Consider the following 57,671-nt stretch of genomic DNA (forward strand, 5'->3'; position numbering starts at 1 on the left):
TACAATGAGGTACGTCCCTTAGAATTATAGAAAAAATTTATGAACAAAACTTGTCTGAGTCATAGGATACAGGCAGGTTCATCTGAAGAGAGGAGTCTTTGAGATGGAGTAACTTAGGATAGATACGTCATGGGTAGGGGAGCGCAGCGGAGGGAAGAATCTCTACCCCAGAGCAAAAAATCTTCAACAGCATAACGGAAAGGACGGAATGAACAAATCCCTCCCATCGGGATTCCCCTGTCATTGAAAAATCATCACATTACCTCCCGTCAGGCGGGATTATTTTTAAAATACCGCAATTTAACGGGTATAAAATTCAAATACACTTAATTTTTAACAGGTAAAAACTGTAAAAAAGGTCATGTTGACCAAAAGTTGTTCACACGAAAACGTTGTAATATTTTTTCGCCCATTCACTTAACACAAATTTTACATAGTTTTAGCTCGGGAATTAAAATTACAGGTCTGATTTTTAATCAAATCGACAAAAAAACTGCATGAAAAACACCTGGTGTGCATTTCGTGTACACTTTAAAATCAAATCTATCTTCAGCATGAAAACACTTCATATTTTCACCTTGCTGTTGTTTCTGGCATGTATTCCTTTCGGGGCGTATGCACAAACAACCGTAAGCGGTACCGCAAGTGATATTTCCGGGCCATTACCGGGGGTAAACGTAGTGATAAAAGGTACCACCAACGGAACTACCACCGATTTTGACGGTCATTATACCATCGATGCTTCCGGGGGCGACGTCCTGGTCTTTTCCTATATCGGGTATGCCACTGTGGAAAGGACGGTTTCCGGCCCCACACTCGATGTGGTACTGGAAGAAGATACCCAGTTGCTGGACGAGGTCGTACTCATCGGTTACGGACAGGTAAGAAAAAAAGATGCCACAGGTTCCGTGACCACCGTAAGGAGCGAAGACTTCAACAACGGGATGGTAGTCTCTCCCGACCAGCTGATTGCAGGGAAAACCGCAGGGGTACAGATCACGACCAGTGGCGGGGAGCCGGGAGCCGGGGCCAATATCCGCATCCGCGGCGGGGCTTCCCTGAATGCCAGTAACGATCCGCTTATCGTTATAGACGGGGTTCCGGTAGACAAGGAAGGGATTGCCGGGGTGAGCAACCCGCTGAATATTGTAAACCCCAACGATATCGAGAGCTTTACCGTACTGAAGGATGCTTCTGCGGCTGCCATTTACGGTTCCAGGGCTTCCAACGGGGTCATTATCATCACCACCAAAAAGGGAAGCAGCGGCGAACTGCAGTTCAACTACAATGCCAAAACCTCGGTGAGTACGGTTACCCGTACGGTAGACGCCTTTTCTGCACAGGATTTCCGAAGCCTTGTACAGGAATACGGCACAGACGCTCAACAGGCCCTGCTGGGAGATCACCATACCAACTGGCAGGACCTGATCTTCAGGGATGCCATCAGCTTCGACCAGAATTTCAGCGTCAAGGGGCAACTGTTCGGCGATACGCCCTTCCGGGCTTCCGTGGGATATACGGAACAGGACGGGGTGCTGAAAACCTCTTCGCTGGAACGGTGGACGGGATCTATCGGTATCACTCCCAGGTTTTTTGACAATCACCTCAAGGTGGACATCAACGTAAAGGGGATCATGACCGACAGCCGTTTTGCAGATAACGGGGCCATAGGAAGCGCCATACTGATGAACCCCACCAACCCGGTATACGACCAGAGCATGCCTTTCGGCGGGTATTACGAAGATTTTACCAACGGCAACGTGGAAACCCTGGCCCCAAGAAACCCCATGGGATTGCTGACACAAAGGAACAATACCGGGGATGTAAAACGAAGCGTGGGAAATATGGAACTGGACTACAAATTCCACTTCCTCCCGGAATTGCGCGCCAACCTGAACCTCGGGTATGACGTCTCTTCGGGAGAACGCAACGACAGGGTTTCGGAGGCTTCTGCCAATTACTACAGGAACGGCAATGGCTACGGCCACCTGGAAACCGAATTCCAGAGCAAGAGAAACCTGCTGATGGATTTCTACCTGAACTATTCCAAAGCATTTGAAGACCGCTTTGTGACCAACCTCGACATTACCGCCGGGCATTCTTACCAGTCTTTTGCCAATAACGGGTATAAGAACAACTACGATTATATCAATGACCAGGTTATCGTTACGCGGTACTACAACCCCGTAGTGATCGCTTCCTTCTTCGGAAGGGCCAATATTTCCATAAGAGACAAATACCTGCTGACCGCTACCCTGCGCCGGGACGGGTCTTCGCGTTTTGACCCGGATGTACGCTGGGGTAATTTTCCTTCGGCTGCCTTTGCCTGGAATATCTATAACGAACCCTGGATGGAAGACTCTGCAGTGTTCAGCAACCTGAAACTACGCACCGGGTGGGGTATTACCGGGCAGCAGGACCTGCCGGGAAGATATTTCCCCCACCTCGCCGTATACCTGGCCGGGACCCCGCAGGTACAGTATCCTTTCGGAGACAATTATTATACCACCTACCGCCCGAACCCGTACAGCACCAGCCTTACCTGGGAAGAGACCACAACCTATAATGCCGGGCTGGATTACGGTTTCCTGGACAATCGCATAACCGGGGCCGTAGATGTGTATTACAGGGAGACCAAAGACCTGCTCAGCGAGGTGTCTACCCCTGCAGGAAGCAACCTCTCGAATGTCTTTGTTGACAATGTAGGGACCATGGAAAACAAGGGAGTGGAATTCGAGATCAATGCCGTGGCCGTGGAGACCGACAATTTCAGCTGGAACCTCGGCGCCAACTTTACCTGGAACCAGTCGGAAGTCACCGGCCTTAATGCGGATACCGACTTTATTTCGGTGCAGGACAGGAACATCACCGGGGGTACGGGCCTCTTTAACCAGGTACATGCCGTAGGGGAAACCCCGTACAGTTATTATGTGTATGAACAGGTATATGACGAAAGCGGGAAGCCCGTGGAAAATGTCTTTGTAGACCGCAACGGCGACGGGGTGGTAGACGATAACGACCGCTATATCCACAAATCTGCCCTGCCGGATATGTACTACGGGTTTACCTCGCAGTTCCGCTATAAGAAATGGGACCTGAACATGGTATTCCGCGGACAGGCCGGGAATTATGTGTACAACAATATAGACTCTAACGTGGGAATCCGCAACGGGGTGTTTACCAGTTCTACCTTCCTGACCAATATCGTGGAGAACTATAACGAATCCGGCTTTACCCAGGTTACCGATGCGGTAAGGCTCTCCGACTACTACGTCCAGGACGCGTCTTTCCTGAGGCTGGACAACATCACGCTCGGCTACAATGCCGGAAATTTCCTGGGGAACAGCCTCTCTGCCCGTATTTACGGTTCGGTACAGAACGTATTTACCGTTACCGGGTATGACGGACTGGACCCGGAAGTGCAGAACGGGAACGATTACAATATCTATCCGCGCCCGAGAACCTTTCTCCTGGGGCTGAGCCTGGACTTCTAAACAAACCTTAAGACATCAGACATGAAAAAAATAAATTTCACCTATCTATATGCCGGCATACTGGGGCTTGTAACCATCCTGGCCACTTCCTGTACCGGCGACCTGGACACCGAGCCGAGGGTAGAACAGACCAAAGACAACATTCTGGGCGATGACCCGGAAGCCTATAAGGGAATGCTGGCCAAGATATACAGCGCCTTTATCCTTACCGGGCAGGAAACCTCCGGGCAGACCGATGTGGTAGCCCCCGATGCCGGGGCTTCCTCCTATATCCGGAATTACTGGAATTTCCAGGAACTGACCACCGACGAGGCCCTGAACCGCTGGGGGGACGGCGGACTGGACGCATTGAACCGGCTGGACTGGACTGCGGGCAACAACTTCATCCGGATCATGTATGACCGTATCTACCTGGAAGTCGCCCTGGCCAATAATTTCCTGCGGGAAACAGAAGGCACGGAAAACTCCGAAATACAGGACTACAGGAACGAAGCCCGTTTTTTACGTGCCCTGGCCTACTGGCACGCCATAGACCTGTTCGGCAACGTGCCTTTTGTAACGGAAAACGATCCCGTAGGGAATTTCGAACCGCCGAGATATCCCCGCGAAGAGCTCTTCGGTTTCGTGGAGAGCGAACTGCTGGAGATCATCCCCCTGATGAAAGCACCGCGGGCCAACGAATACGCAAGGGCCGACAGGGTGGCCGGATGGATGCTCCTGGCCAAACTGTACCTCAATGCCGAAGTGTATACCGGGGAGGCCCGGTACGGAGAAGCACTGACCCAGCTGGAGCATATTGTCAACGAAGGCGGCTACACCCTGGAAGGGAATTACGAACACCTCTTCCTGGCCGATAACGACCGTTCGGAAGAGATCATCCTTCCCCTGGCGGCAGACGGACTGCAAAGCCAGTCGTTCGGAGGTACCAGCTATATTATCCATGCCGGGATCAGCAATTCGACCATGGACCCTGCCGACTACGGGGTAAACGGGGGATGGGAAGGTAACCGGACCACCTCGGCATTCGCCGACCTCTTCGGTAACCTGGACACCAACCGCGACGGGCGGGCCCTGTTCCACACCGAAGGACATGTCAGGGAAAACACCGATTATATGGCCTTTAACAACGGTTATGCCATTGCCAAGTACAAGAACCTCACTTCAACCGGAGAACACGGTTCGGATACCAGCGGCGAATTTGTAGATACCGACTACCCGCTGTTCCGCCTTGCCGATGCTTACCTGATGTATGCCGAAGCTGCAATACGCACAGGCAGTGAAACGGCCACTGCCCTCAATCTTGTAAACCAGCTCAGGGAAAGGGCTTATGGCGATACTTCGGGAAATATCAGCGCTGCACAGCTTACCCTGGACTTTATCCTGGACGAAAGGGGAAGGGAACTGTACTGGGAAGGCCATCGCAGGACCGACCTGATCCGGTTCGGAAAATTTACGGGCAGCGGATACCTGTGGCCGTGGAAAGGCGGCAGTGTAAACGGCTCGGGCGTGGAATCGTTCCGCACCCTGCTGCCCATACCGCTTACAGACCTCGGGGTAAATTCCAATTTGGTACAGAATCCGGGGTACTGATTATAGTCGGAAGTCGGAAGTCGGATGCCGGATGCTGTCATTCAGAGCGAAGCGAAGAATCTACACCCCGGCTCAAAGGAGCTTCAAGAGCATGACAGAAGCACCCGAGATTCCTCCTGCGTCGGAATGACAATGCTGTCATTCGGAGAACTAACAAACTAAGAACTACAAACTAATAAACTAATCTATGAAAACAACCAATATCCCGGGCGCACTGATGCTCGCTGCAAGCCTTTTCTGGTCTTGCTCCGACGACGATAACGGCCCCGTAATGATCCCTGCAGACGCACCGGTCATTACTGCTCCCACCTCGGGAAGCAGTTATATACTCACTGAAGACAATGCTGCCGGACAGGCAGACCGCTTTGTGTGGAACAAGGCCAATTTTAATGTACCCACACAGGTAAACTACAGCCTCCAGGCCGATATACCGGGCAATGACTTCCAGTCTTCTGCCTCCCTGGGCCAAACCACGGCTACACAGCTTGCCGTAAGCACGGAACACCTGAACAATACGGCCCTGAGGCTGGGCCTCCCGGCGGAAGAAGCTTCTGAAATGGAAGTCCGGGTAACGGCTTCGGTCAACGCTCATACGGAGCCACTGATCTCCGAAACCATACTGGTCAGCGTTACCCCATATGGCTCCGACGGGGGCGGGGGGTCTTATCTCTGGGTTCCGGGAGGTTACCAGGCTGCCGGGAACTACGGCGGGGACTGGAGCCCGGCCGAAGCGCCGCAACTCCGCTCGCTTCCGGATTCCGACACCGAATTCGAAGGCTATATCTATTTCGGCACTGCCTCGGAATACAAGTTTACCGCAGCACCGGAATGGGGCAACGGCGAATACGGTGACGGCGGTTCGGGGACCCTGCTGCTGAATGATGGCGAGAACCTTTCGGCCCCTGCGGGATATTACCTCTTTCACGTGGATACGGAAAACCTCACCTACAGCCTCCTGGATACCCAATGGGCGGTGATCGGCGACGCCATTCCGGGAACCGGGTGGGAAAGCGACGTGGATATGACGTATGACGCCACGCAGAAAACCTGGTCGATAGCGCTGGACCTGCAACCGGGAGAAATGAAATTTCGCGCGAATGACGACTGGGACCTGGATTACGGAGATGACGAAGGCGACGGTACCGCGGAAAAAGGAGGGACCAATATCATGATAGAGGCAGGCGGCAGTTATACCGTAGTTCTCGATCTGAGCACTCCAGGGGCATATACGTATACCATCACTGCGGAATAACCCTTCTTAATTCCTTTTTGATAAATGATATGAACGGAATGCGGATACCCCTGTCCCATTCCGTTTTTTAAGCGCTTGTTTAAATTGATTTGATTGCAGCCGCAGCCCATTGGAATTCGTTTAAACAAGCTCCCATAACCGGCAAAACAAAAACGATGAAAACACCACACACTTTTCTGAAAAAGACATTCGCTCTTTCCTTTTTAGTACTTGCTCTTCTTGCGTGCAACAGTGATGACCACACCTATACCCCTGATCCGCCGGAGACCATTCCTGAAAAATACGACCTGGGCCTGTTCGACAATGGCAAACGGGTGATGATGCAGGCTTTTTACTGGGATGTGGAACCGCGGTTCGAATGGTGGAATACCCTGTCAGGCCACATAGAAGACTGGGCAGCCACAGGGGTAGACCGGATATGGCTTCCGGTAGCCACCAAGGGGCAGTCGGGCGGATATTCGATGGGCTATGATCCCTCCGATTATTTCGATTTCGGCGAATTCGACCAGCACGGTACGGTGCCTACCCGTTTCGGCACCCGGGAACAACTGGAACACCTTATTCAAAAAGCCCATGACAACGGACTGGAAGTGATTGCCGATATCGTACTGAACCACAATTCGGGAGGAGGGGAAGAATATAACCCCTACCGCAACAAGAACACCTATACCCTTTTCGACACTGCCAACGGCAATGCCTCCGGAAAATTCAACCGCAGTTACGAGGATTTTCATCCCAACAGCCTGCACCAACACGACGAAGAGGCATTGTTTTTCGAAGAGCAGGACCTGTGCCACCACCAGCCCCGGGTACAGGAATGGTTGTGGAAAGGAGAGCACTCCGTGGCAAAATATTATAAAAATGTCATGAAATTCGACGGCTGGCGGTTCGATTATGTCAAAGGCTTCGGGGCCTGGGTCGTAAAAGCCTGGACAGACGAAGTGGGAGGTTTTGCCGTAGGCGAATACTGGGACGGCTATAACCCAGAACTGGTGGAATGGGTAGAAGCTTCCGGCGCAGCCGCATTCGATTTTTCCTGTTTCTACAAACTCGATGAGGCACTCGACCGCAAGGGCGACCTGACTGTTCTCTCCGGTGATATGCTTTGGAAGTCCTATCCGGAAAAGGCGGTCACCTTCGTGGCCAACCACGATACCGAAAAAGACGAAAACCCGGAAAATAACATAAGCGCAGCACATAAGATGCTTGCCTATGCCTATATCCTTACACACGACGGCTACCCTACCCTGTTTTATTCCGACTACGAAAACAGGCAGTACAGGTCGGGATTAAAAAACCTGGTCAGCATCCACAACAGCATTGCCACCGGGACCCTGGAAGTACTGCACCAGAGCGGGGAAGAATACATTATGAAACGGAACGGTAACGACGACAACCCGGGGCTCATTCTCTATATGAACATCGGTAGTGATCACCGCCAGCGAACCGTCACGACCAACTGGAAAGACAAAAAACTCGTCGATTATTCCGGCAATACCAGCGCCTGGCTGATTACGGACAGTAACGGGCAGGTTACCGTAGAGGCCCCTGCAAAGGGTTTTGCCGTCTGGTCGGTTTCAAGGGAGTAATCTTCTTTAAACCGGGATTCACAAAAGCGATTCTACTCAATACTCCCGACTTCATGCTTCGCGCTCAGGGCTTCCATCACAATGCCCGAAAAAATTTTCCCTGCCTCCTGCTTTTATTATAAATCCCGCAAAAAAACCCTTTCATAATATACAATAAACCAAAATAAGGCAGCAAATTCTACTCTTTGTCCAAAAAAACACCAAAGTTATTAACACTACAACGTTTTCGAAACTCCGGTTTTGCTATATAACAAAAATTTCACATAAATTTAACTGTCTTAATAATCAAAACGCCATAAAACTACTATTTATGAAAATCAGTATTTTTCAGAAAATGCCCTTTATTTTTGCCGTATTCCTATATGGCACCATATACGGGCAGATTACAGTATCGGGCACGGTCTCTGATGCTTCGGGACCATTACCGGGAGCCAACGTCCTGGTAAAAGGCACTACCAACGGGACCCAGTCAGATTTTGACGGTAACTTCTCCCTTTCGGGAGTACAGGAAAACGATGTGCTCGTCATCAGTTATATCGGCTATAAATCAATGGAAATCGGGGTCAATGGCCGTACATCGATAAACATTACCCTTGCCGAAGATGCCCAGGCCCTGGATGAGGTGGTCATCATAGGATATGGCGAAACCACCCGGAGGGATGCTACCGGGTCTGTAGTTTCGGTAAAGGCGGAGGACTTCAACAAGGGGGTTATCGCAGCCCCGGAGGAACTCATTCAGGGTAAAAGCGCCGGGGTACAGATCACCTCTTCGAGCGGTGAGCCCGGTGCGGGGATCAATATCCGTATCCGCGGAACATCTTCGGTAAGAAGCAACAACAACCCCCTATTCGTGGTCGACGGCATTCCCCTTGCCGGTGACGACACCTCTGCAGGAGGTTCTGATATAGGACGGGGTACCTCGGCTTCCAAAAACCCGCTCAATTTTATAAACCCTAACGATATTGCCAGTATCGACGTGCTTAAAGATGCTTCCGCCACTGCCATCTACGGTTCGCGGGGCGCCAACGGGGTCGTGATCATCACGACCAAAAGCGGCAGGGGCCAGGAGGCCTCCCTGGAATATTCGGCCACTACCAGTCTTTCGACACCTGCCAATACTTACGACCTGCTGAACCGGGACCAGTTTCTCCGGGGTATTGAAAAATACGGAGGCAATGTAGAGGAACAGGACAAAGGGCACAACACAGACTGGCAGGACCAGATCTCGCGAACGGCCTTTTCACAGACCCATAACCTGTCTTATGCCAACGGGCACGAAACCGGCGACTATCGCCTGTCGCTGAGCTACTCCGACCAGCAGGGGGTGATCGAAAATTCTTCCATGGAACGCCTCAATGCCCGGCTGAACCTCAATCAGCGTTTCTTTAACGACAAACTGAAACTCGGGGCACAGGTCACCATCTCCAGGGTCAATGACGAAGCGCCTCTCATTACGGACAATGCCGGTCACGAAGGAGACCTGCTGGGGGCTACCTATACCGCCAACCCCACCTGGCCCGCCGATCCGGAATTCCAGTTCTCCACGTCTACACAGAACCCGCTTTCACTGCTGGAATACTACCAGGACAAGACCAAAACCAACAGGAGCCTCATCAACCTTTCGGCCACCTATGATTTTACGGACGAATTCAACGTCAAGGTCAATACCGGTTTCGACAATTCCGCTTCAGACCGCGAGGGGGCCATGTCTCCCCTGCTGTTTATGGGGTCCGGTGTCTATGAGAACGGAAAGGCCTTTATTGCCGAAGTGGACAACAGCAGCCAGCTTCTCGAGGTATTGTTTAACTATAATGCCGACTTTGAAGACTCGCGGCTTACCGCCCTGTTGGGGTATTCTTACCAGGAATTTACCAACAAGGGAAGAGTATACCAGGGATGGGGGTTCAGTGACCCCGACATGGGCCGTATGATCAGCGACCTGAAAGCTACCGACCGCACGATACGCAACGCCATAACCGGCCCGTACCAGCAATACGGTTACGGTATTAACGGCGGCTTTGTAAACCGGCTGTTTCCCGAACTGGCTACCGACGCGCTTACCGTGGGGGCTACCCCGGCCAGGGCGGCCGTATCAGACTGGCATCACTACGTGGATGAACTGCAGTCCTTTTTCGGAAGGGTCAACTACACCCTCAAAGACCGCTATATCTTTACCGCCACACTCCGGGCAGACGGTTCGTCCAAATTCGGGGGCAATAACAAGTACGGGTATTTCCCTTCGGGTGCCTTTGCCTGGATATTGTCTGACGAAGACTTTATTCCCGACAGTTTCTCCAACCTGAAACTCCGCCTGGGATACGGAATTACCGGGAACCAGGAGATCCCTCACAACCGGTACCAGACCCGGTCGCGTTATGACGGGCTCTCGATCAAGGAAGACGGAGAGGTACAGAACGTATCGCTTTCCAATGTAGCCTTTGCCAATCCCGACCTCAAATGGGAACAGACACAACAATTCAATATAGGGGTCGACTTCGGTTTCTGGGACAACAGGCTGAGCGGTTCTCTCGACCTGTACCGCAAAAATACGACCGACCTGCTCATGCAGATCATGTCGGCCCAGCCTGCCCCGCAGGAATTCGTTTACGAAAACCTGGATGCCGATGTGATCAATCAGGGTTTTGAGATTACCCTCAATTACGGGATCATTACCACCGAAGACCTCAGCTGGGACTTCGGGGCCAACCTTTCCTACAACGACAACAGTGTAGAAAACTTCGACGGCACCGTAGATACCGGGGGCATCAACGGGCAGGGACTCACCGGGGCCTTTGCCCAGCGTATTGTGGACGGACAGCCCCTGTTCTCCTATTTCCTCAGGGAATTCAGCGGTTACGACGAAAACGGGCTTTCGCTGTATGAAGAAGGTGACATCCAGCAATTCGTGGGAAAAAGTGCACTGCCCAAATACAATCTCGGCATCAGCACCAGCGTCCGGTACAAGCAATGGGACCTTTCGGCCTTTTTCGCCGGACAGTTCGGGCACTATATCTACAACAATACACGCAACGCCTTTTTTACGGCAGGGGGCCTGGGCAATGCCAAGAATACCACCCGGGACGTCCTGGACAGCCCGGAATCCAATCTCAATGCCGCCGATGTCTCTACCCGTTTCCTGGAAAAGGGAGATTTCCTGAGGCTGCAGAATGTGACCCTGGGGCATAATTTCACCTTTGCCGACCATTCGAAGTTCTTCAAATCATTCCGGGTATACCTCAATGCCCAGAACCTGTTTGTCATTACAAACTACAGCGGTCTCGACCCGGAAGTAAACGTAAACAAGCAGCTCGACGGCGTACCCTCGCTGGGGATCGATTATACCTCCTACCCGAGGCCGAGAACATTTACCCTGGGACTGAATGCCAGGTTTTAAAGCACTAAACTTACTTTAAATCATAAACAAGAATCCATGAGATACTTCACCAGACATATACGGATAGCGTTCATCGGGGTGCTGCTGTTATCCACAGCCTGTACAGACCTCGAAGTAGAGGAACACGATTCCATCGTAATTCCGGAAACCGATGAAGGTTTCGGGGGAGTAGACCCCGGCAAGACCCTGGAATCGGCCTATAACGACATCAGGGATACCTACAGTACACAGGAAGGGCTGTATGCCCTTTCGGAAGCCTCTACCGACGAGGTTATTGTCCCAACAAGGGGTACCGACTGGGGAGACAACGGGGTATGGCGTGTGCTCCACGCCCATACCTGGGACCCCACCCACCGTGATATACTGAACACCTGGAACCGGCTTAATTCCAATGTATTCCGGATCAACCAGCTTCTGGCCCCGCAATCTGAAGCCAGCGCACAACAAATAGCGGAAGGCCGTTTTTTAAGGGCTTACAGCATGTTCCATATCATGGACCTCTACGGCCAGGTACCCTTCAGGGATGCCGATGAAGGGGTCGATATCGACCCCAGGGTACTTACGGCAAACGAGGCTTTCGATTTTATTATGGAAGACCTGGAAGCCGCACTGCCCGAACTGCCCGCCATAGGCCCCGGAAACGGAACCATACAAGCTTCAAAAGCTGCCGCCCGTTTCCTGCTGGCCAAACTGTACCTCAACAAATACCGTTACCAGGGCAGTGATGCTCCCGATCCGGCCGATATGACCAAGGTGATAGAAATGGTAGATGCCATAGCCCAGGACGGATTCGGACTGCAGGAAGGCTTTTTCGATATCTTTAAAAACGATGCAGACAACGAGACCATCTGGTATACCGATGCTTCGGTGGGCACCCGGATGTGGCCCGGGCTGCACTATCACCAGGTAGTCCCGGATAAAACTTCCGGGGGATGGAATGGCTTTGCCACCCTTAAAAGCATCTACGAACTGTTCGAAGGGCCCGACGACACCAATGCGGAAGGTGCCGGACAGGAAGAGCGAAGAGGATTTGTTCCCGACCAGGGTATAGGATACGGTTTCCTGGTAGGCCAGCAATACGCCGCCGACGGCACTCCCCTGAAAGACCGCGCCGGAAACCCGCTGGTCTTTACCAAAGATTTCCCTGCCCTGGTGGGGAATAACGAAAGAACGGGGATAAGAATACTGAAATACCATCCCGACAACGGGGCCGAGGCTACCGGAATGATCGTATTCCGCTATGCCGATGCCTACCTGATGAAGGCCGAGGCGATCCTGCGGGGAGGGGCTTCGGGCGACGACCCCACGACCATGGTCAACGCACTGCGCACCCTGAGAAAGGCTACCCCGCTCAGTACCATAGACCTTCCCGAACTGCTGGACGAAAGGGCGAGGGAACTCTATACCGAAGGGTGGAGGCGCAACGACATGATCCGCTTCGGGGTCTTTACGGAAGCCTGGGAATTCAAGGAAGTTTCCGATGATTACCGCGAGTTGTTTCCCATACCGGCTACAGCACTGGTATCCAACCCGAACCTCACCCAGAATACCGGGTATTAAAACGGGAAAAAATACCGCACATACGGAGAGGCTGCCCGAATGGGCAGCCTCTTTTTTTAACGTTCAGAAAACGTTTCTTTCCATTGCCCGTCTGTAAATTATTCTGTAGGTTTGGTCATAAAGCAAAACCCCGGATGAAAACAGGTCATACTTTTGGGCCCCTGCTCCTTTTTCTGTTCTGTATATTTCAGGTAAAAGCCCAGGAAAAAGCGCCTACGCAGCTCCCCGAAGTTACGGTTCACGGCCATACCCCGGTACAGGCGCCGGCAGACAGCACTGCCATCACCCCGGTTGCGGCGGTATCCGCACGCGAACTGGAAGAGTACGCCCCTGCGGATATCACTCCTGCCATGAACAGGATTCCGGGAGTTTTTATCCTCTCGGGGGGGATGAACGTAAGCCGGATCACCATTCGCGGCGTGGGGGCACGCACCCCTTACGGCAGCAATAAGGTGAGAGCATACCTCGACGGCATCCCGGTGACCAACGGTATGGGGGAAACCGCCCTGGAGGTATTCGACCCGGAAAACATGGGAAACATAGAAATTATCGAAGGGCCGAAGGCTACGGCCTACGGGGCGCCGCTGGGAGGTACCATTTTACTCCGCTCGGCCACACCCGGAACATCTTCGGTAAGCACCAGCCTTACCGCAGGCTCATACCAGCTTCTTAAAAATACCACCCACCTGTCTGTTACAGACCGGAAACTGTCCCTCGGCCTGAATTACGAACACCTGGAAACCGGCGGTTACCGCGAGAACAGCGCCTATAACCGCAATGCCGTGCAGCTGAATGCTTCGTATCGTTTTGATGAGAACAATACCCTTTCACTCCTTTTCAGCCAGATAGGCTACAATGCACAGATTCCCAGCTCCATCAGCAGGCAGGCCATGGAGGAAGACCCCGGGCAGGCGGCGTCCAACTGGCTGGAGGCACAGGGCTATAAGAACAGTCATGCCACCCTGGCCGGGCTCAGTTATACCCACCGTTTCACGGCATCGCTGCAAAATACCACCAGTGTTTTCTACACCTATCTCGACCACTACGAACCCCGTCCCTTTAATATCCTTACCGGGTTTACGAACGGGTATGGTATACGCAGCACCTTCGGGAAGGATTTCACTTTCGGGGGCAGAAAGGGACAGGTGCAACTCGGCACCGAGATGTATAAGGACGTGTACCAATGGGGCACCATAGAAAACCTGTACCAGCAGCATGAAGGCGGGGGGAGTGCGGAAGGCCGGCAACTCAGTGACAACAAGGAATACAGGAACCAGCTGAACCTGTTTACCACCCTTACCCTGCCCCTTGCCCCGCGATTGAAGGCCCGGCTGGGGCTGAATGCCAATTTCACTTCCTATAATTTCCTGGACCATTACAACGAAGGCGCCGGCAATACCAGCGCCTCCCGGCGCTTTGACCCCATCCTGGCCCCATCTCTCGATATCGATTACCGCTATAGCGAACACCTGAGGTTTTACGCCAACATCAGCCGTGGGTTTTCCTTTCCCGGAACCGAAGAAACCCTTACCCCCGAGGGGGTTATAAATCCCGGTCTGGGGCCGGAGAAAGGCATGCACTACGAAACGGGAATACGGTTAAAACTCCTGGAAGACCGTCTTTCGGTTACGGCCGCTGCCTACCTGATGGACATCAGGGACCTGCTGGTGGCCCAAAGGGTGGGTGAAGACCAGTACATCGGAAAGAACGCAGGCAAAACAGAACACCGGGGCATAGAACTTTCCGCAGCATACCACATCCCTGTAAGTCCCGCGGTAACCCTTATCCCTTTTGCGACGACCTCGGTCAACAAACACCGTTTTATCCGCTTCAGGGACGGGGACAACGATTATTCCGGCAATCCGCTTACCGGTGTTCCCGCTTACAAGACCAGTGCCGGCTTCCGGCTCACTCACCGGAAAGGGCTTTTCCTTTATGCCAACTACCTGGGCACGGGAAAGATCCCGCTTACCGACGGCAATACCCTGCACACCGATCCGTATCATATATTCAACCTGAAAGCCGGGTTCAGGACATCGCTGTACCGCCGGCTTTCACTACAGGTCTCCGGGGGGATAAACAACGCGGGCAACAGCACTTACGCCTCATCGGTACTGATCAATGCCACCGGATTCGGAAATACCGAACCCCGCTTTTACTACCCGGGACTACCCAGGAATTACTATGCAGGCGTCCGCCTACGGTATATGTTATAAGCAGAAGCCGTCTTGGTCCAAACCCCTGGTTTTCTACCCGGCCTCCGCAATGTTTTTACGGGTATTCATCAGGCTGGCATTGCGAAAATGACGGTTTACAGCATTAATCAGTTTATAGGGACGGTTAAACGCTTCCTGAGAAACCATAAAGTATTCGGACAGTTTTCGTATGGTGTCCTTCGACAGTCCCTTGTGATAATTTAAAATCTTGGAAATTGTTCCTTTGGAAAGTTCCAGCACAGGCTCCAGGTCCTTGGCTTTCATCTGGTGTTCTGCCATCATCGATTTAAGCAGTGTAATGGGATCCTGATCTTCCAGAGTATTGTGTTCTTTATCCCATTTTTCAATCAACAGGGTGAGGAGTTCGATTTCTTCTTCCGCTTTTTCGTCATTACTACGCAACAAACCTTCCAGTATATTGCAATACGTATCGTATTGTTCCCTGTTCTTAATTACGGTATATTTTAAGGTTTTCATCATTATTTTTTTAATAGTTATCAATATCATACTGTTTCCCGGTCTTGCAAAGCCCGGTATATTCGGCGTGGGTACCGATCCATTTTACATACAGATGTACCCGTGTCTTTCCGAAATAATACTCACATATCATCCGATAGTTATTTCCTCCTACATTAAACACCAGCCGGTTCGTACCCCTCCCCAGAATATCGGCACTGTTAAAAGTTTTTATAATATCCCGGGGTTCCTTCCAGTCTGCCCACCTGATTATATTTAACCAGTGTGCAAACGATACCCCGCTCCGTGCATTTTTTACAATATAGTCTTCAATCGTTTGCTTCTTTATTAAATGTACCTTCATGAGAACTAAATTACAAATATACTAAAGTTTCCCTTAATGAAACTTTATTGGTTCACGTTTTATGATCACACCTAAAGTCAGCCTCCCGCCTTCGCCGGCAATACCCTGCACACCGATCCGTATCATATATTCAACCTGAAAGCCGGGTTCAGGACATCGCTGTACCGCCGGCTTTCACTACAGGTCTCCGGGGGGATAAACAACGCGGGCAACAGCACTTACGCCTCATCGGTACTGATCAATGCCACCGGATTCGGAAATACCGAACCCCGCTTTTACTACCCGGGACTACCCAGGAATTACTATGCAGGCGTCCGCCTACGGTATATGTTGTAAATCAAATAACAAATCATCCCGCGACTCATCAGCACATTGACTCATTGACACATTGGCACATTGGCACATTAGCACATTAACCATAAAATTACCTATCTTTGTTAAAGACCTCATCGGATCAAACCTAAAACCACATTGTATGAAACTTATACTGAGAGTTCTTTTAACCGCCCTTGCCGTGGTGATCCTGGCCAAAATACTTCCCGGGGTCAATGTAGACAGTTACCTTACCGCTATTATCGTAGCCCTTGTACTGGGACTGCTGAACCTGCTGGTAAAACCGCTTCTGATCCTCTTTACCCTGCCGATCACCATTCTTACCATGGGGCTTTTTCTCCTGGTGATCAATGCGGTGGTCATTCTGTTTACCGAAAGCCTGGTAGGGGGCTTCCAGGTGGCCAGTTTCTGGTGGGCACTGCTGTTCAGCCTGTTGTTGTCGTTCCTGCAATCCGTTTTTCATTCCTTTATCGGGGATAACGGGGAAGACTGACCGGTGACTTCGATACACCGATCACTGCGATCAAAGAAACTTCAACAGCAGGGGAACCTGTAAAACGCCCTCTAAAATTCAGACGCTCAAAAAGTTGGTTGGAATTGCAAAAAACTCTAATTTTGCAGCCGGTTTTTATATGCCCTATTAATTTATAAAGAGAATAAATGGATATTACAAGAGAGCACATTGACGAATTGAATGCGGTAGTAAAAGTGGCTATCAGCAAGGATGATTACAGTGACAAGGTAGCTACGGTTCTTAACGATTACCGGAAGCAGGCTAATATTCCCGGGTTCAGAAAGGGACATGTGCCGTTGGGGCTCGTTAAGAAACAATACGGAAAAGCTGTACTGGTCGATGAGGTGAACAAACTTTTGCAAAATGCGCTTGACAAGTATCTGACCGAAGAAAAGATCGATGTCCTGGGCAATCCGCTTCCCAGGCCACAGGATGACTTTGACTGGGATGCGGACGATTTCTCCTTTGAATTCGAACTGGGGCTGGCTCCCGAATTCGAAGTGAAGATCAAGGGAAGCAAACCGGTAACGCATTATCATATCGTTGCAGACGACAAAACGCTGGACGAGCAGGTAGACAGAGTCCGCCAGCAATACGGCAAGCTCATTTCGAAAGAAGAAGTGGAAGAAGGAGATGAAATTACCGGAACCTTTACCAGCGAAGAAAAGGAAATAGACAACAAGGCGACATTTACCCTGGACAAGATCAAGGGGAAGAGAAACCTCAACAAATTTACAGGGTCCAAAGCCGGGGATGTACTCGAACTGAAAACCAAGAACCTCGTACAGGACGAGCACGACCTGATGCATTTCCTGAAGATAGACCACGACGAGGCTCATGACCTGGATATTGCGGTGAGCTTCACCATCGAAGAGATCAACAAAAGAGAACCTGCCGAACTGAACCAGGAACTCTTTGACAAACTCTTCCCTGCCGGAACGGTAACCTCGGAAGAAGAACTCAGGGCGCGTATCAAGGAAGATGCGGAGAAACAGTACGAACAACAGGCAGACCAGAAACTGCTGAACGATATTACCGAATACCTGGTGGAAAACACCAAATTCGACCTTCCTGCCGAATTCCTGAAAAAATGGATCCGCGAGACCGGCGAAAACCCGCTTACGGAAGAACAGGCCGGTGAAGAATATGAAAAATCCGAAAAGGGACTGAGGTACCAGCTCATAGAAAGCAAGATCATCAATGAGAATGACCTGCAGGTTTCCTTCGACGAGCTCAAGGATTTTGCCAAGGGCTTTATAAAAACGCAAATGGCACAGTTCGGACAGACCGATCCTTCGGAAGAAGAACTGGACAGCATTGCAGCGAGAATACTCTCTAACCGTGACGAAGTCAAACGCCTTTCCGAACAGCTGATGAGTAAAAAACTGCTGGAACTCTACAAGGAAAAAGCAAACCTCAAGACAAAAGAGGTCTCTTTTGAAGATTTCATCAAGGAGGTATACCAGTAATTTCGTCTGAATGCTCCGGGAGTATCCCGTGTCCATTAGTGAGTAAAGACGAAAAAATAACTATATTTAAGGCGTTAAATCATATGGCATTTAACGCCTTTTATCATAAAACACAACGTTATGGATTACACTAAGGAATTTAAAAAATACGCCACAGGGCATCACGGAATAAACAGTATGTATTACGACAAGATCGTAAGCAGGGTGACTCCCGTGGGCATGACGCCCAACATTATAGAAGAACGGCAGATGAACGCAGTGGCCATGGATGTATTTTCACGTCTCATGATGGATCGTATCATCTTTATGGGAACGGCTATCGACGACCAGATCGCCAATATCATCCAGGCACAGCTGCTGTTTCTCTCCAGCGTAGACTCCTCCAAGGATATCGAGATTTATATCAATTCTCCCGGGGGTAGCGTATACGCCGGATTGGGGATCTACGACACCATGCAGTTTATAAAACCCGACGTGGCCACCATCTGTACGGGAATGGCCGCATCCATGGCTGCCGTGTTGCTCTGTGCCGGCCACCAGGGAAAACGAAGCGGACTTACCCACTCCAGGGTAATGATCCACCAGCCCCTCGGCGGAGCCCAGGGCCAGGCCAGTGATATAGAGATCACAGCCCGGGAGATCCTGAAACTCAAGGATGAACTGTACAACATTATCGCCAATCATTCCGGGCAGCCCTTTGAAAAGGTCAACAAAGACAGCGACAGGGACTACTGGATGAAGGCAGACGAAGCCAAGGCTTACGGAATGATCGATGAGATCCTGGCGAGAAATTAGACCGGAAGGTCATAATTATTAATGACGGGAGGCTGTCTGAAAGGGACCTGGCCCTTCACTTCGGCCGGAAAGACACCTTTAGGGCAGCCCCCCGGAACCAAATAAAATTGTAATGGCAAAAGAAGAATTAGAATGTTCGTTTTGCGGAAGGAAAAAGCCTGAAACCAATTTGCTTATAGCCGGCCTGGACGCCCATATCTGCGACCGGTGTATCGAACAGGCACACAGTATTGTGCTGGAGGAAACCAAACAATCGCAGTCGGAAGAGCTCTCGGCTGAGCTTATCCTGAAAAAACCACAGGAGATCAAGGGGTTCCTGGACGAATATGTGATCGGGCAGGACGTGACCAAAAAGGTGCTTTCGGTAGCGGTGTACAACCATTATAAACGGCTGCTGCAACCCAAGACCAAGGATGATATCGAAATCCAGAAAAGCAATATCATCATGGTGGGGCAAACCGGAACGGGAAAGACCCTTATGGCCAGGACCATTGCCAAAATGCTGAACGTCCCGCTGGCTATCGTAGACGCTACCGTACTCACGGAAGCCGGATATGTAGGGGAAGATGTGGAAAGTATCCTCACCCGCCTGTTGCAGGCAGCGGATTACAACCTCGAAAAGGCGGAACGGGGCATCGTCTTTATCGACGAGATCGACAAGATCGCCCGCAAGAGCGACAACCCGTCCATTACCCGTGACGTCTCCGGCGAAGGGGTACAGCAGGCCCTGCTGAAACTCCTGGAAGGGACCGTGGTAAACGTACCTCCGAAAGGCGGACGGAAGCATCCCGACCAGAAATTCATAGAGGTCAATACCGAAAACATCCTCTTTATCGCCGGAGGTGCGTTTGACGGTATGGAAAAGATCATATCGAAACGGTTGAACATGCAGGCCGTAGGATATAATGCGACCAAAGGCGAGGAAGTCGTAGACGAGGAGAACCTGCTGCAATACATTATCCCGAAAGACCTGAAGGAATTCGGGCTTATCCCGGAGATCATAGGAAGGCTTCCCGTGCTGACCTATATGAACCCCCTGGACGCAGAAGCGCTGAGGGCCATTCTTACGGAACCCAGAAATGCAATCATCAAGCAGTACCACAAGCTCTTCGACATGGACGACATCAAGCTGAAAGTCGCCGACGATGCGCTCGACTTTATCGTGGAAAAGGCCATAGAATACAAACTGGGCGCGAGGGGACTTCGATCCCTCTGCGAAACCATCCTTACCGATGCCATGTTCGATCTGCCCAGTTCTGACGAAAAACAACTGAAAGTAGATCGCACCTATGCCAGCGAAAAACTGGCCAAAGCCAAAGTAAGCAAGCTGAAAGCAGCGTCGTAGTACTGTATTTCCCGGATATCACAAAGCCGTCTCATACCCTGAGACGGCTTTTTTTTTGCGGCCGGACCCGGTAATTTTCCTTAGCTAAGGTACGTTGGAGATCCCATTCTGATTTCAGGCGATTTTATTTGCAGTAACAATAATCAGACACATTCACATACAACACTGCAATTTTTTCAATCGGAACATTTACATTAAACCACTGTCCCGTTCATACCGAGCATTTCCTCCATATAGTTTCTCTGGTTGGAGAGGCGGGGCACCTTGTGCTGGCCCCCGAGTTTGTCGTAGGTCTTGAGCCAGTCGTAGAAAAGGCCCTTACGGGCTATGTTGATACGGGGCATGTTCAACGTCATATTGTTATACCTCTTGGCTTCGTAATCCGAATTCAGCGATTTAAGTCCTTCATCCAGCTCCCTGGTAAAATGCTTCAGGCACTCAGGGTGCCTGCGGAACTCTATCAGCCATTCGTGCCCTCCTTTTTCACGGCCCTGCATAAAAATGGGGGCCACGGTATAATCGACCACCTCGCAACCGGCAGCCTTACACGCCCGTTTCAGGGCTTCCTCCGTATTTTCTATGATAAGTTCTTCCCCGAAAACATTGATAAAGTGCTTGGTCCTCCCGGTAACCTTGATCCGGTAGGGAGAGGTGCTCGTAAAACGCACCGTATCGCCGATGAGATACCGCCATAAACCGGCATTGGTGGTGATGACGATCGCGTAGTTCTTCCCGGTCTCCACTTCCCATAGCGGGAGTACTTTTTCATCAGGACCACCGAAGGTATCCATGGGGATAAACTCGTAAAAGATACCATAGTCCAGCATCAGCAGCAACTCGTCCGAACGGTTCCGGTCCTGTATGGCAAAGAACCCTTCGGAAGCATTGTATATTTCGTAATACTGAAAATGATCGCGGGGCAGCAGCCTTTCGTACTGGTCGCGGTAGGGATTAAAGCTTACGCCCCCGTGAAAATATACCTCCAGGTTGTTCCACACTTCGAAGAGATCATCCTTTCCCGTCTTTTCCAGCACCCTGTTCAGCAACACCAGCATCCAGGAGGGGACCCCGGCAAGACTGGTCACATTCTCCCCTATGGTTTCGTTGATAATAGCCTCCAGTTTTGTCTCCCATTCGCTCATCAGCGACACCCTGTTGCTCGGGGTACTGCTCATTTCGGCCCAGAACGGGAGATTGTCTATGATGATGGCCGAAAGGTCGCCGAAAAAGGTATTGTTATCTTCGTACAACGACTTGCTGCCTCCCAGCCGGAGGCTCTTACCGGTAAACAGCCTGGAGTCTTCGTTATTGTTAAAATAAAGCGACAGCATATCCTTCCCGGCCTTAAAATGGCAATCTTCAAGAGATTCCGTGCTTACCGGGATAAACTTGCTTTTGGCATTGGTGGTGCCACTGCTTTTCGCAAACCACTTGATGGGAGTGGGCCAGAACACATTGTGCTCTCCCCTTCGCGAACGCTCTATATAGGGTTCCATATCTTCATACCTGCTCACAGGCATGCTGTCCCTGAACGCTTCATAGTTGGTAATGGACTCGAAACCATACCGTTTCCCGAACTCGGTATGGCGTGCCGTACCGAGAAGCTGGTTGAGCAGTTCTACCTGAACTTCTTCCGGATATTTCAGGAAGAGTTCCATCTGGTAGAAGCGCTTTTTCAGCCACCAGGATGCTATGGAATTAAACAGTGGGATCGACATTTTTTGTGTACTTTTACAGTCCTTTTCTATATTGACAGGCAATAAAAATACTAAAAAACTTTACCATGTACCAAGGCGTCCTGATAAAAATGAAAACCGAATATACGGATCCCGTAAACTATTACCTGGTTTTCAAAAACGACTTTATTCACGTCAACCAGTTGCTTGACCGTGAAGTCGGGATCTCTTTCGTTTCCTACGAATGCCTGAACTGTCATCTGGACAAGCCCATCTACCGCCAGGGGTTCTGTAAAAGCTGTTTTTTCGAAACGGCTTCGGCGGGAGACTGGATCATGCGCCCGGAACTGAGCAAGGCCCACCTGGACCAGGAAGACCGGGACCTGGAATTTGAAAGGGCGGTACAGCTACAGCCCCATGTGGTATACCTGGCCCTTTCCAGCGAGGTAAAGGTGGGAGTTACACGAAAAGCACAGATCCCCACCCGCTGGATAGACCAGGGGGCCCACCAGGCCATAGAGGTGGTAGAAGTACCCAACCGCTACCTGGCCGGGATCACGGAAGTAGCCCTTAAGGCCCATATGACCGATAAGACCAACTGGCGCAAAATACTGACCAACGACCTGGCCACGGCCGATCTTGTTGCCGAAAAGGACCGTCTCGACGATTTTCTTCCGGAAGAAGTAAAACCCTATTATCTGGACACCAACAAAAAAGTATACACTATCGGATACCCGGTACTTGAATATCCGAAAAAGGTAAAAAGCCTTAACCTGGAAAAAACTCCCGAATACAGGGGAAAACTCAAGGGCATAAAGGGGCAGTATCTCCTCTTCGAAGACAGCACGGTCTTTAATGTCCGCGGAAGCGAAGGTTATGTAGTAGACCTGGTTATCGTTTGATAAACAGTTTAGAGCCCCAGGCGTTCCATAAACCCTGCTTTATAACTCTCTCCTATGGGAATACGGTTATCGCCTATAATGACCTTGTTTTTCTGGATGGAACGGATATACCCGACATTGACCACAAAAGACTTGTGGATACGCAAAAACTGCCCCCGGGGCACCTTGTCCATGAAATCTTTGAAACTCAACAGGGTAAGCACAGGCTTATTGGTTCCCGAAACATGGATCTTGAGATAATCTTTCAGTCCCTGTACATAGGTAATCTCATCGGTATTGAGTTTTACATTCTCGTAATCGGACTTTACAAAGATATATCCCGAAATTCCTTCTCCGGTACCGCAGGAAGGTGAGGTATATCCCATGACCGGGATATTTTTCTCCTTGTAGCTCAGCAATTCCCTCGCGCGTACCACGGCCTTTACAAAACGGTGATAGGGTATCGGTTTTACCAGATAGTCTACGGCATTGAGCTCAAACCCTTCAAGGGCATACTGGGGATAGGCCGTGGTAAAGATAAACAGCGGCCGGTTGTCCAGGGAATGAATAAAATCTATCCCGTTGATCTGTGGCATCTCTATATCTGAAAATATCAGGTCTACCCTTCTGTCCTTGATCACCGGAATGGCATCCAGCGCATTGGTAAAGGTTCCCACTACTTCCAGTAAACTCATTTTTTCACAGTATTCTTTCAGCACATCGACGGCCAGAGGTTCGTCATCTATAATTACACAAGTCATTTGCTACCAAAATTAAGGGTTAAACTAACCGTAAATATTTTCCCGTCATCTGTGACATCCAGTTTATTCATATCCGGATATAACAGATCGAGGCGGTTCCTGATGTTCTGAAGCCCCACTCCGGAACTTTCCGTATCCTTCTTATAACTTCCCACGATGTTACTGATAAAAAAGTGAATACTGTCGTCCCTGATAGAGATCACTGTTTTGACCACGGTCTTCCCCGTATAGTCCGTCCCGTATTTAAAGGCGTTTTCTATAAAGGAAATAAACAGCAGGGGCTGTATTTTCTTGTCCCGTTCATTCCCGTAAATATTCAGGGTCACCTTTTCCCCGTCCGACAGTCGCAATCGCTGAAGTTTTATATAATTCTTAATATAGTCGAGTTCCTTTCCCAGGGGAACAAAATCCCGGTTGGCTTCATACAGCATATACCGCATCAGCTCCGACAGGGTGAGAATGGCCTCCGGGGTATCATTGGACTTTTTAACAGATAGGGAATACACGCTGTTCAGTGAGTTGAACAGGAAATGCGGGTTTAACTGTGCCTTGAGAAACTGCAGTTCGGAAGTCATTTTTTCCGATTGTATCTGTTGACGCACAGCCTCTCCCTTACGCCATTCCATATATATCCTTACCGCTGCCCCTATGATAAAATAAATGCCCATCAATCCTGCCGGGCGAAGCAGCATCAAAAACCTGAAACGCCAGGAATCCGGTGGTACCGGATGATTGGGAAAGTGGTATTCCAGCTGTTTCAGGTTCGTAGTGTCGCCCGGCATAAAAGGAGGCGGTACAGGCCCTTCCTTCGCCGGGCCAATGGTAAAAGGCATCCGGAACCTGTATCCCCGGCTGTCTTTTCTACTCATCGTATCCTCTCCTTTTCCCCGTTCTGTTATAAAAACGGCACTTACCGGACGGGGCGCCATACTACCTGCCAGCATCGAAGCCATTACGAGCACCGACAAGGATACCAGGGCGTAGGCCAACAACCTTTTCTTCAACAGGAATCCGGGCACCAGGATGTAGTAATTAAAATAGAACAGCCCGATATATATGACAAACCGGTACAGGTTTCTATACAGTATCTCCCCCGGGATAAAACCGATCTCCGAGTATATCTGATAATTGAGAATGACGAAGAAAAGCAGCCATATAGCTACGTGTACAGCTATTTCCTTGACCACCTTTTTCTTTCTGTAAACAGGGCGAATATGCATCCCGGTCATTTTTAATCAGCTAAATCTAAACATTTTACATCCACGCGAAGTACTTTTAACTCTTCCTTAGTAATTGCCGGAGATTCCCGGTTCATTATTTTATGCCTCACCAGGATACCTGCTGTACGGGCATCGGAACGGGAGCAGAAGGGACCGGAACCGGGAAGCGCAGGGATCACTTCCTGGCGTACCAGCACTTTTCCACCGCTTTTCAACTGGTAGCCATATCCGTTACCTACCTCAAAAACCTCGACATCTATACGGACCACTCTTCTATGTATGTACCCGACAACCCCGGCAATCCCGAGAATTATAAGAACAGGGAGTATCACTATCTTCCTTTTCATATGCTTCGTGCTTCCCCCCTAATCTTCATCGCTGTACTCTTCCCAGGGGAAGAACTCTTTCAGGTCGTCCAGGTAAAGGCTGCCGGAACGTCCGAGCCCTATAAACGCCCTGGCCCCGTTGAAAAATACCACAGGACTCTGTCTTGAAGTCCCTTCGAAACTCGTTTTTCTGTCCCAGGTATCATAATCCGGGTCGTATTCCCATACCGAGGTCAGTGTTCCCGATGAGGTACCACAGGCTATATACCCGTAACTCCCTATGGCAAACCCCGCGGCATAGCTCCTTACAATACTGTAATCGTCTTCCTCGTCCAGGCTCAGTTTCTTGGTCCAGCTCTCCGTACCGGGGTCAAACATCCAGAAATCCTTGAGGTACACCCCATTGGAAACCCCTGTACCCAGGTATACTTTTCCATCTATGGTAAAGCTTGTCGCACCTTTTCGCTTATCGCCACCGAAACCGAAGAGTTCCGTCCAGGTATCTGCTGCCGGATCGTATCTCCAGAAGTCCTTACGATCGTTATCACCGTCGGTACCGGTACCGAAATACCCATAACCATTCACCGAAAAGGCCACGGCCTCACGCCTGGGGTTCTCCGGAAAATCCCTGATCTGTGACCAGGTATTGGCCGTGGCATCGTAAGCGTAAAAATCACCGAGCTCATTAACACCGTCATAACCCGAACCTATATATCCCTTATCATCTATGGCAAAGCCCACGGCTGCACTCCTGGCTGTGCCCGGAAAATCGGCTTTCTGAACCCAGTAGTCCCCTTCCATATCGTATTCCCAGAAATCCACACGGTAATTATCACCGTCATACCCCGTTCCGGTATACCCCTTGTTCCCGATAGAAAAATAGGCAGAACTGCTTCGGGGCTTGCCGTCGAATACCGAGCGTATTTTCCAGTTTCCCATATCTTCTTCGTCATCCCTGGAACAGGCGACCGAAAATACCAGTAGCACTCCACACAAGGCCATACAAAGTTTTCTTACTGTTGTTCTTTTCATTTTAAACGGTTTAAAGATTATAAGTCAACCACCCCGGGATAGGCCCGAAGGGCATAAAGTCAGAAATACAGGTACGGCCTCTTGTATACAACCGGGCCAATACCATTCCTGTTTTCACCGGTTTTCGAAAGCAAAACTATACCCGGGGACATCAGCAAAAGAACACAATAGATAAATCCGCCATATCTCTATACCAATAAGCTTCTTTTACAGACCAACAGGGCTTAAGGCATTTTATCGGCAAATAACCTCTGTTGGTATAGCCACATCACCACATGGTCGATTTTCATTTCCGACCTGTGTCAAGCCTTCTATTTTTGTCCGAAATCGCACTTCATGAAATACCTGAATTTTTTATTGCTGCTCATCCTCTTCTGTTCCTGCGGAGACGACAACCTGTACGATACCGATTTCAATGCCGGGCAGGATTTTACGGGAAGTAACGTCAGGGTATTGTCTGTAGATTCCCTGACCATAGATATGTCTACCGTGAAATTCGACAGCCTGATCACCTCAGACGCCACCCGTATACTTCTGGGACAGTACACCGATACCGTATTCGGAAAAACTACGGCATCCAGTTTTTTCGAACTGTTACCGGACAGTTACAGCATAAACAACGACGGGATATACGACAGTATTTCACTTTTCCTGAACTATGACAGGTATTACTACAACGATACCCTACAGCCTTTCACCATTCAGGTTAAAGAGCTCACTTCCAGAGTAAAACCTTCAAAAGGAGATAGTTTTTACAACACGAGTATCATCCCCTACCAACAAGACAACCTGGGGCAAACAACCTTCTATCCGAAGCCCCTGGGAAGTAAGGATTCGGTTGAGATTAAGCTGAGCGACAGCTTTGGTGAAGCTTTATTCGACCGTATACAACAGAAAAAAATAACAACGGCAGACCAAATGAGGGAATATTTCAAAGGTATTACCCTACAGCCGGGAACAGACGACGACGGCGCCGTACTCGGTTTTTCCACCTCGTCCGGCGAAAGTTTCATGCGGATATATTACGCCACACACGAAACCGAAGAGCCCACGGTAAGATCCCTGGATCTTCACATCACCACCGGCAATGCTCCGGCTACCTTTTTCAACAGGATCACTTCTGAAAATGAAGATACCCCCTTTGCGAACCTGACCGATCAAGAAACCGTACTGCCAAGTGGAGAAGCGGGAAACAAAAGCTATATACAGGGCGGCACGGGGCTGACGACAAGGATCCGTTTTCCTTCGGTAAAATCACTGTATGAACTGGACGGAAAAGGCACACTGCTCTCCGCCACCATGAAGATAAAACCCACCCCGGATTATTACGATAAAAAAATGCCGCTCAGGGACACCTTAAGTATATATGTAACCGACCTGAACAACGATATCAGCGGCCAGCTTACAGACCTGTCTTCCAATACGGTATTCGCCATTCTTAACCGTGAGAACCAGGAGTTTAACCAGGTGTATTACGAGATCTCCCTTACTTCGTACATAGAAAGCATACTGTCGGCCGAGCGTGAGGACCAAAGTTCATTGATCCTGATCCCGGGCGAATACGGCTCGCGGACAGACCGGTTCGTGCTCAACGGGCAGGACCACGAAGACTTCGGGGCCACACTCGAAATACTGTACTCTATTTACGACGCAAATAACGACTGATAACCCGGGAATTGCGGAACTGTTATCACTACATAAACCGAAATACAAAAACAACTGTTTTCATGAAGAAGATATTTTTACCGGTATTGCTCTGCACACTGGCCGGCATCACCGCCAGCGCACAATCTGAAGGGCTTACCGGGTCTCCGTATTCCATGTACGGCCTGGGAAGCCTGCAACAGGCGGGTACCGGGATATCCAATGCCCTCGGGAGGGGTGGTATTGCCCTGCCCGGAGATACCGGGATCAACAACCTCAACCCTGCATCATACGCTTCCATATACGGGAAATCCTTCCTTTTTGATGTGGGGTTCCAGTCAGAATACAATCATTTTGAAAACCGGCTGAGCAACGAAAACAAATGGAGTTTCAACTTCTCCAACATCGCCATGGCCTTTCACGTCTCAGACAGGTCAGTCCTGGGGATCACCCTTACCCCTTATTCCAATGTGGGGTATACCATGCTGGGAGTTACCACCAACATAGAGGGGTCTGACCAGCAGTTCGAAAGTACGATCACCGGATCGGGAGGCCTGAACAGCATAAAACTCAATTACGGATACCGCTTATCCGACCGGCTAAGACTGGGAGCCAGTGCTTCCTATCTTTTCGGCAGTATCGAAGAAAATGAATTTTTCTCCATAGGAAGCAGCTATTTCGAGATGAGCAAAACCAGTTATTACAACGGAGCCCGTCTGGGAGCCGGGTTTCAGTACGACCTCTCTCCGAAATTCACACTGGGAGGCACTGTACTGTTTCCCGTCAAACTCAGCGGAAGTGCAGATCGCTCGGTACTGAAAACCATCAACGGGCAGAGCATCTCCGTAGAGGATGAATCGGGAGACGCCATACCGGGATTTAAACTTCCCGCAGAAATGGGGATGGGAATACTCCTGAAACCTTTCAAGGGCCTTTCGGTAAATGCCGATTACCGCAAAAACCTGTGGAGCGACACGCATCAAAATGACAATCTCGGGTCCTTCAAGGACCAGGACATCATAAGTTTCGGGGCCGAATACGTACGGAATACCCGGTCTATGGAATACACCGATCATATACGGTTCAGGGCCGGATTTACCACAGACAACGGGTATCTGTCCATCAACGGCAAAAAAATAGGCGGCTATGCCGTTACTGCCGGACTCGGACTACCCATCAGCAGTAATACAGGCTCTATGCTGAACCTGTCCTATTCTTACGGACAAAAAGGCCAGGTATCGACGCTGCTGATCCGAGAAAATTATCATTTTTTCACTCTTAACATAAGCCTCGAAGACCTGTGGTTTGTAAGAAGAAAATACGAGTAATAAAATTATTCGAATGTTTGTTCCAATATTGCCTCAAATTCAGTTGGTAAGATTATCCTTGTGTCTTTGAAAGGGTCTAAAATCAGTAAATCCTTATCTCCCGTTACCAGATAATCCGCATGAGATACTTCTATAAGATCAGGTAAGCTACCCACCACAATCCCCAAAGACCGGCCACCCCATACTTCCGGCTTCAAGCTTCGCACTTTAATTGGTAGTGTCTTTTTTCTTCTTGCCGAACAGTCCCTGCAAAACATTCTTGGCTGCATTTTTTGCGGCATCCTCCTTTTTGACAGCAGTGGTATCTGTGGTAGTGCTGTCGCCTTTAGCCTTGTCTCCCAACAGGTTTCCCAAAGCATTATTAAGGGCATCCTTGCCCTGGCCGACCAGTTTGTCTTTCTGCCTGGCCACCAGCTGCTGTGTAAGCCCGGCCACCGCCGATTTCAGGTCGGTAGACACCGAAGGACTACTGACCGTTCCCCCGATGGTAGCCGTTACCGGCACGGTAACTTCGTCCTGCTCCTGTTCGCTGAGCTGTGCCAGCAGTTTACCGGCATCCTTGCCGAGATATTTCGCAGGCACGTTGAACGTAGCCGTATAGGCCATGCTCTTGTCAAAACCGTGACTGCCGCCTACTTCTATATCCATATCCTGGTATTTGACATGAAAGGGTTTTACGTTTACCTTGCCGTTATCAAAAGACAAATGGGTCTGGATATCCTTAAAATTCAGGTTGTTTACATCCAGAAAATCGAGTTTCCCTGCCAGGCTACTTACCAGTTTGGAGTTTTTGGCATCCACTCCCGAGGTCAGCACTTCGGCCAGGGCATCCCCGGAGACCGACATGAGTACGGGGGTAAAGTCGTCATTCAGGTTTCCGGAAAGGGACAGGTCTGTATTGAGTTTTCCTTCCAGGATACTGGCTATGGGGGTCAGGGCCTGCAACAGGTCGAGCCCCTTAAAAGACTCCGCGAGATCAAAACCGTCCATATTGAGTTTCATATCGAAAGTAGGGACCTCCCCTTTGGTGGATACATTCCCGTTAAGCCCTAACTGCCCGTTGAACAGGTCGGACCTGAGGTCTTTCAGGGTAGCTTTTTCATCTTTGATCACCAGTGTACCCTTCACGTTCTTCAGTGTGAGGTTGTCGTAGATCACCGTATTGGCAGAGGCATTTACGGTACAGTCCAGGAAAGAAGGTATTTTGATCTTCTCTTCCCCGGTCCCGGCGGCGGGAGCCTCTTCTTTTTGCTGCTGTTCCCCGTCTTCGCTTCCTCCCTCTTCCGGGGTGTCGGCCACCATAAAATCGTTCAGGGAAAAAGTGTCGGAGGAAAGATCAAAATTCCCCTCCATGTTTTCCTTGTTGAACATAAAGCCCATCAGGTTGTTGATGGTCCCCGAGGCATTGAGGTCGGTCTGCCCCGTTCTGGCCTCGAAGGTATTCAGTTTTACCGTTTTCGGATTGAAGGCCACATTGGCCCTGCTTATACTCACCGGATGAGCCATTTCGGCAGATGCATAGTTAAAGCCCGAGAGATCGAGGGTCCCGGAGTTTTTGGTATTCTCATATTTTTTCTGCTCTATGGAGGCCATATCGAAAGCTGTGCTAATATCTGCTACCAGTATCCCGCTCAACTCCTCTTCCAGGGGAAAGGGATAGGCTTTGGACAAATTGGCCAGGTTGAGTTTCCCGTTAATACGGGCATTGACATGCATGTTTTCCGTTACCTGGTCCAGGCGTGCACTGGCATTGAACACATCCTGGTCTATACGGAAAGACAGTTTTTGTATATCGACATAGGTATCTTTCGCAAGGCCGGTCTTGTTTACGATCTGGGTAAGCAGCCGGATATCGCTGACCGATTTGGGCAGGTCGGGGTATTTGAAGGAGGCATTATCCGAACTGATCTGTACATCAAAAGCGGGGATATGTGTATCGTCTACCACGCCCTTGACCTCTCCTTTCACTTCAAAATTACCGGTGGTCTGCACATTCTCGATACTTCCGGAATAGGCTTCGGGGATCACGGCAAGGAAATTCCTGAAATCGGAGGAAGGGGTGCCGAACGTGAGGTCTATTTCCTGGTTGTCCTCGTTGAGCTGCACATATCCGTCGAACACCAGCGGAAGCTGGTTCAGCAAGAGGGTATTGTCGAGAAAAGTATACCTGTTATTTTCGAGGTCGACCCCTATCACCGCATCAAGCTTCACCCTGTTCCGGTTGATATAGGCCGTACTGTCCATTGCAAACGACACCTGCGCATCGGTAGTGGTATTCAGCTCTGAAGTGGTAAGCGACAGGTCGCCGCTTCCGGAATGGTTCAGTTCGTCGAGCACAAATTCCATTTTTGCCTGCTCATCGAGGTAGGAGATCCTGCTGTCGCTGATATCGTACTGCTGTACGGAAAAGCTGAAATCACTGCTTTCTTCCGGAGCTGCCCCGGCCTCTTCTTCGTTGCCACTCTCCTTGGCAATATCGTAATTGGCCTTACCTTCGCTGTTTACCAGGATGTTTACCCTGGCCCGGTTTACCCCGAAACTGCTCACTTCCATGCCGCTGCCTTTAAAGAGTTCGCCGATGCCCATCCGTACCGAAACCTCATCGGCATAAAAAAGGGTATCGCCGGCAAAGGGTTCCTTATTGATCACACTGATCTCGTGAAGGGCCACCGTAGCCTTCGGGAACCCCCTGAGGAGGCTGATATCCACATCGGCAAAATCTACGGTAGCATTGAGGTTGTTGTTGATATTCTCCTTGACCAGGGCCGTGATCTTGTCTTTAAACAATATCGGGGCTACTGCCAGCAATACGATCAGCACTCCCAGAACGATCAATACGATTTTAACTCCCTTTTTGATTTTCATTCTTTTCCTTTTATTTTATTACAGCCATACACATAACGCATACAGCCGGGTTTTCATATACTCTAAATACGATACTTCAGGGCAAACGGATTTCCTCACCGGGCCCCAACCGGAATTTTTTCCGGATAATATATACAAAAAAATAAAGAAAAGGGGTGTCGAGCAAGGCGATTAACATTTTAAACAGTACCCCTCCCACAAAAAGTCCGGTAAACCGCTCCCAGGCTATAACATCAAAGGAGCAGAGCAGCAACAGGACGGTAAGCGTATCGATAACCTGTGACGATATGGTAGAGCAGTTATTTCGCAACCACAGGTGTCTTCCCCCGGTGTAGTTTTTCCAGAAGTGATAAATATGGATATCTATATATTGTGCTGCCAGGTAGGCCAGCATGGAAGCGAGCACGGCAAGCACCGTACGTCCGAATACCTCCGTAAAGCGCTCATCCCCTATCGGCGACCACGGGGTTGCGGGGACGGCGGCGGAGACATATATGATAAGCAGCGAGAACAGCGAAGCAAAGATACCGGCGGTCACTACCTGGTTGGCTTTTTTCTTCCCGTATATTTCCGAAATAAGGTCGGTGATCAGGAAGGTCACCGGGTAAGGCAGTATACCCACCGATATTTCAAATATTCCCGCCCCGAAAAGCGTGACTTCACCGAAGGGATACCAGTAAAAGAATTTCTGGAAGATCAGGTTGGAGACTACCAGCGAAGTAATAAACAATGCGGCGAGGTACAGGTATAACTGATATGCGGTTTTATGCTGCTGCATACGGTATTTTAAATATGATTATCGGGATACGGAAAGCGTCTAATAAACAACAAGCTCATAAGGCAGCCGGGCCTGCACCCCTTTCTGTTGTGCAAGTACCCTGATGGCCTGCAGTACGCGATATCCCTCTTCCCCGATCTCTTCCCGGAGTATCTGTTCCCTGCCTTTTGTAACGGATACGCCGATAAACTTGTCCATCACATCCTGTATACTGGTGGAATACACCGGGTAATCGACCGTTACATACGCTTCCGTTCCCGCCTCGCCCGCAGCATAGGCTACGGCCTCGTTCAATCCCCCTATTTCATCTACCAATCCTATCTCTACCGCTTCGGCACCGCTCCATACCCTTCCCTGGGCTATGGCATCGACATCCTCCACCTTCATGTCCCTTCCTTCCGCCACATGATGCACAAAGGTCTCATAAATATGTTCTATACTCTCCGTGGTTACCTTCCGGTAGGCTTCAGACAAGGGTTGAAAGGCACTGTACCCGAGCGCCTGTGAATTGGTGACCACGTGTTCGGCATTAATCCCCATACGACCGGCAAGTTCCTTCACATTGGGCAACATTCCGAAAACCCCTATCGAACCGGTGATCGTGGTGGGTTCCGCATATATTTTATCTGCTCCGGCAGCGATATAGTAGCCTCCGGAAGCCGCGAGATTACCCATGGATACCACTACCGGTTTCTCCTTTTTGGTCACCGCTACCTCTCTCCATATAATATCCGAGGCGAGAGCACTGCCCCCCGGGGAATTAATACGCAGCACCACAGCTTTTACCCTGTCGTCTTCCCTTGCTTTCTGGAGCGACTCCAGGATAATTCCCTGCCCTACAAGGTCTTTGTTACCGTCGCCATAAACGATCTCACCCTCTGCGTATACCACGGCAATGCGATCTTTACCGTAAGCTGACGACTGCCTGGCGGCATATTCGCTGTAATCCCTCAGTTCCACATATTCCAGGTCCTTGTCCGCTTCCAGTCCGCAGGCCGCCTTAAGCGATGATTCGTATTCATCCAGGTAGGCTATACGGTCTACCAGTCCCGCACGGAGGGCCATATCAGGGGTCCTTGCCCCCAGGGTATCTGCCAGGGTATTGAGCGTTCCGGCAGATAATCCGCGGCTCACGGAAATATCTTCGACCATGGTATTCCAGAGTGAGAATAACAGTTCCGATATCTGCTCCCTGTTCTGCGGGCTCATTTCATTGTCCAGGAAAGGTTCTACGGCACTCTTGTATTTTCCGTGCCGGATCACTTCCAGTTTCACTCCCGTCTTTTCCTGCAGGTCCTTAAAAAAAAGCACCTCGGAGGCCAGCCCCTTAAAATCGATATCCCCTACCGGGTTTACAAATACCGAATCGGCTACCGAAGCGAGGTAATAATCTTTTTGCGCATAGACATCGCCATACGCATAGACAAATTTTCCGGAAGCCTTGAACGCCTCCAGGGCTTCCCTGAGGGCTCCCGTCTGCGCCATACCTGCCGGAAGGTAGTTGTTCCGGATACTGATGCCCTTTATCCTGTCGTCTTCAGCCGCTGCATCTATGGCCCTCAGAATACGGTTGAGCCCGTCGTACTGCTCAAAATTCACCCCGAAATCGGTAAAGTCGAACTTCCCGCCATAATCCTTCAGGGGCTTATCGATCTCCAGCAGCAATACTGATGTTTCCGGAACACTGATCGCTTTTTCCTGGCTTCCCGCCAGCGATATAAAAATGAGAAACATTACAAAAAAAACACCAAAAGCGATCACACATCCCAGAATAGATGCCAGAAGATTCCTTAAAAATTTCATATCTTATAGTTAGATGTTCACAACAATGGCCTGCCACACTGTTTTCCCTTCAGGTGCATATTGAACTCCTCCCGGGGCCCTTCCGCTACCGGGCAGAAATATTTCCTTTCCGGACAGACTCCTCCGGGAAGCGACAGTGATAACCACCACAAAGATAATCTTTTCGGTTTAGGAATCGCAGCAGTATGCCCGATTTGCTCCGGGACAGGGATTTAATGAATACCGCACGGTTTTTGGGATATCGCCGGTTTATATGGGTTACTTTTATTTATTTTGCACCATGAAACGCGTATATCTGTCTATCGGAAGTAATCAGGGAAACAGGCTACAGCACCTGCAGGCCGCAGCAGACCGCCTGGAGGCCCATCCCGGGATCAGGGTAAAAAGCTGCTCGGCAATATACCAGACCCCTGCCTGGGGATTTTCAGGCGACGATTTCCTCAACGCCTGTCTCGCCATAGACACCCGCCTGGATGCACCCGGGTTGCTGGAATACATCCTCGACACCGAAAAGCAGCTGGGGCGCATAAGATCGGAGGAAAAGGGATACCGGCCCAGGACCATTGACATCGATATTCTTTTTTACGAAGACGAGATCATCCGGGAAACAAACCTTATCATCCCCCACCCCCAGATGGAAAAACGCAGGTTTGTCCTTGCCCCCCTGGCCGATATCGCACCCGGGAAAATCCATCCCGGACTCCAGGTACCCGTTTCCAGGCTTCTGGAAGAGTGCCCGGATGACAGTGAGGTTACCAGGACGGACCTGAGTATCCGGCTGAGGAAAGACCTTCTTTTTTCGGCCATGAACTACCTGGCCATAGAAGGCAATATAGGTTCCGGAAAGACTACCCTGGCCACCATGATATCGGAAGAATACAACGGAAAGCTTATCCTGGAACGCTTTGCTGACAACCCTTTCCTTCCCCGGTTTTACAAGGAGCCGCAACGCTATGCCTTTCCCCTGGAAATGTCGTTCCTGGCCGACCGCTACCAGCAGTTTACCGACGACACCTCCCGCCCCGACCTCTTCAAAAGCTTTATGGTAAGCGATTACGATATTCACAAGTCGCTGATCTTTGCCAGGGTGACCCTCCCCGAGGATGAGTTTTACCTCTACCGCAAACTGTTCGACCTGATGTACAGGGAAGTGCTTAAGCCCGATGTATATGTATACCTGTACCAGAATACGGAAAGACTGCTGCAACAGATCAGGAAGAGGGGACGCACCTATGAACAGGACATGCCTTATGACTACCTGGAAAAAATAAACAGGGGGTATATGGACCATATCAGGAACAATCCGGAACAAAATGTTCTCGTTCTCGATGTTTCCGACATGGATTTTGTGCAAAATAAAAATGACTTCAGGGAAATAATCGACAAAATACACCGGTTTCACGATGAAATGCAGCATTTATAACTTTTTTAAGCTTTTTTGCATTTTTTTAAAAAGCTTGTTATACATTAGTACCGCTTTATAGAGCAAAACTAACTAACTTTTTCATAATCCAACCTTCGGGATTCAATACTTTTGGATCCCTTTTTTTATGGTTGCAGGTTACAGAAAATATAAGTCCGAATTCAGAACTTATAACAGGGTGAGGGTTATTTCACAAAGGTGCAGAGAGGACCTCAGAGAAGCACAGAAAGGATTCGAAGCTTTATATTCCCGTTTTCCCGATGTAATATCCGGGAGCAGATATGTTTCCAGACAATGTAAGAAAAAAAATAAATAATTGTAGGTTTTGATATTAATTAGTAAGTTTATTCTTTCCATGCAAAAAGAATAAGCAACTATACAAGTCTATCATGGCCGATATCACCGCAATTCACGACAAATTCGTCAAAAAACTGCTCGCCGATACACAAGTTGCTGCCGATTACTTTAAAACAGCCCTGCCTCCCCATATTGCCGGTAAACTCGATTTCTCCACCCTTTACCGCCGTCCCGGTAACTATGTCTCCAAAGCGCTCGAACAGACCTTTTCCGATATCGTCTATACCTGTGAACTCAAAGACCGCAAGGAAAAGGTGGAAATATCCCTGTTACTGGAGCACAAAAGCGCTCCCGACACATATACCCCGGTACAGATAGGAGGGTATCTCTTCTCTGCCTACCGGCAGCAACTCCTTCAACGGAAACTCCTTACACCGGTAATCCCCGTCTTGCTCTATCACGGTAAAAAACGCTGGAAATACCGCACATTGGACCATTTGTTCGATCATTTAGACCCCGACCTGCTTGTGTTTCTTCCCAAATATGAGTATATTTACCACAGTTTAAGAGACTTGTCTGATAAAGAGATCCGGGCGATAGAGAACGGTTTCCTAATCGCTGCATTGTTACTGCTTAAACACGCATTCGACAAACCCGGGTTGAAATCCAGGCTTGCAGAAATTTTTTCCATAGGGTTGGCACAGGGGAGTAATGCACAACAGGTCAGCCTGGTGATCTACGGGTTTGAGCTGGTAGATCTGCCCGAAGAACAGGTTAAGGATATTTTAGAGACATTGCCATCGGATATAAAAGATAAAGTCATGAGTACATACGATCTATTGGTAGAAAAAGGAAGGAAGGAAGAACGTGCCAGGGCGCAAAAGCTGATTGAACAAGAACGTCATAAAGCGCAGCAAAAAAGCTACGATATTGTCAGCAATCTTTTGGCCTCCGGAAAATTCACCATTCTTGAGATTGCAGGTTTTGCTGCCGTTACCGAAGATTTTGTCAGGAAAGTGAGTGCCGATCTGACGGAGAAAAAGTAATGATCCTTTTCAAAGAAAACAATACTTAACGTCAAATGCATTGTAATACATAAATTGCCCGTTGTATAACTCCCGAACCGGAAAGCGGTCGTCCCGGTTACTGTACCAGTTTGCCAAATAAAGCCTGCAGGGTTTCTTCCGGATCCTCACAGAGCCCGGGGTGGGGCCTTGAGGTCTGGATCACCGAGCTTCTGACTGCCGTAAGCCAGCGAAAGCGGGAGGCGAGGTCCAGCCTGGCTATGGGGCCGCCATCGGCATTCCCGTTACACATCTTTTCAAAAGACCTGAGGTTCTCTTCGAGCTGGTGCAGGGATATTTCCCCTCCGAAAGCCGTGAACTTATCCGGAGCTATATAAAACAGGGCTTTCAGGAAAGATTTTTCCTTGCAGAAGAGTACGACGCCCACATTAAAGAACTCTTCGCGCTCTACCCTGGGCACCATGCGTATTACAGCGTATTCATATAACAGCATCTCTCGCGTGTTTTGCCTCGTTCAAAAAAATTCCGGAATGATCTCTCCGGCGCTGTAAAAAGCGGAAATACACTTCCCGAAGCTGTTCCGGGCTGTCTTCGGTCTGTTCCCATTGCAACCACACATCGGGGATCAGGGCTACCATTTCCCGCAGCACTCCGTCGGTAAGTACCTCCCGGCACTCACGGTCTGCCCGCTCCAGTTCCGAGGCCTGGCCGAGCAACACATGGTCCTTGATATAGGGAAATGGCGACAACGCCTGCTTTTCCCAGTTGCCCCAGGAATGATGAAAATAAAAAGCTGCACCGTGGTCTATAAGCCACAACTCCTTATGCCACCACAACATATTGGTGTTCCTGAAGGTACGGTCTATATTCGTGATAAACGCATCCAGCCAGACAATTCTTGAGGCCAGTACCGGAGATACCTCCACAGCCACCGGATCGAAGTTAATGGCCCCCGACAAAAAATGCAGTCCGAGATTGAGCCCCTGGCTTCCTTTCAGGAGGTCCTGGATCTCTTCGTCCCCTTCCGTCCTGCCGAAAGCCTCATCGAGTTCCACATACACGATCTCGGGAACTTTCAGTCCCAGTCTCCTCGCGACCTCACCCCCGAGCAATTCCGCGATAAGGGCCTTTACGCCATGTCCCGCACCCCGGAATTTCACCACATAGGTAAATCCGTCATCTGCATCCGCCATCGCAGGCAGCGACCCGCCTTCACGCAGGGGGGCAATATATCTTGTTACTGTAACCTTTCTTAAACCGGAAGAAACCATTCCTCAATCTTTATTCGTACAAAAATAGCTTTTTCCGGGTACTTACAGGTATTTCAAAAAAAATCAGGGGCGCCTGCCATACAAAGAAGAAAAGCCTTTTCATTTTATACCGGTCTACTGCGCGAAGCCAATGTGGATTATTTCCTTATTTTTGTATGATATGGAACAGTTTCTCGATCTTGAAACCCGTATTTATACCGAAAAGCTTATCAATTTCGGAATTTCCCTGCTGGAAGCTGTAGCCATCCTGGTTATCGGTTTCTGGCTTTCAAGGCTTATCAGCAGGTCTCTCTTTCTACTGATGCAAAAAAGGGATGTGGAACACTCTACCCGGAATTTTCTGCGTTCTTTTATCCGCATCATCCTCAACACCCTTGTGATCATTGTTGCTATAGGTAATGTAGGGGTCAAGGTCACTTCCATACTCGCTGTTATAGGCGGAGGAGCCGTAGGGCTCGGCCTGGGATTACAGGGTAGTTTCTCCAATTTTGCCGGAGGGATCATGATCATCCTCACCAAACCTTTTAAGACCGGCGACCTGATACAAACGGAAGAACACATCGGTTATGTGGAAAACATCCGTCTCCTGAATACCGTGATCCGCTCGCCCCGCAACGAACTTATCATATTACCCAATGCCCCGCTGTTCAACACCGCACTATCTAACTATTCAGCAAAAGACGCCTACCGTATCGACATTGTGGTGGGCGTAGCATACCGGTCAGACATTCACCGGCTAAGCCCATTGCTCAAGGAGGCCATCGGGCGAAACGAAATATTTATGAGCGACAGGAGGCTCACTGTAGAGATTGAACAGTTTACCCACGACCGTATAAACCTGACGGTAAGGGCGTACACCTTACCAACCAACTATTTTGACGCTCCCCTTATCCTGCACGGAATATGTAAAGATATCATCGAAAAAAACGGTTTTATCATGCCCGTAGCCCCTCAGGATATCAGGATTGTGAAGGGGGAATGTTGATCCGTATTTTTTTCTATCTTTAGTACAAACCCAAAAAACATCCTCATGAAACCACTATTTGCTCTTTTTGCCTTATTTTTTATTGTTTCACCCGCTTTTGCACGTGACCTGGAAGGTGCCTGGATACTTACGCATAAAAACGGTGAAGCGGTATCCGGAACAGAATACATAAAAATATACCAGGACGGCTATTTTGCTTTCGGGGGGAAACAGGTTGAAGGAAACGAATTTACCGATGCCGGAGGCGGGATTTATACGCTTGAAGGAGACCGGTATAGCGAAACCCCGGACTTCTACACTTCGGATACCGGGCGTATCGGCAAAAAACACTCCTCCGCCATTTCTTTTTCCGGGGATTCCTTTACGGTTACTGCCGGAAACGGGAACACGGAAACCTGGAAAAGATTGTCTGCCACCAAAGACGATCTCACCCGGAACTGGGTGATCACTGGGCGGGCTGATGCGGCAGGAAAAGTAAGCGAAATGACCCCGGGCGACCGCCGTACCGTCAAGATACTGAGCGGGGGGCGTTTTCAGTGGATAGCCTTTAACTCGGCCACGAGGGAGTTTATGGGGACCGGCGGCGGGACCTATACGGCAGAGAATGGAAAATATACCGAAAATATCACCTTTTTCTCACGGGATAACAGCAGGGTAGGGGCTTCGCTCGGGTTTGAATACGAGGTAAAAGACGGGAAATGGCACCACAGCGGACTGAGTTCGAAGGGAGATCCCATTTACGAGATATGGTCGCCTTACAGCGAGGCGTATCTCGCAAAACAGTAAGAAAAACGATAGAAATTTAAAGTTTATTTTTTCAAGCGGCCGAGTTTGCTGAACACATCCCAGACCACTACCCCTGCACTTACTGAAATATTCAGCGAGTGCTTGGTACCGTATTGCGGGATCTCCAGCGCCCCGTCGCAGGCCGACACCACCTCCTGGGCTACCCCCCTGACCTCATTGCCAAAAACAAGCGCATACCTGCCGCCCGGTTCGGGAATAAAATCGTGGAGCATCACGGCACCTTCCACCTGCTCCACGGCAATTACGGTAACCGATTCCTCCTGCAACTGCCGCACCAGTGAAACCGTATCCTTTACATACTCCCAGGCTACACTTTCGGTAGCTCCCAGGGCAGTTTTATGAATATCCTTATGTGGAGGAACGGCCGTAATACCGCAGAGATATATCTTCTCCACCCGGAAGGCATCGGCCGTACGGAATACCGAACCCGTGTTGTTCAGGCTGCGTATATTATCCAGTACAATGATCAACGGGGTTTTTTCCACATTTTTAAAGGCATTGACCTCAAGTCGTCCCAATTCGCTGTTCCTGAGTTTTCGCATGGTTTTCTGTGTTTTCCGGAATCCGGGTGACAAAGTTAAACTTTTGCCTTTCAACACGAAAACCGGGAGAAACTTGTTTTGGTCCTGACAAAAATTTCAAACAGCTAAAATTATTCATAAATTCGCCTTTGTTAAGGAGACTCCGGGGACGGGGCGACGAGGGGAAAAGGGTGACGGGTATTTAATACGCTATACGGTAACACTCATAAACTATCGTTAGCTTGCAAACAATGAAGTGGCCGGGAGTCGGAAGTCGGGAGTTGTCATTCCGACAGCCTGTCCCGAACATCGGGAAAGGAGAACCCCGAAGGGCTCAACACAGTTAAATCTGCGGTCTTTCGGTGGAGGTGTTAAAGTTCCTTTGTGCCTGGGCAGAGATTCTTCCCTTCGGTCTGAATGACAGGGGCCTTGTCATTCCGAAGATAGAGCCTGTCCCGGCCTTTTCGGTCGGGGAGGAATCTCCGGTCCTTCGGGAATGCTGTTGAAGTTCCTTTGGGCCGGGGTCGGGATTCCCTGCCTGCCGGCAGGCAGGTTCACTTCGTTCTGAATGACAGACTAACAACTAACAAACTAAGAACTAAAAACTAAACCACAAACAACTTTGGCAGCGACTAAGAACAAGAAGGAAACTCCGCTCATGAAGCAGTACAACCAGATCAAGGCCAAACACCCGGAGGCCCTGCTCCTGTTCCGTATAGGGGATTTTTACGAGACCTTCGGGGAAGATGCCGTAAAAACCTCGCGTATACTGGGCATTGTACTCACGCACCGCAACAACGGGGGAGACCGTTCTGAACTGGCCGGGTTTCCGCACCACTCGCTGAACACCTACCTGCCCAAACTGGTCAGGGCCGGGGAACGGGTAGCCATATGCGATCAGCTGGAAGACCCGAAGCTCACCAAAAAGATCGTAAAAAGAGGGGTTACCGAACTCATCACGCCGGGAGTTGCACTTAACGATGACATCCTCAATGCCAAGACCAACAATTTTTTGTGTGCGCTTTATTTCGGCAGGAAAAAACTGGGGATCGCTTTCCTGGATATTTCCACGGGCGAATTCCTTACCTCGGAAGGACAGGCGGACTATATCGACAAGCTCCTCCGGAATTTCAATCCGAGCGAGGTACTGGTATCCAAAAAATATAAACAGGAATTCACCACCCGGTTCGGCAATGACTTTCATACCTTTTTTGTGGAAGACTGGGTATACCAGGAAGACTTTGCCCTGGAAACCCTCACCCGGCATTTTAACACCAGCTCCCTCAAAGGCTTCGGTATAGCCCATCTCGCCGATGGCATCATCGCGTCGGGAGCAGCATTGCATTACCTGTCGGAAACACAGCACAGCCAGCTGCAACACATCACTGCCATTCACCGTATTGCAGAAGAGGAGTATGTGTGGATGGACCGTTTTACCATTCGCAATCTCGAACTTTACCACGCCACCGCGGGCAATGCGGTGACCCTTATCGACATCGTAGACAAGACCATTTCGCCCATGGGTGGCCGCATGCTCAGGCGCTGGCTCGCATTGCCCCTCAAGAACGCAGCAACCATAAGGCAGCGCCACGGGGTAGTGAGCTACTTTACAAAAGAAGAAAGCATCCTGCAGGAGATACGCGGGCAGATCAGGCAGATAGGAGATATCGAACGCCTGATCTCCAAGGTAGCCACGGGCAAGATAAACCCGAGGGAGGTCATACAGCTCAGAAACTCGCTGGAAGCCATAGTCCCGATCAAGACACTGGCGTCGGAGAGTGAGGAACAGGCCCTGAAAGCCCTGGGGAAAAAAATGGAAGGATGTGACACGCTCCGCGGGAAGATCGGGGAGACCCTGAACGAAGAGGCCCCGGTAAACATCCAGAAAGGGAATGTCATTGCTCCGGGGTTTTCGGAAGAACTGGACGACCTGAGAAACCTGGCTTTTTCCGGAAAGGACTATCTCGACAAAATGCTGGAACGGGAATCGGAACGCACCGGGATCCCGTCGCTCAAAATAGACTCCAACAATGTATTCGGTTATTACATAGAAGTAAGGAACACCCATAAAAACAAGGTCCCCGAAACATGGACCCGGAAGCAGACCCTGGTCAATGCCGAAAGGTATATCACCGAAGAGCTCAAGGAATACGAAGCGAAGATACTGGGGGCGGAAGAGAAGATATTACAGCTGGAACAACAGCTTTTTTCCCGCCTGGCCGAATGGATAAAGCAGTTTATAGCCCCGGTACAGGCCAATGCTTCCCTGGTAGCACAGATCGACTGCCTCAGCAGCTTTGCCTGCCTGGCCTCGGAAAACAACTACGTATGCCCCGTGATAGACGAAACCTTCGAGCTCGAGATCAAAAACGGAAGGCACCCGGTCATCGAAAAACAGCTGCCCCCGGACCAGCCATACATCGCGAACGATGTTTTCCTGGACCGCGAACAACAGCAGGTGATCATGATCACCGGGCCCAATATGAGCGGTAAATCGGCCATACTGCGGCAAACGGCCCTTATCGTGCTCATGGCGCAGACAGGGTGTTTTGTCCCTGCTGCCGGGGCTCGTATTGGTATCGTGGACAAGATATTCACCCGGGTGGGTGCCAGCGACAATATCTCCATGGGAGAATCGACCTTTATGGTGGAAATGAACGAAACCGCGTCCATCCTCAACAACATCTCGGAACGGAGCCTGGTACTGCTGGACGAGATCGGAAGGGGCACCAGCACCTACGACGGGATTTCCATAGCCTGGGCCATCTCGGAATACCTGCACGAGCACCCCGCAAGGGCAAAGACACTCTTTGCCACCCATTACCACGAACTCAACGAGATGACGGAGACATTTGTCCGCGTCAAAAACTATAACGTTTCGGTAAAGGAACTGAAAGACAAGGTACTCTTCCTCAGGAAACTGGTTCCCGGTGGCAGCGAGCACAGCTTCGGTATTCACGTGGCCCGTATGGCAGGAATGCCGCAGCAGGTAATACAGCGGGCCAACAAAATCCTGAAAAAGCTGGAACGGTCGCATTCTTCCGACGAGCTTACGGACCGCCTCAAACCGGAAGGGGACGAAATGCAGCTCAGCTTTTTTAACCTGGACGACCCCTTGCTGGAAGATATCCGGGAAGAAATACTGAATACCGATATCGATACCCTCACCCCCGTGGAGGCCCTGATGAAACTGAACGAGATAAAGCGCATGCTCACCAGAAAAAAATAATCCCGTACCACAATCCCGGAAGGCGTATAAACAGTGAAGGGAAAGTGCTTTTTTATAAAAATTTCTTTGCTATTAACAGAAAAACATTAAATTTGCATCCGCAATAATCCTTACACGGGAATGCTTTTAAAACTGCGAAAATAGCTCAGTTGGTAGAGCGCCACCTTGCCAAGGTGGAGGTCGCGGGTTCGAATCCCGTTTTTCGCTCTTCGCTTCAGACCCGCTCTTGCAGCGGGTTTGTCTTTGATATAGCCGCTCGGATGGTGGAATTGGTAGACACGTTGGACTTAAAATCCAATGGACAGTAATGTCCGTGCGGGTTCAAGTCCCGCTCCGAGTACGGAAAACCGCTTAAAGAATTGATTTTTAGGCGGTTTTTATTTTTATCTCCACGCTCAGAACTACCTGACAATACTCCAGGTTTCACGAATAAATGCCCATAGACCGAAAAACAGATCTTCGGGAATAAATGAATCACCGATTTTCTTGTCTTATGCAAAGTGCATTAAAAAATAACGCCTGTATATTCGTAACGTACCACAAAACAAAATAAGGATGGCTAAACAAGTTTTTATCAACCTGCCAGTAAATGACCTGCAAAAATCAATGGACTTTTACACCGCATTGGGCTTTACCAACAACCCCCGGTTTTCTGACGACACGGGAAAATGTATGGTCTGGAGCGAAAGTATTTTTGTAATGCTCCTGACACGGGAAAAGTTTGCAACCTTTGCAACCAAACCCATTGCAGACACCAAATCCGGTTTGGCAGGACTTTTCTCATTGTCGGTAGAAAGCGTAGCGGAAATGGACAAAATGATGGAAGCAGGACTGCAGGCAGGTGGTACGGAACCCAACGAAATAAGGGACTACGGCTTTATGCAACAACGGACCATAGAGGATTTTGACGGACATACCTGGGAGATCTTCTTTATGGACATGTCAAAAATACCGGCCGAATAGCCCGGACTCAAACTTCAAAACTCCCGACGCATCAATTCAAAACCATAAAACCGGACTCTCCTGAGCGCGATTACGACAATAAAACGGGAAAAGCTTTTTTTATCCTTTACTTTTTGACTATCTTAAAAAAGAGATCCGGCAACAAGGTCCGGATAAAATCAAAAAGACAATGATGCATCGTAGAAATTCGTTTACCGTAATCACGGGGGCCAGCCAGGGTCTTGGCAAGGCCCTGGCCGAAGAATGTGCCCGGAGAAGACACAACCTGATACTCATATCCCTCCCCGGGGAGAACATAGGGCATGTTGCACGGACCCTCACCAGGCAACATACCGTGGAGGTCATCTGCCATGAGACCGACCTTACCAAGGAGGAAAATATCTCCAGGACCGTTTCGGATATCCGGAAGTACAATGTAAACGTGCTGATCAATAATGCCGGGATAGGCGGAACAAAGAAATTCATGGATGCCGATCTTACCTATATCGATGAGATCCTGCTGCTCAATATGCGGTCGATGGTGATGCTCACGCATAAATTACTCCCTGTACTGCAAAAGCAGAAGCAGTCGTATATCCTGAATATCTCCAGCCTGGCAGCCTTTTCCCCCATGCCCTACAAAACCGTATACCCCGCAACAAAAGCCTTTGTCTATTCCTTTTCCCGCGGACTGAATGCGGAACTCAAAGACCACAATATCCACGTAGCCGTAGCACACCCGGGAGGGATGGCCACCAACCGCGACACCTCCAGGAGAATAAGCTCGCACGGAAAATTTATCCGGTCTTCCATACTTTCCGCCGAAACGACAGCCAGTATCTGTATGGACAAACTGCTGCATAAGGAAAACATTATTATCCCGGGAAAAATGAACAGGTTCAGTTCCTTTTTACAACGGTTTATCCCTGTGGATCTCCAGCTCAGGATCTTCAGCAGTAAACTGCAACGCGAATTACAGCAATAAGACATGGCACATACCGTACTGGTGACCGGAGCCAACGGCTTCCTCGGCAATCATATCGTAAGGGTCCTTCTGCAGCAAGGCTTCCGGGTCATTGCCATGGTCCGCCCCCACAGCGACATACGGAGCCTTGAGGGAGTGGATTGTACCATAGAGAGAGGTCAGCTGGACGACCCGGAAGATATAGACAGGATGGTCTGCAAATCGGACTATATCATTCATTGCGCCTCGATGACCTCCCCGCACAGCACAGACCTCAACCTCTATAAGAAAGTCAATGTTCACACCACCCGTTTACTGGCTGAAGCCGGTGAGCGGTACGGTATAAAACGTTTTGTACTGGTGAGTACGGCCAACTGTTTTACCAACGGTTCGCTGGAACAGCCGGGTACCGAAGCTTCGGGTTTTATGCCCTGGCTGCGCCATTCCGGCTATGCCTACAGCAAACACCTGGCCCAGGAATACATACTCGGCAAAAGCAGAAGGGAAAACTTCCCCGCCATTGTAGTAGCTCCCACTTTCCTGGTAGGCCCTTACGACACCAGGCCGTCCAGCGGGGCGCTGTTGCTGTACGCCCTGAAAAACCGGTTGCTGTTCTGCCCCCGCGGAGGCAAGAGCTTTGCCGACGTCCGGGCAGTGGCAGTGGCCACCGCAAACGCCCTGAGCATGGGACGGACAGGTGAATGCTACCTGCTTTCCGGCGAAAACCTCGACTACGCTACCTATTTCAGAAAAATAGCTTCCATTACAGGGAAACGAAAAAGCATGCTACCCCTGCCGGAACAACTGCAAGGTTTGTTCGGCCTGGCCTGCCGCGTTGTTCCCTACCGGAAGATACGCCTGCTGAAAACCCATATGAGAATGCTGTCGCTCGACAATTATTTCAGCAATCACAAGGCAAAGACCGAACTGCAGATGCCGGACACCGATATCGACAAGGCCATAACCGATGCCATTACCTGGTTCGAAAAGGAGGGATACCTGAAAGGGACAGGATAAGAGTGGTTCAGATATCCAGCCCGTCAAAGATATCCTGCAGCTTGCCCGAAGAGGGTACGGGCGCATTGTAATCCACTATATGGCCTTCCGGGTCGAGAATGATAAAACGGGGCACCTCCCGGATCAGGTATTCCTTTACAAAAGAGGATTCCCAGTCCTTGTCCGCAAGCAACTGTATACCTCCCAGTTTTTTATCCCTGATCATTTTTTTCCACTTGTCCCGGTCCTTATGTTTGTCGATCGAAATACTGACAAACCGGATATTTTTCCCGTGGTACCTGGTTTCCAGCTCCTGCAGATAGGGGATCTCCTTCCTGCACGGCCCGCACCAGGTGGCCCATACATCGATCAGAAGGTAAGACCCTGCCAGGTCGCTGAGCGAGGTAGTCCCTCCTTTATAGTTTTCATAGTCCCGGAAACCGGGAGAAGGTGATCCTTTGGCCACCTTGTCCAACACGGTATAACTATCGGTAATTTCCTTGTTGTATGCCGGATCGGTAGATGTTTTGAGGAACAGGCTGTAAAACGTCTGAAGGTCGCCGGTATATGCGATACCATACCTCGCGTGGTTATAGGCCAGGCTGTTCCTTATGGTATCGTTTGTGATCCCGGAAATTTCCTTGAGATAGGCTATATCGCCGTCCAGTCCCGACTGCCGGACAGCCTGCTCCGCATTCCGCCGGTAATGCTCTTCCAGCATACGCCTGTACCCGGGAGAGAACAAATAGTCCATGGCACGGTCGAAGGTCAGGGTATCTTCCAGGTTCCGTATTTTTTCCCGGAGCCCGCCAAGCTTGTGAAGGGTATCGAGTTTTTCGAGCCTTTTCAGGTCCAGGAGATATCCGTATCCGATATTTCTTCGCTCCAGTGTCCTGAACGCAGAAGACAGTCCGCCATACCCGTCCAGGAACCGGAGTTCCTTTTCCTGCTGTGCTTCAATCAGACCCGGCACGGAGTCGCTGAGCCGGGTCATGGCCTTTTGCACCCGTTCCATGGAGGAACGCTGTGCCCTGATCCTGTTGTATACATAAGCGTTTTCTTTACTTCCCGTCCCCTCATAGGTCAGTGACTTACCAAACTGCCCGGTATCAAAGGTGATACGGAGGTCATAGCCATTTTCCAGGTAAGTCCTCCAGAACAGCTTGCCGTAGGAAAAAAGGTAGGACCCCGGCATCAGCTGAAGGGTATCCCTGAAACGGCCCGAGGCATCTACCCTCAGGGTATCCCTGTAATAATCGTTTCCAACAATAGTCAGGACGGAATCGTTGTGATTCCGGATACTCCCGGATATAATGGCAGCCTGATGGTCGGTTTTCGGGGCACAGCTGCATACCAGCATAAGCGCCCCCATAGCTAAAAGAAATTTGGTCATCGTGATAAGTTTTCAGGAAAAACGGAAGCCATCTTCCCGGGGTCGGGGGAAGACAGCCCCGTCAATAAACAGCTAAATCAATATATTGCAGAACCTACTTCAACCCCCTGATCTCTTCGAGGTTCTGTACGGCGCGTTTCTTTACCTTGCTACTGATAGTATCGGCCATGGCCACAGCTTTTTCACCTGCCTTAATGGCTTCTTCCCGCTCTCCGGTATGCCCCAGTATCTGTGCATAGGTGCTTACGATCCCGTAATTGTCGGGGGCCATGGAATAAGCGATCCTGATCAGTTTGTTTGCCTGCTCCATCATCGCCTTGTTGTCTTTATGGGAATTGAGCACCGACCGGGCAATAAAGGCAATGGACTCTTCATCGTCCCGGAGCTGCCCGTTCACATATTCGTCCGAAGCCGACACAAATGCTTTTTCATCGGTATTCTGCAGGTAAAACTGGCAATGTGAAAGGGCGATGTCCCTCGGGGAGGCATGTAAGGCCTTCAGGGAATCCAGGTAACGGAAAAAGTTTTCTTTTTCATTATTCCTCGAATACTGGTACAGCTTACGCTGTACGGCCCTGCGATACACTCCGGATACGGCGTCCTCCCCGTATTCCTTTTCAAAATGGGCCCTGTGCCGGTCCAGGAACCCGAATAGTTCAGAATTGTCGTCATACACAAAACTGCTGATCAGTTTCCAGCCCGATGCGGAGCGCAGCCACTGCTCATCTGCTTTCTCCATGATCTCCGACAATACCTTGTCTGCCGCGGGGTCCCTGAACTCGTTCAGCTGTGTGGCATAAGCAGTCAGTTCGTCGAGGTTCATATTGCCCTCCTTATACTTCCCGGCAAGCGTCCCGAAGGCCTTTTCCGGGTCCAGGGCTTTTTCAGCCTCCCCGATAAAGGCTTCTGCCTCCATTCTGGACTTGGCCAGATGGATCAGTTCCCCCCTGCCGTTTACGAACAGGTAGGTAGGATAGGAATTTACCTGATAGCGCTTTCCCAGTTCAGGGCCTTCCCCTTTTTCCATATCAATCTTGTAACTGATAAAGTTATCGTTGTAAAAAGTATATACCTCTTCCTTGACAAAAACGTGCTTTTCCATCCATTTACAGGGGGCACACCAGGAAGTATAACAATCGATAAAAATAAGCTTGTCCTCTTCTGCTCCCCTGTCGAGCATCTCCTGAAAGGTCCCTTCCGCAAAATCGATCCCTTCGGAAGCGGGGTCACTTTTTTCTGTTTTCGTTTTACAGGCCAGAAACAGGCATAATCCGAGTATTCCGGCAACGATTCGTAAATTTTTCATGTTTGTTTTTTTATATCACCCGGGATCAGTAGCCCGGATTCTGCTTGACAATATTTTCCGACAGCTCCACCGTCTGTATGGGCAACGGCAGGATAAGACGCGTTTCGGAAGACAGCTCCTTATAATCGTCGATATCGATATCCCCTTCCTTGTGGTAGCGCACCAGGTCGAACCATTCCTCTCCGCTTTCCGCGCCCAGTTCGAGGATCTTTTCCACACGAATGGCGCCCAGCAGCTCATTGTAGTCGCCGGTAGTGACCAGCGGATTGTTACTTCTCTCCCTGATGGCGTTAAGTGCAGACCTGGAAGCTTCCGGGTCTTTTGTAGCACGCAATGCGGCTTCGGCATAGATCAGGTAGACCTCGCCAAGGCGTATAAAATATTCCGTATCGGCCGTAAGGGGCTCTCCTCCGTATGTTGCCCCGTTAAACTTGTTGTTCCTGATGCTTCCCGTTTCTGTTACGGCAATGGCCGCATCGTGGCGGGCATCTGTTTCCATCAGGGCCACATATTCGTCGGAAAGGCCGAAATACGACCGGAGCATAAACGCCTTGTTGTTGCGGTTATTGAGGTTGTCGAAAGGGGTCTGGAAGATCACTTCTTCCGTATTTTCGATCTTTTTGATAAAAATATCCGCATACGGGTCTTCCAGCCGGCGTTCCCCGGAACTGATGACCTCTTCTGCCAGTGTTGCCGCGGCAGCATAGTCCTTCTTGTAGAGCAGCACCTTGCTTTTCAGTGCCTTTGCCGCAATTCCGGAAACGTAGAACGTATTTGTAAATGCGGGAGCGTGCGCAATGGCATAGTCCAGGTCTTCCAGGATAAGGCTGTAAACTTCGGCCACACCGGCACGTGGCTGCGGGTCTGCATTGCTGATGGGCTCCTCTTTCAGTACAATCCCGTATCCGGAATCCGGGTCGAAAAACTCGCCCCACAGCCTCAGCAGGTAAAAGTGTGACTGGGCCCTTAAAAACCGGGCTTCAGCAATGATCTCTTCCTTACGGGGATCATCGGTATGGAGCGCCGATGTTTTTGAGATCACATGATTGGCATTGTTGATCAGGAAATACATCCTGGAATACATGGATTCCAGGTAATAATCGTCCGGATTCACGTCATTGATGTAAAAGGCATTTTCCGAAGTACCTCCCCATGTGCCGGGTTGCATCGTGGTACCCATCATAGAGGTCATGGCAGGCATGTATACGATATAGTCCAGACCGTCGGTAAGGCTTCCGTAAACCCCGTACAGCACCGTCTGTGCCTGGTCTATATTCGTAATGACCTTGTCTTCCGAAACCTGGTATACCGGGTCTACGTCGGTGACATCCGTAACCTCGCAGGAAGAAGCCAGGATCGCAGCGGCCAGTACTGTGTATATATTTGTATAAAATCGTTTCATGATCATCATAAGTTTAGATTTAACCCGAGTGTAAATGTTCTGACAGGAGGATACGCAGCGCTGTCGTATCCCTGGCTAAAGTTGTTGGCTGCATTGTAATTGACCTCCGGGTCGAGCCCGCTGTACGGTGTGATCACAAAGACATTACTGGCCGAAAGGGAAACACTGGCCCTCTGGATAAACAGTTTCTTCAGCAGCGCAGGATTAAACTTATACGTCAGGTGTATGTTTTTCAGCTTGATGAAAGAAGCGTCTTCTATAAAGAAATCGGAATCCCTGTCGTTGCTGTTGGGGTTCCCGGCAACCACCCGGGGAATACTGCTGCCGGGATTGTCCGTACTCCACGCATTCCGTATATCCGTCGAGTAATTGTACCCGTGTGACCCGAAGATAAGCAGGTCTCTCTTGTTGCTGTTGAACAGGTAATTGCCCACACTGAAGTTGAAAAGGGTGGAGAGTTCAAAATTCCCGAACCTGAAAATGTTGTTCCACCCCCCGAAAAAGTCGGGTTCCGCCTTACCGATCACGGTATTGTCGTCGGTACCGATAAAACCATCTCCGTTTACATCGACATACCTGAAATCGCCAGGCGCAGTACCCCCGGTCTGATATACGCCCGTAGGAGAGGCTGCGTTAAGCGCCTCGATCTCTTCACTGGTCCGGAAGATACCGGCCACCTTATACCCGGAAAAATAGCTGACCGGTTCCCCTTCGATCAGGTTCCTGTAATAACCGCCGTTCAGGCGCAGTACCTTACTGCTGATGGTAGAGACATTCAGTTCGGTAGTCCACTGGAACGCGCCTTCCCGGAACACGTCCACTCCCACCTGGAATTCAAAGCCCTTGTTCTGAAAATCGCCGATATTGGCAAACTGGCTGGTACCGCCGGTTTCCAGGGTGACATCTCTGGACAGGATCTGATCGGATGTTTTCTTGTTGAAATACCCCAGGGTACCGTTTACCCTCCTGTCGAACAGGGAGTAATCGACAGCCACATCGAGCTGGTTGGTAGTTTCCCAACGGATATCCGGGTTCGGGATGGTATTGGACACAACGCCGTTGTGATTGTTGTAAAAACTCCCCGGGCTAAAAAAGGTAGCATACTGGAAATCGGTAAAATTGGCAGACCCGGTCTTCCCGTACGACACCCTCAGTTTCACATCGTCGGCAAAGGTTGCGTCTTCCATAAAATTCATTCGGGATATCCGCCATGCCACTGCTCCCGAAGGGAAGTATCCCCACCTGTTTTCCGGACCGAACTTTGTCGACTTATCGGCACGCCCGGTAAAGGTCAGGTATAAGATATCGTCGTAGTTGTAATTGGCCCTCAGGAAATAAGACGAAAGCCCGCTGATGGTCCCTCCGCTTTCAAGCGTCTGGCTCGAAGCGGCGCCGGGGGTTACCATGACAAAATCATCGGGAAAATTCGTAGCCGAGATATCCAGGTAATCGCTTTTGTTCTGGGTGTAGGAAACTCCCAGCACCGAATTGACACTGTGTTTGTCAAAACTTTTGTTATAGGTAAGAGTATTGTCAAAAATACGCGAGGTGAAACCCGCTTCGCGCTGGTTTAAGGTTCCCTTACGGTTGTTCCTGATCTCGAACACATCGTAACTGGGGGTATAACGGGAGTTCTTGTTATCGCCTTTGGTATACGAGTACGTAGACCTGAACACCAGCCCGCCGGTCAGCTGGTATTCCCCGAACAGGGAGACCAGCAGGTTTTTCGAATCGACCCCGGAAGGATAGCGCACCTTGGCATACGGATTAGACTGTACACTGTCGGTAGCCGCACCGTAATTCCCGTTTTCATCGTAGACGGGAATATCGGGACGGTAGCGAATGGTCTGGTAGTAAAACGTAGTATTGCTCCCCTTGTTCCTGGAATCGGTATAATTAAAATTGACCCCTACCCTCAACTTCTCCGAAGCCTTGGTTTCCAGCTTTGCCCTTATGTTGTTTCTCCGGTAAGAGGTATTGTGAACAGGCCCCTTCTGATCGGTAATACCGGCAGAAACCGAATACAGGGTATTCCCGTTCATGGACCCGCCGTTCATATTCAGATAGTAATTCATGTTGACGGCGGTCTGGTCGGTAGCTTTCTGCCAGTCGGTATTTACATCCGGCCCGTAGGGATAGAGCTCATCGTCGGCAGGCACCTCTTCCCCGGCATTGGTATAGGCCGTTCTTACCAGCTCGTGGTACCCGTCGCTGCTGAGCATATCGTATTTATTCAGAAAGTCCGACACACTGGACATCGTACTGAAACTAATACTGGGAACTGAAGAATAACTTCCCTTTTTGGTATTGATGATCACCACCCCGTTGGCCCCTCTCGACCCATAAATGGCCGTGGCCGAGGCATCTTTCAGGATATCGATGGTCTCTATGTCCTGCGGATTGATGGAAGCCAGGGGAGAAATGGAGTTGGAGAAACTCTCGGAGTAAAACGAGTTTCCCTGTCCCTGTCCCAGCTCAATAGGTACGCCGTCTATAACATATAAGGGTTCGTTGTTCCCCAGAACGGAAGTAATTCCGCGGATACGTATGGAAGCCGGGGCACCGGGGGCGCCCGAAGAAGGGACCACATACACCCCGGGAGCACGTCCTACAATGGCATTGTCAAAGTTTACCGGAGCCATTTTATTGAGCTCGGCAGCATCTATACTCGACACGGAGCCGGTAATGTCCTTTCTTTTCTGGCTTCCGTAGCCTACAAGCACTACCTCTTCCAGGGACTGGGTATCTTCTTTCAGGATAACATCTATAGACGTTCTGTCCCTGACCTGGGTAATAACGGTCTCCATGCCGATATAACTGAAAGACAGGCTCTGGTCTTTTAAAACCTTTATCTCGTACTGCCCGTCATAATCTGTAAACGCTCCCTTGCCGGTTTCCTTAACTACTATGGTTACCCCGGGAAGCGGGACCCCGTTTACATCGGTTACCGTTCCTGTTACGGTAATCCCTTGCTGTTCACCGGTCTCAGGGCCGGGTATTTCATCAGTTCTTGCGGGTTTGCGATAGATAATGATCTGTTTTCCCAATACCCTGTAATACAGATCGCTTTCGCCGAGTACCGTGTTGAGAATGGCCTCGATACTCACATCGCTGACCTTTATGCTTACCGGCGGAAGTGCGGTGATGTCTTCGGTCTTGTACAGCACCTTGAATGCAGACTGTTTTTCGATCTCATCGAATATTTCCCTGACCTGTACACCGTTCAGGCTGAGGGTAACGGTTGATTTCTGCGAATAGGAACGCGCCTGGATCTGGAACAGGGAAATGGCAAACAACAGTAAAGAAAGCTTCATTTTCAGACTGATTTTGAGAATACCAGGACACACGAATTCCTTCGTAAGTGTTTTTTTCATAATTTTGAAGAGGTTTAAATCTATTTTAATGTCAATTAAGGTAGTACGGGGGGAAACGTTGGCGCGTTTCCCTTTTTAGTTGATGTCTACTTCATAGGCGCTTGTCTTTTTACGATGATCTTGTTTTTTTCCACACTATACTCCAGGGGCGTATTCACTTTAAAGGCTTCCAGCACTTCTTCCACGGTCTCGGTATCAAACCTTCCGTTGTAGTGTACCTCGTTCAGGGAAGGGTCTTCATTGACAATTTCCACGTTGTAGTGACGCTCCAGTTTTTTCAGTACCGTTTCAAAAGTGTCGTCCATAAACAGCAGGTCGCCGTGTAGCCACGCGGTATGCTTCTGGATATTCACCTTCCGGACCGAGAGTGTTTCACGGCGCAGTATCGCTGCTTCTCCGGGGCTCACGACAACGCTTGTACCGCTGATAGTACTTTCGGCACTTATGCTTCCCTCTACCAGTACGGCCTCGATCTGGTTATCATCGTTAAAACAGCTGAGGTTGAATTCGGTGCCGAGAACCTTCACATGCATTCCCCGTGTTTCCACGACAAACGGTTTCCCGGGATTTTTGGTGACGATAAAATAGCCTTCACCTTCCAGTAATACCTTTCTGAGATCCGTACCGTCAAAAGCAGAAGGATATTTAAGCACACTTCCCGAATTTAAAACGACCTGTGACTCATCAGACAACCGGATCGTCGCCCTTTTGCCATAAGGAACATTAATTTCATTATAACCGGCACTGGCGGTCTTTTTTGTGTTTTGCGTATGCCGGGGCACGGCAAAATCGGCTGCAGAGATCACAGGCTGTTCTTCATCGAACTTTTTTACGGAGCCGTCTTCCAGCCTGAGGGTAATGATGTTATCCGGGGGAAGCTGCTCTTCTCCCGGTGAAAGGAACAATGCGGCACTGGCAGCCAATGCGACGAGAAGGACCACGGCTGCGGCATATTTCAAAAAGCTTCTCCCCACTGCTATTTTTCTGACTCCGGGTTCCGGTGTCAGCAGGACTTCCAGCTGCCCGTAGATCTTATCCGGGTCAATATCCCTGATACCCAACTGAATGGCACCCTCCAGCTCCAGGTAATCCTCCAGTTGCCTTCTCACTTCAGGATCGCGGAGCCCTTCTTTCAGGGAAGCCAGTTCTTCTTTTGAAATTTCCTTGTTGATATATTTGATGATCAGGTGTTCCAAAGCCAATTTATCTCTGTTTACAACCGAGACGTAAAAATGTCTAAAAACCCTTAACTGTTTCTTAATTTTTTTTTAAAATTTGTGCAATATCCAAACAGACCAGGCTGGATAATTGAATTAAATGACAGAAAAGCAGCTTTTATCGGATCTTAAAAGCGGTAACCGGCAGGCCTATCGTACTATTTTTATGGAGTATTACAAAATAGTGCTCGCCTACCTGATAAAACTGAGCGGCGATATGGTGTTGTCTGAGGATCTCGCCCAGGGGGTATTCCTGAAACTGTGGACCAGACGGAATGCCATCAATATACACACATCACTAAAAAAATATCTGTACAGTACGGCCTACAACAGCTTTATGGATTATCACCGGGCCGCAGAACGCGAGAAAACGATGCATGCCGACTACCTCTATACTTCCGGCCTTATACAGGAGGAACAGGAGACAGGCCACAGGCAGAAACTGGACAGGGATATATGCCGGCTGAAAAAGCTGATCGGTGAATTACCGCCGAGGTGCAGAAAGATCTTCCTGCTGAACAAGCTGGAAGGAAAAAAGTACAGGGAAATCGCGGAACAACTGGATATCTCGGTCAAAACGGTAGAAGCCCAGATGTATATAGCCATGAAAAAACTACGGGAGGAATTAAAAAAGTAACGGGATCGCACTGTTGTGACAACCAGTATCATACTCACAATATCCGATTCATTTCAACGTTAATAAATACCGGTCCTGTTTACGTTCACAAAAATAAACACGTTTTTTTTATTTATTTTTCAGGTATTTCATGGCTCTTATCTTTATTTTTCTTTTATTGCACTACCCGCAAACGCTTACCATCTTTTTTTAAACAACATTTTTTATGAGTTTTACAACATCTCTTTCTTCTTCAAATCCTCCATACCAGGAGTTCATCAGGAACTTCTCAGACTCCCTTGATGTCATATTCAACAAGACGGCGGATATCAACCAATTGAGTCTTTCCAGGGGATTGCCTACCAGGATATGGAAAGATATTATGAAACTCAAACCGCTCTCCGTAGCTATTCCGCAGGAATACGGAGGAAGAGGGGTCCTGGTCAAAGAATGCCTGGGATTACTGTCTGCGGCTTCTTATCAGTCGCTCCCCTTATCGCTTACCTTCGGGATCAATATCGCACTGTTCCTGGAACCCCTGGCCAAATACGGGCAGGATGCCATAAAACCGGAGATCTACAAGAGCTTTCTCGACGACGGTGCCATGGGCGGCCTGATGATTACCGAACCCAGCCACGGCAGCGACGCGCTGAACATGAAGACCTACAACAAGCTTATAGGAGATGAATACGCCATAAAAGGGCTTAAGCACTGGCAGGGGCTCACAGGGATGGCCAAGTACTGGCTGGTCACTTCAAGACATATGAACGATGAGGGAGAACTGACCCGGGACATCGATTTTTTTGTTACGGACGAATCCAAACCGGAACAAAAGATAAAGGTACTGGAATACTTTGACAATGCCGGGCTTTACATGATCCCTTATGGTCTGAACGAAATTGATGTCAGGGTCCCGTCGCAAAACAAGCTCCGGCCGAAATCCACCGGCCTTAAAATGATGCTGGACACGCTCCACCGCAGCAGGATGCAGTTTCCCGGAATGGCTATGGGATTCCTCCAAAGGCTTATGGACGATGCTATCGCACACTGTAAGGGCAGGATGATAGGCAATTCGAACCTGTTTTCCATGGACCAGGTTCAGCACCAGTTATCGCGCATGCAGTCTTCGTTCACCATATGTTCGGCCATGTGCGCCAGGAGTACGCAGATAAGCGGTATAGACCACGATGTGGCTACGTCAGGACTGCTGGCCAACAG

Annotated in this window: 42 protein-coding genes and 2 tRNA genes (1 of these 44 running past the window's edge); 26 read left to right on the forward strand and 18 right to left on the reverse strand. The window is 49.8% G+C overall.

Annotated features, from left to right (window positions below):
- Window positions 1-554: 554 nt before the first annotated feature.
- The 7 genes from DN748_RS15960 (at window position 555) to DN748_RS15990 (ending at window position 15,095) form a co-directional block, all read left to right on the forward strand.
- Complete coding sequence (locus tag DN748_RS15960) at window positions 555-3,494, forward strand: SusC/RagA family TonB-linked outer membrane protein (RefSeq protein ID WP_201741505.1); 2,940 nt, start codon at window positions 555-557, stop codon at window positions 3,492-3,494.
- Between the two features lie 21 nt (window positions 3,495-3,515).
- Window positions 3,516-5,084, forward strand: coding sequence for a RagB/SusD family nutrient uptake outer membrane protein (locus DN748_RS15965; RefSeq protein WP_112372837.1), 1,569 nt, complete (start codon window positions 3,516-3,518; stop codon window positions 5,082-5,084).
- Window positions 5,085-5,271: 187 nt separating this feature from the next.
- Window positions 5,272-6,336, forward strand: a complete 1,065-nt coding sequence (locus DN748_RS15970; protein ID WP_112372838.1) for a SusE domain-containing protein — start codon at window positions 5,272-5,274, stop codon at window positions 6,334-6,336.
- Window positions 6,337-6,491: 155 nt separating this feature from the next.
- On the forward strand, window positions 6,492-7,925 hold the full coding sequence (locus tag DN748_RS15975; RefSeq protein WP_112372839.1) for an alpha-amylase: 1,434 nt from the start codon (window positions 6,492-6,494) through the stop codon (window positions 7,923-7,925).
- Window positions 7,926-8,235: 310 nt separating this feature from the next.
- Window positions 8,236-11,319 (forward strand): SusC/RagA family TonB-linked outer membrane protein, encoded by a 3,084-nt coding sequence (locus tag DN748_RS15980; protein WP_112372840.1) that lies wholly within the window; start codon window positions 8,236-8,238, stop codon window positions 11,317-11,319.
- 36 nt (window positions 11,320-11,355) lie between these two features.
- Window positions 11,356-12,879 carry a RagB/SusD family nutrient uptake outer membrane protein gene (locus DN748_RS15985; RefSeq protein WP_112372841.1) on the forward strand — a complete coding sequence of 508 codons (1,524 nt, stop codon included), beginning with the start codon at window positions 11,356-11,358 and terminating at the stop codon, window positions 12,877-12,879.
- 134 nt (window positions 12,880-13,013) lie between these two features.
- Window positions 13,014-15,095 carry a TonB-dependent receptor family protein gene (locus DN748_RS15990; protein WP_112372842.1) on the forward strand — a complete coding sequence of 694 codons (2,082 nt, stop codon included), beginning with the start codon at window positions 13,014-13,016 and terminating at the stop codon, window positions 15,093-15,095.
- A gap of 33 nt (window positions 15,096-15,128) precedes the next feature.
- On the opposite strand, the gene DN748_RS15995 is transcribed toward DN748_RS15990, so the two are convergent.
- Together DN748_RS15995 and DN748_RS16000 are read right to left on the reverse strand one after the other, a co-directional pair.
- Window positions 15,129-15,575, reverse strand: coding sequence for a helix-turn-helix domain-containing protein (locus tag DN748_RS15995; protein WP_201741506.1), 447 nt, complete (start codon window positions 15,573-15,575; stop codon window positions 15,129-15,131).
- 7 nt (window positions 15,576-15,582) lie between these two features.
- Window positions 15,583-15,915 (reverse strand): type II toxin-antitoxin system HigB family toxin, encoded by a 333-nt coding sequence (locus DN748_RS16000; RefSeq protein WP_112372844.1) that lies wholly within the window; start codon window positions 15,913-15,915, stop codon window positions 15,583-15,585.
- A 475-nt stretch (window positions 15,916-16,390) separates the two neighbouring features.
- On the opposite strand from DN748_RS16000, the gene DN748_RS16010 reads away from it, so the two are divergent.
- The 4 genes from DN748_RS16010 (at window position 16,391) to clpX (ending at window position 20,371) form a co-directional block, all read left to right on the forward strand.
- Window positions 16,391-16,741, forward strand: coding sequence for a phage holin family protein (locus DN748_RS16010; protein ID WP_112372845.1), 351 nt, complete (start codon window positions 16,391-16,393; stop codon window positions 16,739-16,741).
- 167 nt (window positions 16,742-16,908) lie between these two features.
- The gene (gene tig, locus DN748_RS16015; RefSeq protein WP_112372846.1) at window positions 16,909-18,231 is read left to right on the forward strand and encodes a trigger factor; all 1,323 of its coding nucleotides are present in this window, start codon (window positions 16,909-16,911) and stop codon (window positions 18,229-18,231) included.
- Window positions 18,232-18,351: 120 nt separating this feature from the next.
- Window positions 18,352-19,026 (forward strand): ATP-dependent Clp endopeptidase proteolytic subunit ClpP, encoded by a 675-nt coding sequence (gene clpP / locus DN748_RS16020; RefSeq protein WP_112372847.1) that lies wholly within the window; start codon window positions 18,352-18,354, stop codon window positions 19,024-19,026.
- Between the two features lie 112 nt (window positions 19,027-19,138).
- Entirely contained in the window at window positions 19,139-20,371 is a 1,233-nt protein-coding gene (gene clpX / locus DN748_RS16025; protein WP_112372848.1) for an ATP-dependent Clp protease ATP-binding subunit ClpX, read from the forward strand.
- 194 nt (window positions 20,372-20,565) lie between these two features.
- Here clpX and DN748_RS16030 read toward each other — a convergent pair whose 3' ends face one another.
- Window positions 20,566-22,089, reverse strand: a complete 1,524-nt coding sequence (locus tag DN748_RS16030; RefSeq protein ID WP_112372849.1) for a GH3 auxin-responsive promoter family protein — start codon at window positions 22,087-22,089, stop codon at window positions 20,566-20,568.
- Window positions 22,090-22,154: 65 nt separating this feature from the next.
- On the opposite strand from DN748_RS16030, the gene DN748_RS16035 reads away from it, so the two are divergent.
- A complete protein-coding gene (locus tag DN748_RS16035; RefSeq protein ID WP_112372850.1) occupies window positions 22,155-22,949 on the forward strand; it encodes a DUF2797 domain-containing protein in 795 nt (264 codons plus the stop codon).
- Window positions 22,950-22,957: 8 nt separating this feature from the next.
- Here DN748_RS16035 and DN748_RS16040 read toward each other — a convergent pair whose 3' ends face one another.
- From DN748_RS16040 to DN748_RS16055, 4 genes are read right to left on the reverse strand one after another with little or no spacing between them, the layout of a single operon-like run.
- Window positions 22,958-23,689, reverse strand: coding sequence for a LytR/AlgR family response regulator transcription factor (locus DN748_RS16040; RefSeq protein ID WP_112372851.1), 732 nt, complete (start codon window positions 23,687-23,689; stop codon window positions 22,958-22,960).
- Window positions 23,686-24,909 (reverse strand): sensor histidine kinase, encoded by a 1,224-nt coding sequence (locus DN748_RS16045; protein ID WP_236636899.1) that lies wholly within the window; start codon window positions 24,907-24,909, stop codon window positions 23,686-23,688. Before DN748_RS16045 ends, DN748_RS16040 begins: the two co-directional genes overlap by 4 nt.
- Window positions 24,910-24,920: 11 nt before the next feature.
- On the reverse strand, window positions 24,921-25,256 hold the full coding sequence (locus tag DN748_RS16050; RefSeq protein WP_112372852.1) for a DUF4907 domain-containing protein: 336 nt from the start codon (window positions 25,254-25,256) through the stop codon (window positions 24,921-24,923).
- 18 nt (window positions 25,257-25,274) lie between these two features.
- The gene (locus tag DN748_RS16055) at window positions 25,275-26,267 is read right to left on the reverse strand and encodes a Kelch repeat-containing protein (RefSeq protein WP_112372853.1); all 993 of its coding nucleotides are present in this window, start codon (window positions 26,265-26,267) and stop codon (window positions 25,275-25,277) included.
- A 336-nt stretch (window positions 26,268-26,603) separates the two neighbouring features.
- On the opposite strand from DN748_RS16055, the gene DN748_RS16060 reads away from it, so the two are divergent.
- Entirely contained in the window at window positions 26,604-27,932 is a 1,329-nt protein-coding gene (locus DN748_RS16060; protein WP_112372854.1) for a DUF4270 family protein, read from the forward strand.
- Window positions 27,933-27,994: 62 nt separating this feature from the next.
- Window positions 27,995-29,239, forward strand: coding sequence for an OmpP1/FadL family transporter (locus tag DN748_RS16065; protein ID WP_112372855.1), 1,245 nt, complete (start codon window positions 27,995-27,997; stop codon window positions 29,237-29,239).
- Between the two features lie 207 nt (window positions 29,240-29,446).
- Here the strand turns inward: DN748_RS16065 and DN748_RS16075 are convergent, their stop codons facing one another.
- The 3 genes from DN748_RS16075 to sppA all read right to left on the reverse strand — a co-directional run bounded on the left by DN748_RS16075 (window position 29,447) and on the right by sppA (window position 34,685).
- Window positions 29,447-32,104, reverse strand: a complete 2,658-nt coding sequence (locus tag DN748_RS16075) for an AsmA-like C-terminal region-containing protein (RefSeq protein WP_112372856.1) — start codon at window positions 32,102-32,104, stop codon at window positions 29,447-29,449.
- A gap of 76 nt (window positions 32,105-32,180) precedes the next feature.
- Window positions 32,181-32,882 carry a queuosine precursor transporter gene (locus DN748_RS16080; protein ID WP_112372857.1) on the reverse strand — a complete coding sequence of 234 codons (702 nt, stop codon included), beginning with the start codon at window positions 32,880-32,882 and terminating at the stop codon, window positions 32,181-32,183.
- Window positions 32,883-32,921: 39 nt separating this feature from the next.
- On the reverse strand, window positions 32,922-34,685 hold the full coding sequence (gene sppA / locus DN748_RS16085; protein ID WP_112372858.1) for a signal peptide peptidase SppA: 1,764 nt from the start codon (window positions 34,683-34,685) through the stop codon (window positions 32,922-32,924).
- A 280-nt stretch (window positions 34,686-34,965) separates the two neighbouring features.
- On the opposite strand from sppA, the gene folK reads away from it, so the two are divergent.
- Together folK and DN748_RS16100 are read left to right on the forward strand one after the other, a co-directional pair.
- Window positions 34,966-36,108, forward strand: a complete 1,143-nt coding sequence (gene folK / locus DN748_RS16090; protein WP_112372895.1) for a 2-amino-4-hydroxy-6-hydroxymethyldihydropteridine diphosphokinase — start codon at window positions 34,966-34,968, stop codon at window positions 36,106-36,108.
- Between the two features lie 389 nt (window positions 36,109-36,497).
- Window positions 36,498-37,451, forward strand: a complete 954-nt coding sequence (locus DN748_RS16100) for an Rpn family recombination-promoting nuclease/putative transposase (RefSeq protein ID WP_112372860.1) — start codon at window positions 36,498-36,500, stop codon at window positions 37,449-37,451.
- Window positions 37,452-37,548: 97 nt separating this feature from the next.
- On the opposite strand, the gene DN748_RS16105 is transcribed toward DN748_RS16100, so the two are convergent.
- Window positions 37,549-37,923 (reverse strand): DUF3037 domain-containing protein, encoded by a 375-nt coding sequence (locus tag DN748_RS16105; RefSeq protein ID WP_112372861.1) that lies wholly within the window; start codon window positions 37,921-37,923, stop codon window positions 37,549-37,551.
- The gene (locus DN748_RS16110) at window positions 37,910-38,701 is read right to left on the reverse strand and encodes a HipA family kinase (RefSeq protein WP_112372862.1); all 792 of its coding nucleotides are present in this window, start codon (window positions 38,699-38,701) and stop codon (window positions 37,910-37,912) included. The genes DN748_RS16105 and DN748_RS16110 overlap by 14 nt, the downstream gene beginning before the upstream one ends.
- 160 nt (window positions 38,702-38,861) lie before the next feature.
- Here DN748_RS16110 and DN748_RS16115 point away from each other — a divergent pair, with 160 nt between their 5' ends.
- The gene (locus DN748_RS16115; RefSeq protein WP_161554584.1) at window positions 38,862-39,686 is read left to right on the forward strand and encodes a mechanosensitive ion channel family protein; all 825 of its coding nucleotides are present in this window, start codon (window positions 38,862-38,864) and stop codon (window positions 39,684-39,686) included.
- A gap of 45 nt (window positions 39,687-39,731) precedes the next feature.
- Complete coding sequence (locus tag DN748_RS16120) at window positions 39,732-40,472, forward strand: hypothetical protein (protein WP_112372864.1); 741 nt, start codon at window positions 39,732-39,734, stop codon at window positions 40,470-40,472.
- A gap of 23 nt (window positions 40,473-40,495) precedes the next feature.
- On the opposite strand, the gene DN748_RS16125 is transcribed toward DN748_RS16120, so the two are convergent.
- Entirely contained in the window at window positions 40,496-41,035 is a 540-nt protein-coding gene (locus tag DN748_RS16125; protein WP_112372896.1) for an RNA methyltransferase, read from the reverse strand.
- Window positions 41,036-41,672: 637 nt separating this feature from the next.
- Between DN748_RS16125 and mutS the strand changes: the two genes are divergently transcribed.
- The 6 genes from mutS to DN748_RS16155 all read left to right on the forward strand — a co-directional run bounded on the left by mutS (window position 41,673) and on the right by DN748_RS16155 (window position 47,166).
- A complete protein-coding gene (mutS, locus tag DN748_RS16130) occupies window positions 41,673-44,243 on the forward strand; it encodes a DNA mismatch repair protein MutS (protein WP_112372897.1) in 2,571 nt (856 codons plus the stop codon).
- A 134-nt stretch (window positions 44,244-44,377) separates the two neighbouring features.
- Window positions 44,378-44,450, forward strand: a tRNA-Gly gene (locus DN748_RS16135).
- 47 nt (window positions 44,451-44,497) lie between these two features.
- Window positions 44,498-44,583 (forward strand) — tRNA-Leu (locus DN748_RS16140).
- A 215-nt stretch (window positions 44,584-44,798) separates the two neighbouring features.
- Window positions 44,799-45,206 (forward strand): VOC family protein, encoded by a 408-nt coding sequence (locus DN748_RS16145; RefSeq protein ID WP_112372865.1) that lies wholly within the window; start codon window positions 44,799-44,801, stop codon window positions 45,204-45,206.
- Window positions 45,207-45,375: 169 nt separating this feature from the next.
- A complete protein-coding gene (locus DN748_RS16150) occupies window positions 45,376-46,170 on the forward strand; it encodes an SDR family NAD(P)-dependent oxidoreductase (protein ID WP_112372866.1) in 795 nt (264 codons plus the stop codon).
- Between the two features lie 3 nt (window positions 46,171-46,173).
- Complete coding sequence (locus tag DN748_RS16155) at window positions 46,174-47,166, forward strand: NAD-dependent epimerase/dehydratase family protein (protein ID WP_112372867.1); 993 nt, start codon at window positions 46,174-46,176, stop codon at window positions 47,164-47,166.
- Between the two features lie 7 nt (window positions 47,167-47,173).
- Here DN748_RS16155 and DN748_RS16160 read toward each other — a convergent pair whose 3' ends face one another.
- The 5 genes from DN748_RS16160 to DN748_RS16180 all read right to left on the reverse strand — a co-directional run bounded on the left by DN748_RS16160 (window position 47,174) and on the right by DN748_RS16180 (window position 55,822).
- Window positions 47,174-48,538 carry a TlpA family protein disulfide reductase gene (locus tag DN748_RS16160; protein WP_112372868.1) on the reverse strand — a complete coding sequence of 455 codons (1,365 nt, stop codon included), beginning with the start codon at window positions 48,536-48,538 and terminating at the stop codon, window positions 47,174-47,176.
- 94 nt (window positions 48,539-48,632) lie between these two features.
- Complete coding sequence (locus DN748_RS16165) at window positions 48,633-49,844, reverse strand: thioredoxin family protein (protein ID WP_112372869.1); 1,212 nt, start codon at window positions 49,842-49,844, stop codon at window positions 48,633-48,635.
- Between the two features lie 25 nt (window positions 49,845-49,869).
- A complete protein-coding gene (locus DN748_RS16170; RefSeq protein WP_161554585.1) occupies window positions 49,870-51,246 on the reverse strand; it encodes a RagB/SusD family nutrient uptake outer membrane protein in 1,377 nt (458 codons plus the stop codon).
- A gap of 5 nt (window positions 51,247-51,251) precedes the next feature.
- Window positions 51,252-54,560 carry a TonB-dependent receptor gene (locus DN748_RS16175; RefSeq protein ID WP_161554586.1) on the reverse strand — a complete coding sequence of 1,103 codons (3,309 nt, stop codon included), beginning with the start codon at window positions 54,558-54,560 and terminating at the stop codon, window positions 51,252-51,254.
- A 146-nt stretch (window positions 54,561-54,706) separates the two neighbouring features.
- Entirely contained in the window at window positions 54,707-55,822 is a 1,116-nt protein-coding gene (locus DN748_RS16180) for a FecR family protein (protein WP_112372872.1), read from the reverse strand.
- A 115-nt stretch (window positions 55,823-55,937) separates the two neighbouring features.
- On the opposite strand from DN748_RS16180, the gene DN748_RS16185 reads away from it, so the two are divergent.
- The gene (locus tag DN748_RS16185) at window positions 55,938-56,474 is read left to right on the forward strand and encodes an RNA polymerase sigma-70 factor (protein WP_112372873.1); all 537 of its coding nucleotides are present in this window, start codon (window positions 55,938-55,940) and stop codon (window positions 56,472-56,474) included.
- Window positions 56,475-56,679: 205 nt separating this feature from the next.
- On the forward strand, window positions 56,680-57,671 hold the 5' portion of the coding sequence (locus DN748_RS16190) for an acyl-CoA dehydrogenase family protein (protein ID WP_112372874.1). The gene runs 526 nt beyond the window's last position; the window shows 992 of its 1,518 coding nt (coding positions 1-992); it begins with the start codon at window positions 56,680-56,682; the stop codon falls past the right edge of the window.

The organism is Sinomicrobium soli, assembly GCF_003285545.1.
Taxonomy (GTDB): Bacteria; Bacteroidota; Bacteroidia; order Flavobacteriales; family Flavobacteriaceae; genus Sinomicrobium.

Excerpts from the sequence above, each read along its gene's own strand:
- DN748_RS16000 (WP_112372844.1), bottom strand. The coding sequence starts at position 15,915 with ATGAAGGTACATTTAATAAAGAAGCAAACGATTGAAGACTATATTGTA.
- clpX (WP_112372848.1), top strand. The coding sequence starts at position 19,139 with ATGGCAAAAGAAGAATTAGAATGTTCGTTTTGCGGAAGGAAAAAGCCT.
- DN748_RS16150 (WP_112372866.1), top strand. The coding sequence starts at position 45,376 with ATGATGCATCGTAGAAATTCGTTTACCGTAATCACGGGGGCCAGCCAG.
- tig (WP_112372846.1), top strand. The coding sequence starts at position 16,909 with ATGGATATTACAAGAGAGCACATTGACGAATTGAATGCGGTAGTAAAA.
- DN748_RS16145 (WP_112372865.1), top strand. The coding sequence starts at position 44,799 with ATGGCTAAACAAGTTTTTATCAACCTGCCAGTAAATGACCTGCAAAAA.
- folK (WP_112372895.1), top strand. The coding sequence starts at position 34,966 with ATGAAACGCGTATATCTGTCTATCGGAAGTAATCAGGGAAACAGGCTA.
- DN748_RS15975 (WP_112372839.1), top strand. The coding sequence starts at position 6,492 with ATGAAAACACCACACACTTTTCTGAAAAAGACATTCGCTCTTTCCTTT.
- DN748_RS16080 (WP_112372857.1), bottom strand. The coding sequence starts at position 32,882 with ATGCAGCAGCATAAAACCGCATATCAGTTATACCTGTACCTCGCCGCA.
- DN748_RS16065 (WP_112372855.1), top strand. The coding sequence starts at position 27,995 with ATGAAGAAGATATTTTTACCGGTATTGCTCTGCACACTGGCCGGCATC.
- DN748_RS16010 (WP_112372845.1), top strand. The coding sequence starts at position 16,391 with ATGAAACTTATACTGAGAGTTCTTTTAACCGCCCTTGCCGTGGTGATC.
- DN748_RS16110 (WP_112372862.1), bottom strand. The coding sequence starts at position 38,701 with ATGGTTTCTTCCGGTTTAAGAAAGGTTACAGTAACAAGATATATTGCC.
- DN748_RS16165 (WP_112372869.1), bottom strand. The coding sequence starts at position 49,844 with ATGAAAAATTTACGAATCGTTGCCGGAATACTCGGATTATGCCTGTTT.
- DN748_RS16060 (WP_112372854.1), top strand. The coding sequence starts at position 26,604 with ATGAAATACCTGAATTTTTTATTGCTGCTCATCCTCTTCTGTTCCTGC.
- DN748_RS15960 (WP_201741505.1), top strand. The coding sequence starts at position 555 with ATGAAAACACTTCATATTTTCACCTTGCTGTTGTTTCTGGCATGTATT.
- DN748_RS15985 (WP_112372841.1), top strand. The coding sequence starts at position 11,356 with ATGAGATACTTCACCAGACATATACGGATAGCGTTCATCGGGGTGCTG.
- mutS (WP_112372897.1), top strand. The coding sequence starts at position 41,673 with ATGAAGCAGTACAACCAGATCAAGGCCAAACACCCGGAGGCCCTGCTC.
- DN748_RS16185 (WP_112372873.1), top strand. The coding sequence starts at position 55,938 with ATGACAGAAAAGCAGCTTTTATCGGATCTTAAAAGCGGTAACCGGCAG.
- DN748_RS16160 (WP_112372868.1), bottom strand. The coding sequence starts at position 48,538 with ATGACCAAATTTCTTTTAGCTATGGGGGCGCTTATGCTGGTATGCAGC.
- sppA (WP_112372858.1), bottom strand. The coding sequence starts at position 34,685 with ATGAAATTTTTAAGGAATCTTCTGGCATCTATTCTGGGATGTGTGATC.
- DN748_RS16100 (WP_112372860.1), top strand. The coding sequence starts at position 36,498 with ATGGCCGATATCACCGCAATTCACGACAAATTCGTCAAAAAACTGCTC.
- DN748_RS15965 (WP_112372837.1), top strand. The coding sequence starts at position 3,516 with ATGAAAAAAATAAATTTCACCTATCTATATGCCGGCATACTGGGGCTT.
- DN748_RS16045 (WP_236636899.1), bottom strand. The coding sequence starts at position 24,909 with ATGCATATTCGCCCTGTTTACAGAAAGAAAAAGGTGGTCAAGGAAATA.
- DN748_RS16115 (WP_161554584.1), top strand. The coding sequence starts at position 38,862 with ATGGAACAGTTTCTCGATCTTGAAACCCGTATTTATACCGAAAAGCTT.
- DN748_RS16030 (WP_112372849.1), bottom strand. The coding sequence starts at position 22,089 with ATGTCGATCCCACTGTTTAATTCCATAGCATCCTGGTGGCTGAAAAAG.
- DN748_RS16155 (WP_112372867.1), top strand. The coding sequence starts at position 46,174 with ATGGCACATACCGTACTGGTGACCGGAGCCAACGGCTTCCTCGGCAAT.
- DN748_RS16055 (WP_112372853.1), bottom strand. The coding sequence starts at position 26,267 with ATGAAAAGAACAACAGTAAGAAAACTTTGTATGGCCTTGTGTGGAGTG.
- DN748_RS16125 (WP_112372896.1), bottom strand. The coding sequence starts at position 41,035 with ATGCGAAAACTCAGGAACAGCGAATTGGGACGACTTGAGGTCAATGCC.
- DN748_RS16050 (WP_112372852.1), bottom strand. The coding sequence starts at position 25,256 with ATGAAAAGGAAGATAGTGATACTCCCTGTTCTTATAATTCTCGGGATT.
- DN748_RS16105 (WP_112372861.1), bottom strand. The coding sequence starts at position 37,923 with ATGCTGTTATATGAATACGCTGTAATACGCATGGTGCCCAGGGTAGAG.
- DN748_RS16075 (WP_112372856.1), bottom strand. The coding sequence starts at position 32,104 with ATGAAAATCAAAAAGGGAGTTAAAATCGTATTGATCGTTCTGGGAGTG.
- DN748_RS15980 (WP_112372840.1), top strand. The coding sequence starts at position 8,236 with ATGAAAATCAGTATTTTTCAGAAAATGCCCTTTATTTTTGCCGTATTC.
- DN748_RS15970 (WP_112372838.1), top strand. The coding sequence starts at position 5,272 with ATGAAAACAACCAATATCCCGGGCGCACTGATGCTCGCTGCAAGCCTT.
- DN748_RS15990 (WP_112372842.1), top strand. The coding sequence starts at position 13,014 with ATGAAAACAGGTCATACTTTTGGGCCCCTGCTCCTTTTTCTGTTCTGT.
- DN748_RS15995 (WP_201741506.1), bottom strand. The coding sequence starts at position 15,575 with ATGATGAAAACCTTAAAATATACCGTAATTAAGAACAGGGAACAATAC.
- DN748_RS16175 (WP_161554586.1), bottom strand. The coding sequence starts at position 54,560 with ATGAAGCTTTCTTTACTGTTGTTTGCCATTTCCCTGTTCCAGATCCAG.
- DN748_RS16035 (WP_112372850.1), top strand. The coding sequence starts at position 22,155 with ATGTACCAAGGCGTCCTGATAAAAATGAAAACCGAATATACGGATCCC.
- DN748_RS16120 (WP_112372864.1), top strand. The coding sequence starts at position 39,732 with ATGAAACCACTATTTGCTCTTTTTGCCTTATTTTTTATTGTTTCACCC.
- DN748_RS16040 (WP_112372851.1), bottom strand. The coding sequence starts at position 23,689 with ATGACTTGTGTAATTATAGATGACGAACCTCTGGCCGTCGATGTGCTG.
- clpP (WP_112372847.1), top strand. The coding sequence starts at position 18,352 with ATGGATTACACTAAGGAATTTAAAAAATACGCCACAGGGCATCACGGA.
- DN748_RS16170 (WP_161554585.1), bottom strand. The coding sequence starts at position 51,246 with ATGAAACGATTTTATACAAATATATACACAGTACTGGCCGCTGCGATC.